At 56.3% G+C, this 57,671-nt stretch carries 48 protein-coding genes (2 of these 48 only partly in view); 16 read left to right on the forward strand and 32 right to left on the reverse strand.

Annotation, left to right across the window (positions count from 1 at the left end; all coding sequences use genetic code 11):
- A protein-coding gene (gene lptF / locus ACWKX3_RS16625; protein ID WP_368747316.1) for an LPS export ABC transporter permease LptF crosses the window boundary here: on the reverse strand, positions 1-428 show its 5' portion. Its footprint begins 673 nt before the window's first position; only the first 428 of its 1,101 coding nucleotides appear in the window; it begins with the start codon at positions 426-428; the stop codon falls past the left edge of the window.
- 265 nt (positions 429-693) lie between these two features.
- Here lptF and pepA point away from each other — a divergent pair, with 265 nt between their 5' ends.
- The 5 genes from pepA (at position 694) to ahr (ending at position 7,352) form a co-directional block, all read left to right on the forward strand.
- Entirely contained in the window at positions 694-2,205 is a 1,512-nt protein-coding gene (pepA, locus tag ACWKX3_RS16630; protein WP_042322124.1) for a leucyl aminopeptidase, read from the forward strand.
- 118 nt (positions 2,206-2,323) lie between these two features.
- A complete protein-coding gene (gene holC, locus ACWKX3_RS16635) occupies positions 2,324-2,767 on the forward strand; it encodes a DNA polymerase III subunit chi (RefSeq protein WP_006178800.1) in 444 nt (147 codons plus the stop codon).
- Positions 2,767-5,622, forward strand: coding sequence for a valine--tRNA ligase (locus ACWKX3_RS16640; RefSeq protein ID WP_454542094.1), 2,856 nt, complete (start codon positions 2,767-2,769; stop codon positions 5,620-5,622). The genes holC and ACWKX3_RS16640 overlap by 1 nt, the downstream gene beginning before the upstream one ends.
- Positions 5,623-5,745: 123 nt before the next feature.
- Entirely contained in the window at positions 5,746-6,249 is a 504-nt protein-coding gene (locus ACWKX3_RS16645) for a GNAT family N-acetyltransferase (RefSeq protein WP_042322128.1), read from the forward strand.
- Positions 6,250-6,332: 83 nt separating this feature from the next.
- Complete coding sequence (gene ahr, locus ACWKX3_RS16650; RefSeq protein WP_006178803.1) at positions 6,333-7,352, forward strand: NADPH-dependent aldehyde reductase Ahr; 1,020 nt, start codon at positions 6,333-6,335, stop codon at positions 7,350-7,352.
- A gap of 44 nt (positions 7,353-7,396) precedes the next feature.
- On the opposite strand, the gene ACWKX3_RS16655 is transcribed toward ahr, so the two are convergent.
- Entirely contained in the window at positions 7,397-9,037 is a 1,641-nt protein-coding gene (locus ACWKX3_RS16655; RefSeq protein WP_454542095.1) for a glycerone kinase, read from the reverse strand.
- Positions 9,038-9,174: 137 nt separating this feature from the next.
- On the opposite strand from ACWKX3_RS16655, the gene ACWKX3_RS16660 reads away from it, so the two are divergent.
- Positions 9,175-10,677, forward strand: coding sequence for a helicase HerA-like C-terminal domain-containing protein (locus ACWKX3_RS16660; protein ID WP_058609394.1), 1,503 nt, complete (start codon positions 9,175-9,177; stop codon positions 10,675-10,677).
- On the opposite strand, the gene ACWKX3_RS16665 is transcribed toward ACWKX3_RS16660, so the two are convergent.
- Entirely contained in the window at positions 10,657-11,598 is a 942-nt protein-coding gene (locus tag ACWKX3_RS16665; protein ID WP_140418810.1) for a TIGR01212 family radical SAM protein, read from the reverse strand. The two genes, ACWKX3_RS16660 and ACWKX3_RS16665, sit on opposite strands and share 21 nt — an antisense overlap.
- 687 nt (positions 11,599-12,285) lie before the next feature.
- On the opposite strand from ACWKX3_RS16665, the gene gltB reads away from it, so the two are divergent.
- Together gltB and ACWKX3_RS16675 are read left to right on the forward strand one after the other, a co-directional pair.
- Positions 12,286-16,746: a glutamate synthase large subunit gene (gltB, locus tag ACWKX3_RS16670; protein ID WP_058609392.1), complete on the forward strand. Its 4,461-nt coding sequence runs from the start codon at positions 12,286-12,288 to the stop codon at positions 16,744-16,746.
- 9 nt (positions 16,747-16,755) lie between these two features.
- On the forward strand, positions 16,756-18,174 hold the full coding sequence (locus ACWKX3_RS16675; RefSeq protein ID WP_006178809.1) for a glutamate synthase small subunit: 1,419 nt from the start codon (positions 16,756-16,758) through the stop codon (positions 18,172-18,174).
- A gap of 37 nt (positions 18,175-18,211) precedes the next feature.
- Here the strand turns inward: ACWKX3_RS16675 and nanQ are convergent, their stop codons facing one another.
- The 15 genes from nanQ to zapE form a co-directional block, all read right to left on the reverse strand.
- The gene (nanQ, locus tag ACWKX3_RS16680) at positions 18,212-18,679 is read right to left on the reverse strand and encodes an N-acetylneuraminate anomerase (protein ID WP_058609391.1); all 468 of its coding nucleotides are present in this window, start codon (positions 18,677-18,679) and stop codon (positions 18,212-18,214) included.
- A complete protein-coding gene (gene nanK / locus ACWKX3_RS16685; protein ID WP_454542096.1) occupies positions 18,676-19,545 on the reverse strand; it encodes an N-acetylmannosamine kinase in 870 nt (289 codons plus the stop codon). Before nanK ends, nanQ begins: the two co-directional genes overlap by 4 nt.
- A complete protein-coding gene (locus ACWKX3_RS16690; RefSeq protein ID WP_101736888.1) occupies positions 19,526-20,230 on the reverse strand; it encodes an N-acetylmannosamine-6-phosphate 2-epimerase in 705 nt (234 codons plus the stop codon). Before ACWKX3_RS16690 ends, nanK begins: the two co-directional genes overlap by 20 nt.
- A 4-nt stretch (positions 20,231-20,234) precedes the next feature.
- The gene (locus ACWKX3_RS16695; protein ID WP_454542097.1) at positions 20,235-21,725 is read right to left on the reverse strand and encodes a sialate:H+ symport family MFS transporter; all 1,491 of its coding nucleotides are present in this window, start codon (positions 21,723-21,725) and stop codon (positions 20,235-20,237) included.
- A gap of 112 nt (positions 21,726-21,837) precedes the next feature.
- A complete protein-coding gene (gene nanA / locus ACWKX3_RS16700) occupies positions 21,838-22,731 on the reverse strand; it encodes an N-acetylneuraminate lyase (RefSeq protein WP_454542098.1) in 894 nt (297 codons plus the stop codon).
- Between the two features lie 125 nt (positions 22,732-22,856).
- Positions 22,857-23,636, reverse strand: a complete 780-nt coding sequence (gene nanR, locus ACWKX3_RS16705; protein ID WP_006178815.1) for a transcriptional regulator NanR — start codon at positions 23,634-23,636, stop codon at positions 22,857-22,859.
- Between the two features lie 109 nt (positions 23,637-23,745).
- Positions 23,746-24,306, reverse strand: a complete 561-nt coding sequence (locus ACWKX3_RS16710) for a DUF1120 domain-containing protein (protein WP_006178816.1) — start codon at positions 24,304-24,306, stop codon at positions 23,746-23,748.
- The gene (locus ACWKX3_RS16715) at positions 24,303-26,723 is read right to left on the reverse strand and encodes a fimbrial biogenesis usher protein (RefSeq protein ID WP_454542099.1); all 2,421 of its coding nucleotides are present in this window, start codon (positions 26,721-26,723) and stop codon (positions 24,303-24,305) included. The genes ACWKX3_RS16710 and ACWKX3_RS16715 overlap by 4 nt, the downstream gene beginning before the upstream one ends.
- A gap of 9 nt (positions 26,724-26,732) precedes the next feature.
- Complete coding sequence (locus ACWKX3_RS16720) at positions 26,733-27,437, reverse strand: fimbria/pilus chaperone family protein (protein WP_101736884.1); 705 nt, start codon at positions 27,435-27,437, stop codon at positions 26,733-26,735.
- 121 nt (positions 27,438-27,558) lie between these two features.
- The gene (locus ACWKX3_RS16725) at positions 27,559-28,236 is read right to left on the reverse strand and encodes a DUF1120 domain-containing protein (RefSeq protein ID WP_058609383.1); all 678 of its coding nucleotides are present in this window, start codon (positions 28,234-28,236) and stop codon (positions 27,559-27,561) included.
- A 621-nt stretch (positions 28,237-28,857) separates the two neighbouring features.
- Positions 28,858-29,349 (reverse strand): ClpXP protease specificity-enhancing factor, encoded by a 492-nt coding sequence (gene sspB / locus ACWKX3_RS16730; protein ID WP_058609451.1) that lies wholly within the window; start codon positions 29,347-29,349, stop codon positions 28,858-28,860.
- A 5-nt stretch (positions 29,350-29,354) separates the two neighbouring features.
- The gene (sspA, locus tag ACWKX3_RS16735; RefSeq protein WP_014071978.1) at positions 29,355-29,993 is read right to left on the reverse strand and encodes a stringent starvation protein SspA; all 639 of its coding nucleotides are present in this window, start codon (positions 29,991-29,993) and stop codon (positions 29,355-29,357) included.
- Positions 29,994-30,301: 308 nt separating this feature from the next.
- A complete protein-coding gene (gene rpsI / locus ACWKX3_RS16740; protein WP_003860436.1) occupies positions 30,302-30,694 on the reverse strand; it encodes a 30S ribosomal protein S9 in 393 nt (130 codons plus the stop codon).
- A gap of 15 nt (positions 30,695-30,709) precedes the next feature.
- The gene (gene rplM / locus ACWKX3_RS16745; protein ID WP_006178824.1) at positions 30,710-31,138 is read right to left on the reverse strand and encodes a 50S ribosomal protein L13; all 429 of its coding nucleotides are present in this window, start codon (positions 31,136-31,138) and stop codon (positions 30,710-30,712) included.
- A gap of 484 nt (positions 31,139-31,622) precedes the next feature.
- Positions 31,623-32,747 carry a cell division protein ZapE gene (gene zapE, locus ACWKX3_RS16750; protein ID WP_101736883.1) on the reverse strand — a complete coding sequence of 375 codons (1,125 nt, stop codon included), beginning with the start codon at positions 32,745-32,747 and terminating at the stop codon, positions 31,623-31,625.
- A gap of 189 nt (positions 32,748-32,936) precedes the next feature.
- Here zapE and zapG point away from each other — a divergent pair, with 189 nt between their 5' ends.
- From zapG to degS, 3 genes are all read left to right on the forward strand, one after another.
- Complete coding sequence (zapG, locus tag ACWKX3_RS16755) at positions 32,937-33,335, forward strand: Z-ring associated protein ZapG (RefSeq protein ID WP_006178827.1); 399 nt, start codon at positions 32,937-32,939, stop codon at positions 33,333-33,335.
- A gap of 170 nt (positions 33,336-33,505) precedes the next feature.
- Positions 33,506-34,873, forward strand: a complete 1,368-nt coding sequence (degQ, locus tag ACWKX3_RS16760) for a serine endoprotease DegQ (RefSeq protein ID WP_058609381.1) — start codon at positions 33,506-33,508, stop codon at positions 34,871-34,873.
- A 92-nt stretch (positions 34,874-34,965) separates the two neighbouring features.
- Positions 34,966-36,033 carry an outer membrane-stress sensor serine endopeptidase DegS gene (gene degS / locus ACWKX3_RS16765; protein ID WP_006178829.1) on the forward strand — a complete coding sequence of 356 codons (1,068 nt, stop codon included), beginning with the start codon at positions 34,966-34,968 and terminating at the stop codon, positions 36,031-36,033.
- A gap of 87 nt (positions 36,034-36,120) precedes the next feature.
- On the opposite strand, the gene mdh is transcribed toward degS, so the two are convergent.
- Positions 36,121-37,059 (reverse strand): malate dehydrogenase, encoded by a 939-nt coding sequence (gene mdh / locus ACWKX3_RS16770; protein ID WP_042322140.1) that lies wholly within the window; start codon positions 37,057-37,059, stop codon positions 36,121-36,123.
- Between the two features lie 394 nt (positions 37,060-37,453).
- Here mdh and argR point away from each other — a divergent pair, with 394 nt between their 5' ends.
- The 3 genes from argR to yhcN (ACWKX3_RS16785) all read left to right on the forward strand — a co-directional run bounded on the left by argR (position 37,454) and on the right by yhcN (ACWKX3_RS16785) (position 38,933).
- Entirely contained in the window at positions 37,454-37,924 is a 471-nt protein-coding gene (gene argR, locus ACWKX3_RS16775) for a transcriptional regulator ArgR (protein ID WP_006178832.1), read from the forward strand.
- Positions 37,925-38,300: 376 nt separating this feature from the next.
- Entirely contained in the window at positions 38,301-38,564 is a 264-nt protein-coding gene (gene yhcN, locus ACWKX3_RS16780; RefSeq protein ID WP_006178835.1) for a peroxide/acid stress response protein YhcN, read from the forward strand.
- 102 nt (positions 38,565-38,666) lie between these two features.
- Positions 38,667-38,933, forward strand: a complete 267-nt coding sequence (gene yhcN, locus ACWKX3_RS16785; protein ID WP_006178837.1) for a peroxide/acid stress response protein YhcN — start codon at positions 38,667-38,669, stop codon at positions 38,931-38,933.
- Positions 38,934-38,992: 59 nt separating this feature from the next.
- Here the strand turns inward: yhcN (ACWKX3_RS16785) and ACWKX3_RS16790 are convergent, their stop codons facing one another.
- From ACWKX3_RS16790 to aaeX, 5 genes are all read right to left on the reverse strand, one after another.
- The gene (locus ACWKX3_RS16790; protein ID WP_006178838.1) at positions 38,993-39,265 is read right to left on the reverse strand and encodes a barstar family protein; all 273 of its coding nucleotides are present in this window, start codon (positions 39,263-39,265) and stop codon (positions 38,993-38,995) included.
- Between the two features lie 45 nt (positions 39,266-39,310).
- Entirely contained in the window at positions 39,311-40,765 is a 1,455-nt protein-coding gene (locus ACWKX3_RS16795) for an NAD-dependent succinate-semialdehyde dehydrogenase (protein WP_442779979.1), read from the reverse strand.
- 87 nt (positions 40,766-40,852) lie between these two features.
- A complete protein-coding gene (aaeB, locus tag ACWKX3_RS16800) occupies positions 40,853-42,820 on the reverse strand; it encodes a p-hydroxybenzoic acid efflux pump subunit AaeB (protein ID WP_006178841.1) in 1,968 nt (655 codons plus the stop codon).
- 5 nt (positions 42,821-42,825) lie between these two features.
- On the reverse strand, positions 42,826-43,758 hold the full coding sequence (gene aaeA / locus ACWKX3_RS16805; RefSeq protein ID WP_042322362.1) for a p-hydroxybenzoic acid efflux pump subunit AaeA: 933 nt from the start codon (positions 43,756-43,758) through the stop codon (positions 42,826-42,828).
- Positions 43,759-43,765: 7 nt separating this feature from the next.
- Entirely contained in the window at positions 43,766-43,969 is a 204-nt protein-coding gene (gene aaeX / locus ACWKX3_RS16810) for a p-hydroxybenzoic acid efflux pump operon protein AaeX (protein WP_003860416.1), read from the reverse strand.
- Between the two features lie 179 nt (positions 43,970-44,148).
- Between aaeX and aaeR the strand changes: the two genes are divergently transcribed.
- Complete coding sequence (aaeR, locus tag ACWKX3_RS16815) at positions 44,149-45,075, forward strand: HTH-type transcriptional activator AaeR (protein WP_042322147.1); 927 nt, start codon at positions 44,149-44,151, stop codon at positions 45,073-45,075.
- Between the two features lie 48 nt (positions 45,076-45,123).
- On the opposite strand, the gene tldD is transcribed toward aaeR, so the two are convergent.
- The 8 genes from tldD to csrD form a co-directional block, all read right to left on the reverse strand.
- Positions 45,124-46,569, reverse strand: a complete 1,446-nt coding sequence (gene tldD / locus ACWKX3_RS16820) for a metalloprotease TldD (protein WP_006178845.1) — start codon at positions 46,567-46,569, stop codon at positions 45,124-45,126.
- 83 nt (positions 46,570-46,652) lie between these two features.
- The gene (gene yhdP, locus ACWKX3_RS16825; protein WP_454542100.1) at positions 46,653-50,453 is read right to left on the reverse strand and encodes an AsmA2 domain-containing protein YhdP; all 3,801 of its coding nucleotides are present in this window, start codon (positions 50,451-50,453) and stop codon (positions 46,653-46,655) included.
- 43 nt (positions 50,454-50,496) lie between these two features.
- On the reverse strand, positions 50,497-51,966 hold the full coding sequence (gene rng / locus ACWKX3_RS16830) for a ribonuclease G (RefSeq protein ID WP_006178848.1): 1,470 nt from the start codon (positions 51,964-51,966) through the stop codon (positions 50,497-50,499).
- Positions 51,956-52,549 carry a Maf family protein gene (locus ACWKX3_RS16835; protein ID WP_006178849.1) on the reverse strand — a complete coding sequence of 198 codons (594 nt, stop codon included), beginning with the start codon at positions 52,547-52,549 and terminating at the stop codon, positions 51,956-51,958. The genes rng and ACWKX3_RS16835 overlap by 11 nt, the downstream gene beginning before the upstream one ends.
- Before the next feature lie 9 nt (positions 52,550-52,558).
- Positions 52,559-53,047 carry a rod shape-determining protein MreD gene (mreD, locus tag ACWKX3_RS16840; protein WP_006178850.1) on the reverse strand — a complete coding sequence of 163 codons (489 nt, stop codon included), beginning with the start codon at positions 53,045-53,047 and terminating at the stop codon, positions 52,559-52,561.
- A complete protein-coding gene (gene mreC, locus ACWKX3_RS16845; RefSeq protein ID WP_006178851.1) occupies positions 53,047-54,063 on the reverse strand; it encodes a rod shape-determining protein MreC in 1,017 nt (338 codons plus the stop codon). Before mreC ends, mreD begins: the two co-directional genes overlap by 1 nt.
- 62 nt (positions 54,064-54,125) lie before the next feature.
- Positions 54,126-55,169 carry a rod shape-determining protein MreB gene (mreB, locus tag ACWKX3_RS16850; RefSeq protein ID WP_000913396.1) on the reverse strand — a complete coding sequence of 348 codons (1,044 nt, stop codon included), beginning with the start codon at positions 55,167-55,169 and terminating at the stop codon, positions 54,126-54,128.
- Between the two features lie 279 nt (positions 55,170-55,448).
- On the reverse strand, positions 55,449-57,389 hold the full coding sequence (csrD, locus tag ACWKX3_RS16855; protein ID WP_088208426.1) for an RNase E specificity factor CsrD: 1,941 nt from the start codon (positions 57,387-57,389) through the stop codon (positions 55,449-55,451).
- A gap of 182 nt (positions 57,390-57,571) precedes the next feature.
- Between csrD and acuI the strand changes: the two genes are divergently transcribed.
- Positions 57,572-57,671: the beginning of an acrylyl-CoA reductase (NADPH) gene (gene acuI / locus ACWKX3_RS16860; protein WP_454542101.1), read on the forward strand. It continues 875 nt past the right edge of the window; only the first 100 of its 975 coding nucleotides appear in the window; the start codon lies at positions 57,572-57,574; its stop codon lies beyond the right edge, outside the window.

A 57,671-nucleotide genomic window follows, 5' to 3' on the forward strand; every position in this document is an offset into this window, starting at 1 on the left:
GCGGCGAGTCCCGGGTTGGCTTTCGCTTCGGCCAGCACCTCATCCTGATGCCGGGAGGAGGCGGGCCCCGCCCACATCACATTCACGGCAGCAATAATACCGGTGAACAGTGCCAGCACCATGGCTGCCTTCACCAGCACGGCTTTACTCAAGCCGCAGGCGTGCATCACCGTAATTTCACTTTCGGTATAGAGCTTACCGAGCGTCATCAGCAGGCCGAGGAAAAGGCTTAACGGCAGGATCAGCTGCGCCATTTCCGGCACGCCTAACCCCAGCAGGGAAAGCACCAGATTCGTTGGGATTTCGCCGTCAACCGCCGCGCCGAGGATCTTGACCAGCTTCTGACAGAAAAAGATCAGAAGAAGGATAAAGAGGATCGCCAGTTGGCTCTTCAGCGTCTCCCGCACCAGATATCTTATGATTATCACTTTAAATACGCCCGTAAAAACTCGTCTTTTGCAGGAATTTAGCTTGTTTCATGGCTTAAACGTCATTTATTCTCTTGAGTCGTCGAAATCATCGCTAAGATTAAAAAACCCGGCGGAATCGCGATACAGCTCATTACATGACGTGTCGAAACCGTAGTAACGTAAGATTAACACGAAGTCACCACAACCGCGGACATGAGTTACGAAAGGTTTCAATTCTATCCGTAGCAGCCGTCGTTGTCTTTAAGATTCAGGAGCGTAGTGCATGGAGTTCAGTGTAAAAAGCGGTAGCCCGGAGAAACAGCGGAGTGCCTGCATCGTTGTGGGCGTCTTTGAACCACGCCGACTCTCCCCCATCGCCGAACAACTCGATAAGATCAGTGACGGCTATATCAGCGCCCTGCTGCGCCGTGGCGAACTGGAAGGCAAACCTGGGCAGACGCTATTGCTGCACCATGTGCCGAACGTACTGTCTGAACGTATTCTGCTGATTGGCTGCGGTAAAGAACGCGAGCTGGATGAGCGTCAGTATAAGCAGGTCATTCAAAAAACGATAAATACGCTGAATGATACCGGCTCGATGGAAGCCGTTTGCTTCCTGACCGAACTGCACGTTAAAGGCCGCAACACCTACTGGAAAGTACGCCAGGCCGTCGAGACCGCAAAAGAGAGCCTCTACAGCTTTGATCAGCTGAAGACCAACAAAAGCGAGCCACGTCGCCCGCTGCGTAAAATGGTCTTTAACGTCCCTACCCGCCGCGAGCTGACCAGCGGCGAGCGCGCTATCCAGCACGGTCTGGCAATTGCCGCCGGGATCAAAGCCGCAAAAGATCTGGGCAATATGCCGCCAAACATCTGCAACGCTGCATACCTCGCCTCTCAGGCTCGCCAGTTAGCAGATGCTTACAGTAAAAACGTTATTACCCGCGTCATCGGTGAACAGCAGATGAAAGAGCTGGGCATGCATTCGTATCTGGCGGTCGGTAACGGCTCCCAGAATGAGTCCCTGATGTCGGTCATCGAATATAAAGGCAACCCGTCCGAGGACGCGCGTCCTGTGGTGCTGGTGGGCAAAGGCCTGACCTTTGACTCCGGCGGTATCTCCATCAAGCCTGCCGAAGGCATGGACGAGATGAAGTACGATATGTGCGGCGCGGCAGCGGTATACGGCGTCATGCGGATGGTCGCCGAGCTCCAGCTCCCGATTAACGTTATCGGCGTACTGGCGGGCTGTGAAAACATGCCTGGTGGCCGCGCCTATCGTCCGGGTGACGTGCTGACCACCATGTCCGGCCAGACCGTTGAAGTGCTAAACACCGACGCCGAAGGCCGTCTGGTGCTGTGCGACGTGCTGACCTATGTGGAACGCTTCGAACCTGAGGCGGTTATCGACGTGGCAACCCTGACCGGTGCCTGCGTCATCGCGCTGGGCCACCACATCACCGGCCTGATGTCGAACCATAACCCGTTGGCGCACGAGCTGATCGGGGCGTCCGAGCAGGCTGGCGACCGCGCATGGCGACTGCCACTGGCCGACGAGTTCCAGGATCAGCTGGAATCAAACTTTGCCGATATGGCAAACATCGGCGGCCGTCCTGGCGGAGCGATTACCGCAGGCTGCTTCCTGTCACGCTTCACCCGCAAGTACAACTGGGCGCACCTGGATATCGCAGGCACCGCATGGCGCTCCGGTAAAGCCAAAGGCGCAACCGGTCGTCCGGTCGCGCTGCTGTCGCAGTTCCTGCTGAACCGCGCGGGTTTTAACGGCGACGAGTGATGTTAAACGCCGGGTGGCGGCTTCGCCTTACCCGGCCTACAACGTCGCTCAACCGTAGGCCGGGTAAGCGTAGCGCCACCCGGCTTTGCATTTAAATCCACGACAAGAAGCCCCATATATGAAGAATGCAACGTTCTACCTTCTGGACAATGACACCCAACAGGACGGCCTCAGCGCCGTAGAACAACTGGTGTGTGACATTGCCGCAGAACGTTGGCGCGCAGGCAAACGCGTGTTGATTGCCTGTGAAGATGAGCAGCAGGCGATTCGCCTTGATGAAGCGCTATGGGCACGCCCGCCGGAAAGTTTTGTCCCGCATAACTTATCGGGTGAAGGGCCACGCGGCGGTGCGCCGGTTGAAATTGCCTGGCCGCAAAAGCGCAACAGCAGCGCGCGCGATATTCTTATCAGCCTGCGGATAGACTTTGCAGATTTTGCCACCGCTTTCACAGAAGTGGTAGACTTTGTCCCTCACGAAGAATCTTTGAAACAACTGGCGCGCGAACGCTATAAAGCGTACCGCCTGGCCGGTTTTAACCTGAATACGGCAACCTGGAAATAATGGAAAAGACATATAACCCACGCGATATCGAACAGCCGCTTTACGAGCACTGGGAACAGCAGGGCTATTTCAAGCCTAACGGCGATGAAAGCAAAGAGTCCTTCTGCATCATGATCCCGCCGCCGAACGTCACCGGCAGTTTGCATATGGGTCATGCTTTCCAGCAAACCATCATGGACACCATGATCCGCTACCAGCGCATGCAGGGTAAAAACACCCTGTGGCAGGCGGGGACTGACCACGCGGGTATCGCGACCCAGATGGTGGTTGAACGTAAAATTGCCGCTGAAGAAGGTAAAACCCGCCACGACTACGGTCGCGACGCGTTCATCGACAAAATCTGGCAGTGGAAGGCAGAATCCGGCGGCACCATTACCCGCCAGATGCGTCGTCTCGGCAACTCCGTGGACTGGGAGCGCGAGCGCTTCACCATGGACGAAGGCCTCTCCAACGCCGTGAAAGAAGTGTTTGTCCGTCTGTATAAAGAGGACCTGATTTACCGTGGCAAACGCCTGGTGAACTGGGACCCGAAACTGCGCACCGCCATCTCTGACCTGGAAGTGGAAAACCGCGAGTCAAAAGGCTCGATGTGGCACATCCGCTATCCGCTGGCCGACGGCGCAAAAACCGCAGACGGTAAAGATTACCTGGTGGTCGCTACCACCCGTCCGGAAACCCTGCTGGGCGATACCGGCGTGGCCGTTAACCCGGAAGATCCACGTTACAAAGATCTGATCGGTAAATTCGTGGTCCTGCCGCTGGTTAACCGCCGTATTCCGATTGTGGGCGACGAACACGCCGACATGGAAAAAGGCACCGGCTGCGTGAAAATCACCCCGGCGCACGACTTCAACGACTACGAAGTGGGCCGTCGTCACGCCCTGCCGATGATCAACATCCTGACCTTCGACGGTGACATCCGCGAAAGCGCGCAAGTCTTTGACACGAAAGGCGAAGAGTCTGACGTTTACGCAAGCGATATCCCGGCCGAGTTCCAGAAGCTGGAGCGTTTTGCCGCGCGTAAAGCCATCGTCGCTGCCGTTGACGCGCTGGGCCTGCTGGAAGAGATCAAGCCTCACGATCTGACCGTGCCGTACGGCGACCGTGGCGGCGTGGTAATCGAACCTATGCTGACCGACCAGTGGTACGTGCGTGCCGACGTGCTGGCGAAACCGGCCGTTGAGGCGGTTGAGAATGGCGACATTCAGTTCGTGCCGAAGCAGTACGAAAACATGTACTTCTCCTGGATGCGTGACATTCAGGACTGGTGTATCTCCCGTCAGCTGTGGTGGGGCCACCGTATTCCGGCGTGGTATGACAACGACGGCAACGTCTACGTTGGCCGCACCGAAGACGAAGTGCGTCAGGAAAACAACCTGGGCGCTGACGTTGCCCTGCGTCAGGACGAAGACGTGCTGGATACCTGGTTCTCCTCCGCGCTCTGGACCTTCTCTACCCTCGGCTGGCCGGAAAATACCGACGCGCTGCGTCAGTTCCACCCAACCAGCGTGATGGTATCCGGCTTCGACATCATCTTCTTCTGGATCGCCCGCATGATCATGATGACCATGCACTTCATCAAAGATGAAAACGGCAAGCCGCAGGTTCCGTTCCATACCGTCTACATGACCGGCCTCATCCGTGACGACGAAGGCCAGAAGATGTCCAAATCCAAGGGTAACGTTATCGACCCGCTGGATATGGTCGACGGTATTTCGCTGGAAGAGCTGCTGGAAAAACGTACCGGCAACATGATGCAGCCGCAGCTGGCCGAGAAGATCCGCAAGCGCACCGAGAAGCAGTTCCCGAACGGGATTGAGTCTCACGGTACCGATGCCCTGCGTTTCACCCTGGCGGCGCTGGCCTCTACCGGCCGCGACATCAACTGGGACATGAAGCGTCTGGAAGGTTACCGTAACTTCTGTAACAAGCTGTGGAACGCCAGCCGTTTCGTGCTGATGAATACCGAAGATCAGGATTGCGGCTTTAACGGCGGCGAGATGACGCTGTCGCTGGCTGACCGCTGGATCCTGGCGGAATTCAACCAGACGGTGAAAGCCTTCCGTGAGGCGCTGGACAGCTACCGCTTCGACATCGCGGCAGGCATCCTGTACGAATTCACCTGGAACCAGTTCTGTGACTGGTATCTGGAGCTGGCGAAGCCGGTGATGAACGGCGGATCCGAAGCCGAGCTGCGCGGCACGCGCAACACGCTGATCACCGTACTGGAAGGACTGCTGCGCCTGGCGCATCCGGTCATCCCGTTCATTACCGAAACCATCTGGCAGCGCGTGAAGCTGATTGCAGGCATTGATGCCGACACCATCATGCTGCAGCCGTTCCCGGAATTCGATGCTGCGCGCGTTGATGAAGCCGCCGCTGCCGATACCGAATGGCTGAAGCAGGCGATTGTTGCCGTGCGTAACGTTCGTGCAGAAATGAACATCGCCCCGAGCAAACCGCTGGAACTGCTGCTACGCGGCTGCAGCGAGGCTGCCGTTCGTCGCGTGAACGAAAACAGCACCTTCCTGAAAACCATGGCGCGTCTGGAAAGCATCACCGTGCTGCCTGCCGATGACAAAGGTCCGGTTTCTGTGACCAAAATCATCGACGGTGCCGAGCTGCTGATCCCGATGGCGGGTCTTATCGACAAAGACGCCGAGCTGGCGCGTCTGGCGAAGGAAGTGGCAAAAGTCGACGTGGAAATCGGCAAAATCGAAAGCAAACTGGCGAACGAAGGCTTTGTCGCCCGCGCGCCGGAAGCGGTCATCGCTAAAGAGCGTGAGCGTCTGGTTGCTTTCGCAGATGCGAAGACCAAACTGATTGAGCAGCAGGCGGTTATTGCAGCCCTGTAATGCTTTTACCCCTTACGCTTCAGGGCGTAAGGGGTTTCCTTCCTGAAAACTCCTCGCTTGCACTCCCCTTGCTCCAGTGCTATTAACAGCACCTGTGTGTCAATTTTTGTCATGAGTAATGCTATGAGCGTGATTGCCCCCGTCGCGACGACGATGCGTCGTATCACTGAACAGGACAACCCGGCTATCGCCGCCGTTATCCGCACCGTTTCTGCCGAATATGGCCTTACGGCCGATAAAGGCTACACCGTAGCCGACCCCAATCTTGACGAACTGTTCCAGCTTTACAGCCAGCCGGGCCACGCCTACTGGATCATTGAGCAGGCAGGCAAAGTCGTGGGCGGTGGCGGCGTGGCGCCTTTGACCTGCAGCGAGCCAGATATCTGTGAGCTGCAGAAGATGTACTTTCTGCCCACCATTCGCGGCCAGGGGCTGGCGAAAAAGCTGGCGCTGGTTGCGCTTGAACACGCCCGCGCAGAAGGCTTCACCCGCTGTTATCTTGAAACCACCGCGTTCCTCAAAGAGGCCATTGGCCTGTATGAACATCTGGGCTTCGAGCATATCGATGCGCCGCTGGGCTGCACCGGCCACGTTGATTGCGAAGTCAGAATGCTGAAAAGTCTGTAATTCCCGTTCCTGCCGCCTTCTGTTAAGCGGCTGTAAACTGAATGCTCTACACTCTCAGTTCACACCATAACGGGGGAAACACGATGTCGAAGATAAAAAGCTACGCCGCACCGCAGGCGGGTGCAGAACTTGAACTGTACGAGTACGATGCGGGCGAACTGAAAGCTGAAGACGTCGAGGTACAGGTGGATTATTGCGGGATCTGCCACTCGGATCTCTCCATGATCGACAACGAATGGGGCTTCTCGCAGTATCCGCTGGTCGCCGGTCACGAAGTGATTGGCCGCGTGGTCGCGCTCGGTACCGCCGCGCAGGATAAAGGGCTGAAGGTTGGCCAGCGCGTTGGTATCGGCTGGACCGCACGCAGCTGCGGTCACTGTGATGCCTGTATCAGCGGCAACCAGATCAACTGCCTTGAAGGCGCTGTGCCAACCATCGTGAACAGAGGCGGTTTCGCCGATAAACTGCGCGCCGACTGGCAATGGGTGATCCCGCTGCCGGACAGCATTGATATCGAATCCGCAGGCCCGCTGCTGTGCGGCGGTATTACGGTATTTAAACCGCTGCTGATGCACCACATCACCGCCACCAGCCGCGTGGGCGTGATTGGTATCGGCGGTCTGGGCCATATCGCCATCAAGCTGCTGCACGCCATGGGCTGCGAAGTGACGGCGTTCAGCTCTAACCCGTCAAAAGAGCAAGAAGTACTGGCGATGGGCGCGGATAAAGTCGTAAACAGCCGCGATCCGCAGGCGCTGAACGCGCTGGCGGGCCAGTTTGATCTGATCATTAACACCGTCAACGTCGATCTCGACTGGCAGCCGTACTTTGAAGCGCTGGCCTACGGCGGCAACTTCCACACCGTTGGCGCGGTGATGAAGCCGCTACCTGTCCCGGCGTTTACGCTGATTGGCGGCGATCGCAGCGTTTCAGGCTCCGCCACCGGTACGCCTTTTGAACTGCGCAAGCTGATGAAGTTTGCCGGACGCACTAAAGTGGCACCAACCACCGAGTTGTATCCGATGTCGAAAATCAACGAAGCCATTCAGCACGTGCGCGACGGCAAAGCCCGCTACCGCGTGGTGTTGAAAGCGGATTTTTAATGTAAATGTGTCCGGTGGCGGCATCGCGCCACCGGGCGATTTCACTACTGCGCCAGGGCTTTAAACACCTCCGCCACCGCTACCGCCCCCGGGTCCATCACGCCATCCAGATTCTCTTGATTAACATACGACGAGCGCCCCGCGCCGGCTTTCGCCATTTTGGCCGTTGCCTCCGCGCCCTGCTGTGCGGCCTGCGCCGCGGCCTGAAGATCGCCTTTCAGCAGCGCCTCCAGCGCTGGTTGCAGCGCGTCGATCAGGGTGCGATCGCCCAGATCCGCACCACCATACTGCTTCATCTGCCCCAGGCCGCTCAGCAGCGCTTCCGGTAATGCCTGGCCTTCATCCAGCTTCTGCCCGGCAGCGGTAAAGAAGATCGACATCAATACGCCGCTCGATCCGCCCATCACCGTGGCAAGGCGCTCGCCCACCAGCGAGAGCAGGGTCGGCAGGTCGTTCAGCGGAAGTGTGTTCTCTTCCAGACGTTGCGCAATATCCCGGGCGCCCTGCGCAAAGGTGGAGCCGGTATCACCGTCGCCCACTTTTGCATCCAGCGCATTGAGGTGGTTCTCCAGTTGTATCAGCGTGCTCGTGACCGAGGAGACAGCCTTCCCGACCTGCGGGTTCGCTGACGGGGTATATTCCACGCGATCGTGAAGGGCGCTGTGCGCAACGGTACGCACTGGCGCAAACGCCACCGGTTTCTGCCAGCCGAGCGTTTCAACATCGGCATGCAGCGCTTTTTCGAACAGATCGTTGAGCTTGAGCAGCGTCAGCGAAAATCCCTTCATATCCAGCGCACTCACCAGCGGCGCGGGCCCAATCAGACAGTCGATGCTTTCTTTAAGGGCTGAATGCGCCAGCTCTTTGGTTAATTGCGCCATCTCCAGCGCCGAGACGCCGCCAAGGTTGTTAATGAGCACCGCAAAGCGCCCCTCGCCCGCCTTCGCGATAAGCGGCGTCACCAGCATCTCGATAATCGCTTTGCTGTTTTGCGTGTCGACAACGGACGCCCCCGGCTCACCGTGAATACCCAGCCCCAGCTCCACATGGCCTTGCTTAATGCGCCCCTCTTCATCATCATCGCTGCCCGGCAGGTTGCAGGTTTGCATCGCCACACCCAGGCTCCAGAGGTTATCGCAGGCCTGCTGCGCAATCTTCCGGACTTCACTCAGCGGTTTGCCCTGCTCCGCCGCATAGCCCGCAATTTTATGCACCAGCACCGTACCCGCAATGCCGCGCGGCTGTTTGTTATCCGGCAGGGCGATATCGTCCGCCACAATGACCATCTCAACGTTCAGCCCGTAGCGTTTCGCTTTCTCCGCCGCCAGGCCAAAGTTCAGCCTGTCACCGGTATAGTTTTTTACGATCAGCAAACAGCCCTGCTCACCCGTCACCGCCACAATGGCATTCAGCACGGCATCCACGCTCGGCGAAGCAAACACGTCGCCGCACACTGCCGCCGTTAACATCCCCTTGCCGACAAACCCGGCGTGCGCCGGTTCATGGCCTGAGCCTCCACCGGAGATCACCGCCACGCGGCTTTTGTCCCAGTCGCCGCGAGCCACTATGCGAATAGCCGGATCGATATCCAGTTTGACGAGGTTAGCGTGCGGAGCCGAAAGCAGTATGCCTTCAATAGCGTCGTTGACCAGCTGTTTGCGGTCATTAAAAAAGAATCTGGACATAGCTTCCCAAAATTTTGTTTACCGTATGAAAAAGCATAGTCTGCGCTGGATAATGCGCCGCAAAGTCAGGAATTTGCGCAGACAATTTGCCGTCGGGTTGCCTATACTCCACTCATGAAAATGAGAGGATGTTGATCATGAGTACACCGCTGCTAATCGCCCGGACGCTGGAAAAAGAGCTGTTTTTACTCCCCGCTATGACCAACCGACACGGTCTGATCACCGGCGCGACCGGGACGGGAAAAACCGTTACCCTGCAGAAGCTGGCAGAGTCGCTTTCAGAGGCGGGCGTACCGGTATTTATGGCCGATGTGAAAGGCGATCTCACCGGGGTGGCTCAGGAAGGGACGGCTTCAGAAAAGCTGCTCGAACGTCTGAAAAATATTGGCATCACTGACTGGACCCCGCACAGCAACCCGGTCGTGGTATGGGACATTTTCGGTGAGAAAGGGCATCCGGTGCGCGCCACCGTCTCCGATCTCGGTCCGTTGCTGCTGGCGCGTCTTCTCGATCTTAACGAGGTGCAAACCGGCGTCCTGAATATTATCTTCCGCATTGCGGACGACCAGGGGCTGCTGCTGCTTGATTTCAAAGATCTGCGCGCCATCACCCAGTATATCGGCGATAACGCCAAATCCTTCCAGAACCAGTACGGCAATATCAGCAGCGCCTCGGTGGGTGCCATCCAGCGCGGTTTGCTGACGCTGGAGCAACAGGGCGCCGAGCATTTCTTCGGTGAGCCGATGCTGGATATTAAAGACTGGATGCGTACCGACAGTCAGGGCAAAGGCATCATCAACATACTGAGTTCAGAAAAGCTCTATCAAATGCCGAAGCTCTATGCCGCCAGCCTGCTGTGGATGCTCTCTGAACTTTATGAGCAACTGCCTGAGGCAGGCGACCTTGATAAACCGAAGCTGGTGTTCTTCTTTGACGAAGCGCACCTGCTGTTCAACGATGCGCCGCAGGTGTTGCTGGATAAAATTGAGCAGGTGATCCGCCTGATCCGTTCAAAAGGCGTCGGCGTCTGGTTTGTTTCGCAAAACCCGTCGGACATCCCGGACAATGTTCTGGGGCAACTCGGCAACCGCGTACAGCATGCCTTACGCGCCTTTACGCCAAAGGATCAGAAGGCGGTCAAAGCCGCCGCGCAAACCATGCGCGCCAATCCGGCTTTTGATACCGAAGCGGCTATTCAGGCGCTGGGCACCGGTGAGGCACTTATTTCCTTCCTGGACGCGAAGGGTAGCCCGTCGGTGGTCGAGCGTGCCATGGTTATCGCCCCGTGCTCGCGTATGGGGCCAGTCACCGATGATGAGCGTAACGGCCTGATTAACCATTCCCCCCTCTACGGCAAATACGAAGATGAGGTGGATCGGGAGTCCGCGTTCGAAATGCTGCAAAAAGGGGTACAGGCAACGGCAGAATCGCAGGGCGCGCCGCCCGCCAAAGGCCAGTCCGTGGCCGTGGACGACGGGATCCTGGGCGGCCTGAAGGACATTCTGTTTGGTACCACCGGGCCGCGCGGCGGCAAGCGCGACGGCGTGGTGCAGACGATGGCGAAAAGCGCAGCGCGTCAGGTCACCAATCAGATCATCCGCGGCATGATGGGAAGCCTGTTAGGCGGCCGTCGTCGGTAGGCGGGGAACCCACGGTCTCCCCAGGGCAGAACCCTGTACACCGTGCTCCTGCAGGAAGCGGTCGATTTCCACCATCCCCGTCCAGCGGTTCTCGCACCACAGCGGTGCCAGCAGCGTTGGACGGCGGGCGCTGGCGGAGATGCGATGGTAGACAATTTCCGGCGGCGTATGGCGAATCATCTCCCCGGCGGTCACCGTATAGTCTTCAAGTTCGATACCGTTCAGGCGGCCTGCTTCCCAGGCTTTCGCCATAATGCTGCCTTTCACAATATGCAGTGGATGCAGCTTGATGCCGTCGACGCCGGTTTCGACCACTTTTTCAAGCGTCTCAAGCCCGTGCTGCTGCCCTTCCCCCGGCAAGCCGACAATCAGATGCGAGCAAACTTTTAGCCCACGCTCGCGCGCCAGACGGGTGGTGCGCTGATAGCAGGCAAAATCGTGTCCACGGTTGATGCGATGCAGGGTTTTATCATGCGCGGTCTGCAACCCCAGCTCAAGCCAGATCTCGTAACCCTGTTCTTTATACTCGCTGAGCAAATCCAGCACCGCGTCCGGGACGCAATCCGGGCGTGTGCCCACACACAGACCCACAATGTTGGCCTGACTGACCGCCTGTTGATACATCCCGCGCAGCACCTGCACCTCCGCCCATGTGCTGGTATAGGCCTGAAAATAGGCCAGATATTGCTTCGCGCGGTTTACCCGGCTTGCCTGATGCGCAAGCTGTTCGGCAATGGATTTGTGCTGCTGGGCTTCGTCGGCAAACGAGGCCACGTTACAGAACGTGCAGCCGCCACGCCCGATGGTGCCGTCGCGATTCGGGCAGCTAAAACCGCCGTGCAGCGTCAGCTTATGAACCTTTTGCCCGTAACGCTGCGAAAGATCCCCACCAAACATATTGACTAATTTCTGTAACTGCATAATCTGATAGACCGTCCCGGAGAAAGGGGACAAGCCTGCCATTTTTAGCCTCTGTCGGCGATGACCTGGATCAATCGCTCAGGACGGCCTTTACCCCTATGAATAAATAATCACTATAACTGCAGTTTCATTCAAACAAACCGTAATTACTTTTCCTTATGTTCTGATGGTTTTTTTCATTTATAGCGCTAGCGCGTAAAAACAGTGACTTTATGCGGGTTTGCACCCCAGCCCAGATGATTATTCTGCTTTAAAACGGCTATTCAGCACGCTGCGGGGATAATACCGCTTTCATATAGTGAGTCAGATCACACTCCCTGCGCGCTTCCCGGAGCAAAGCGTGGTTGTAAAAATAGATAAATTATCTTTTTAAACAGAAAGTTATCTACCTCTTAGCACATTTTTGTATAAATAATATTGCCATTTGACCTGTGTACCAATTCCCGATAAGTTGGAAATCCGCTGGAAGCTTTCTGGATGAGCAATCTGCTCATCATATTTATGCAGTAATTGAGATTCCCTCTGAAGCAAGTCCTCAAACTTGTTTACCTGCGCGAAAGGATGAAAAAGAGGGCGAATGCGAGGTGCGCGTATGAAACGCAATCCCCGTCGCCATGCTCTTTCTGTGCCTGTGCGCCACGGTAACGTTCAGAGAGAAGCCCGACGAGCCTGGGGAGGTTCACTGATATGTTGTACGATAAATCCCTTGAGAAGGATAACTGTGGTTTCGGCCTGATCGCCCACATAGAAGGCGAACCTAGCCACAAGGTAGTGCGTACTGCCATTCACGCACTGGCCCGTATGCAGCACCGTGGTGCCATCCTTGCCGATGGTAAAACCGGCGACGGTTGCGGTCTGCTGCTGCAAAAACCGGATCGTTTCTTCCGTATCGTGGCGGAAGAGCGCGGCTGGCGTTTAGCCAAAAACTACGCTGTCGGCATGCTGTTCCTGAATCAGGATCCTGAAAAAGCAGCCGCCTCACGCCGCATCGTTGAAGAAGAACTTCAGCGCGAAACCCTGTCGATTGTCGGCTGGCGCGATGTGCCAACCAATGAAGGGGTGCTCGGTGAAATTGCCCTCTCCTCGCTGCCTCGCATTGAACAAATTTTTGTCAACGCGCCTGCGGGCTGGCGTCCACGTGATATGGAACGCCGTCTGTTTATCGCTCGCCGCCGCATTGAAAAACGTCTCCAGGACGATAAAGAGTTCTACGTCTGTAGCCTCTCCAACCTGGTGAACATCTATAAAGGTCTGTGTATGCCGGCTGACCTGCCGCGCTTCTACCTGGACCTGGCGGACCTGCGTCTGGAATCGGCCATTTGCCTGTTCCACCAGCGCTTCTCCACCAACACCGTTCCACGCTGGCCGCTGGCTCAACCGTTCCGCTATCTGGCACACAACGGCGAAATCAACACCATCACCGGTAACCGCCAGTGGGCGCGCGCCCGTACCTATAAATTCCAGACGCCGCTGATCCCCGATCTGCACGACGCCGCACCGTTCGTGAACGAAACCGGCTCGGACTCCAGCTCCATGGATAACATGCTTGAGCTGCTGCTGGCAGGCGGGATGGACATCGTTCGCGCCATGCGTCTGCTCGTGCCACCGGCCTGGCAGAACAACCCGGATATGGATCCGGAGCTGCGCGCGTTCTTTGACTTTAACTCCATGCACATGGAGCCGTGGGACGGCCCGGCGGGCATCGTCATGTCCGATGGCCGCTTTGCCGCCTGTAACCTGGACCGTAACGGCCTGCGTCCGGCGCGCTACGTTATCACCAAAGATAAGCTCATCACCTGCGCATCGGAAGTCGGTATCTGGGATTACCAGCCTGACGAAGTGGTCGAGAAAGGCCGCGTTGGCCCGGGCGAACTGATGGTTATCGATACCCGTGGCGGGCGTATTCTGCACTCCGCCGAAACCGATAACGACCTGAAAAGCCGCCACCCGTACAAAGAATGGATGGAGAAAAACGTCCGCCGTCTGGTGCCGTTCGAAGACCTGTCCGACGACGAAGTGGGCAGCCGCGAGATGGACGACGACACCCTCGCGAGCTTCCAGAAACAGTTTAACTACAGCGCGGAAGAGCTGGACTCGGTGATCCGCGTGCTCGGTGAAAACGGCCAGGAAGCGGTCGGCTCAATGGGCGATGACACCCCATTTGCCGTGCTCTCCAGCCAGCCGCGCATCATTTACGACTACTTCCGCCAGCAGTTTGCGCAGGTTACCAACCCGCCAATCGATCCGCTGCGTGAAGCGCACGTCATGTCGCTTGCCACCAGCATCGGTCGCGAGATGAACGTCTTCTGCGAAGCCGAAGGCCAGGCCCACCGTCTGACCTTTAAATCGCCGCTCCTGCTCTACTCCGATTTCAAGCAGTTGACCACCATGAAAGAGGAGCACTATCGCGCCGACACGCTCGATATCACTTTCGACGTGACCGAAACGAGCCTCGAAGAGACGGTGAACGCGCTGTGTGATAAAGCCGAACAGATGGTGCGCAACGGCACCGTTCTGCTGGTGCTCTCCGACCGCAACATCGCCAAAAACCGTCTGCCGGTGCCTGCGCCGATGGCCGTGGGGGCGATCCAGACGCGTCTGGTGGATAAGAGCCTGCGCTGCGACGCCAACATCATTGTTGAAACCGCAAGCGCCCGTGACCCGCACCACTTTGCCGTGCTGTTAGGCTTTGGTGCGACGGCCATCTACCCTTACCTGGCCTACGAAACGCTGGCACGCCTGGTGGATACTCGCGCGATCGACAAAGACTACCGCGCCGTGATGCTGAACTACCGTAACGGCATCAACAAAGGCCTGTACAAGATCATGTCCAAAATGGGCATCTCGACCATTGCCTCTTACCGTTGCTCGAAGCTGTTTGAAGCGGTTGGCCTGCACGACGATGTGGCGAACCTGTGCTTCCAGGGCGTGATCAGCCGTATCGGCGGAGCCGGTTTTGCTGATTTCCAGCAGGATCTGGTGAACCTGTCGAAACGCGCCTGGCTGGCACGTAAGCCGCTGGATCAGGGCGGCCTACTGAAATACGTTCACGGTGGCGAATACCACGCCTACAACCCTGACGTTGTGCGCACGCTGCAGCAGGCGGTGCAGAGCGGTGAATACCGTGATTATCAGCAGTACGCTGAGCTGGTGAATAACCGTCCGGCGGCGACGCTGCGCGATCTTATTGCCCTTAACCCGGGCGACGAGGCGGTTAGCATCGACGACGTGGAGCCAGCAACCGAGCTGTTCAAACGCTTCGATACCGCGGCGATGTCTATCGGCGCGCTCAGCCCGGAAGCCCATGAAGCCCTGGCGGAAGCCATGAACAGCATCGGCGGTAACTCGAACTCCGGCGAAGGCGGCGAAGATCCTGCCCGCTACGGCACCAATAAAGTGTCGCGTATTAAGCAGGTGGCATCCGGTCGCTTTGGCGTAACGCCTGCGTACCTGGTCAACGCCGACGTGATTCAGATTAAAGTCGCTCAGGGGGCTAAACCGGGGGAAGGCGGTCAGTTGCCGGGTGATAAAGTCACGCCGTACATCGCCAAACTGCGCTACTCGGTGCCGGGCGTGACGCTGATCTCCCCGCCGCCGCACCACGATATCTACTCTATCGAGGACTTAGCGCAGCTGATTTTCGACCTGAAACAGGTTAACCCGAAGGCGATGATCTCCGTGAAGCTGGTTTCCGAACCGGGCGTCGGCACCATCGCCACCGGCGTGGCAAAAGCCTACGCAGACCTGATCACCATCGCTGGCTACGACGGCGGTACCGGCGCAAGCCCGCTCTCCTCTGTGAAATACGCGGGCTGTCCGTGGGAGCTGGGCCTGGTGGAAACCCAGCAGGCGCTGGTGGCTAACGGCCTGCGCCACAAGATCCGCCTGCAGGTGGACGGGGGCCTGAAAACCGGCCTCGACATCATCAAGGCAGCGATTCTGGGTGCGGAAAGCTTTGGCTTCGGCACCGGCCCGATGGTGGCGCTGGGCTGTAAATACCTGCGTATTTGCCACCTCAACAACTGCGCAACCGGTGTGGCAACCCAGGACGAGAAGCTGCGTAAGAATCACTATCACGGTCTGCCGTTCAAAGTGACCAACTACTTTGATTTCATCGCCCGCGAGACCCGCGAGCTGATGGCGCTGCTGGGCGTGAAGCGTCTGGTGGATCTGATTGGCCGTACCGACCTGCTGAAAGAGCTGGAAGGGTTTACTGCCAAACAGCAGAAACTGGCGTTGAGCAAACTGCTTGAAACCGCGCAGCCGCACCCTGGCAAAGCGGTCTACTGCACCGAGAAAAACCCGCCGTTCGACAACGGCGTGCTGAATGCGCAGCTGTTGCAGCAGGCGAAGCCGTATGTGGATGATAAGCAGAGCAAAACGTTCTGGTTTGATATCCGCAACACCGACCGTTCCGTCGGTGCCTCGCTCTCGGGCTACATCGCGCAAACGCACGGCGACCAGGGTCTGGCGTCCGATCCGATTACCGCGTACTTCAGTGGCACGGCGGGTCAGAGCTTTGGCGTGTGGAACGCGGGCGGCGTTGAGCTGTACTTGACCGGCGATGCCAACGACTACGTCGGCAAAGGCATGGCAGGCGGTCTGCTGGCGGTACGTCCGCCGGTCGGCTCCGCCTTCCGCAGCCACGAAGCCAGCATCATCGGTAACACCTGTCTGTACGGCGCAACCGGCGGTCGTCTGTTTGCAGCCGGTCGTGCAGGTGAGCGTTTTGCGGTGCGTAACTCCGGTGCCATCACCGTGGTGGAAGGCATCGGCGATAACGGCTGTGAATACATGACGGGCGGGATTGTTTGCGTCATGGGTAAAACCGGCGTGAACTTCGGCGCAGGCATGACGGGCGGGTTTGCTTACGTCCTGGACGAAGACGGCGAGTTCCGCAAACGCGTGAACCCGGAACTGGTGGAAGTGCTGGACGTTGATACCCTGGCAATCCACGAAGAACACCTGCGCGGTTTGATTACCGAACACGTGCAGCATACCGGTTCTTCGCGCGGCGAAGAGATCCTGGCAAACTGGCCAGCGTTCTCTGCGAAATTCGCGCTGGTTAAACCGAAGTCCAGCGATGTGAAAGCACTGTTGGGTCACCGTAGTCGTAGCGCAGCAGAGCTGCGTGTGCAGGCGCAGTAAGGGGTAGCAATGAGTCAGAACGTATACCAGTTTATCGACCTGCAGCGCGTTGATCCGCCAAAGAAACCGCTGAAGATCCGTAAAATTGAATTTGTAGAAATCTATGAGCCGTTTTCAGAAGGCCAGGCCAAAGCGCAGGCAGACCGCTGCCTGTCCTGCGGTAACCCTTACTGCGAATGGAAATGCCCGGTCCATAACTACATCCCAAACTGGCTGAAGCTCGCCAACGAAGGACGTATTTTTGAAGCCGCCGAGCTGTCTCACCAGACCAATACCCTGCCGGAAGTGTGTGGCCGCGTCTGCCCGCAGGACCGCCTGTGTGAAGGCTCCTGTACGCTGAACGACGAGTTTGGTGCGGTGACCATCGGTAACATCGAACGCTATATCAACGATAAAGCGTTCGAAATGGGCTGGCGTCCGGATATGACCGGCGTGCGTCAAACTGACAAACGCGTAGCCATCATTGGTGCAGGCCCGGCGGGCCTGGCCTGTGCGGACGTGTTGACCCGTAACGGCGTCAAAGCGGTGGTCTTCGACCGTCATCCAGAAATCGGCGGCCTGCTGACGTTCGGCATCCCGGCATTCAAGCTGGAAAAAGAGGTCATGACCCGCCGCCGCGAAATCTTCACCGGCATGGGTATTGAGTTCAAACTGAACGTGGAAGTGGGCCGCGACGTGCAGCTCGACGACCTGCTGAAGGATTACGATGCCGTGTTCCTCGGCGTAGGGACGTATCAGTCCATGCGCGGCGGGCTGGAAAACGAAGATGCGCCAGGCGTGTATGATGCGCTGCCGTTCCTGATTGCCAATACGAAGCAGATCATGGGTTACGGCGAAACGACCGACGAGCCGTTCGTCAGCATGGAAGGCAAACGCGTGGTGGTGCTGGGCGGCGGTGATACCGCGATGGACTGCGTGCGAACCTCCATTCGTCAGAATGCGGCGCACGTTATCTGTGCCTATCGCCGTGATGAAGAGAACATGCCCGGCTCTAAGCGTGAAGTGAAAAACGCGCGTGAAGAGGGTGTGGAGTTCCAGTTCAACATCCAGCCTCTGGGCGTGGAAGTGAATGCCAACGGCAGAGTGAGCGGCGTGAAAATGGCGCGTACCGAGATGGGTGCGCCGGATGCGAAAGGCCGTCGCCGTGCAGAAATCGTGGCAGGCTCCGAGCATGTGATCCCGGCGGATGCGGTGGTGATGGCGTTCGGCTTCCGTCCACACAGCATGGAGTGGCTGGCGAAACACAGCGTTGAGCTGGATTCGCAGGGCCGCGTGATTGCTCCGGAAGGCAGCGACAATGCCTTCCAGACCAGCAACCCGAAAATCTTCGCCGGTGGCGATATCGTTCGCGGTTCCGACCTGGTGGTCACAGCGATTGCCGAAGGTCGTAAAGCGGCTGACGGGATCCTGAACTACCTGGAAGTGTAAAAGACGAGCCGGATGAGCACACGCCATCCGGCTTTTTTTACGCGGTTAACAGGCTGGCACGGACCTTCACAACGGCCTTTTTGATCTCCCCCGTCGAAGCCACCGCGCAGCCCGGCTTGTGCGGCTCTCCCGGCATAAAGACCACAAACATTCCCGGTTGCAGTACCAGCGATTGCTCCCCTTCAATGCGGCTACACAGCTGATAATCTTCACTGCTATGCCATTCCCCGCATTCGCGCGCGGCCCCCGCGACACCAAACAGGATACGTTCTTCACCCGCAAGCAGCAGCTGGATATCAATATACGCTTCGTGCAGCTCGGCCTGCTTCTGCTCCGGCCACTGGGTGGCAAACTGCATGACGTTCATAAAGATCTCCTCGCCCTGCAGCGCGTAATGGCCGGGCGCTTTCTCCTGCGGCCGCGCGGCAAGCGCCAGAGTTATGGCGTGCTGCAAGTGTGCGGGTAACCCTGATGACGCCAGCGACGGTAACTCGCCCAATATCATAACGTGCCTCCCTGAGCCACAAGCGCGGCACCCAACAGCCCGGCATCGTGGCGATAATGCGCCGCCCGAAGCGCGACCTGATAAACACCCGGCTGCTGAGACAGATATCCGGCAACCTGCGGTAAATATCCTTCCGCCAGCCCCACGCTGCCGCCCACCACCACGGTCTGACAGTCGGTGACGGCTTTGACGTCTGCAATGAGGGTGGCCAGCGTTCGCGCGGAGTGCGCCACCAGCTGACGGGCCTGAGGATCGCCCTGCGCCGCGCGGGCGAATATCGCTTTTGCATCCAGCCCGGCCAGTTCACCGTGTGCTGCCGCCGCAATTCCGCGCCCGGAGGCAATAGCCTCGACGCAGCCGCGTCGCCCGCAGCCGCACAGCGGCCCCGCCGGGTCGGCCTGAGTGTGCCCCAGATGGCCGGCCAGCCCACCGCGGCCCGTCTGGAGTTTGCCATTAAGCACCACGCCGCCGCCCACGCCGGTTGATACGGTCAGAAAGACCATATCGTCATTGTCGGGCAGCGCGCAGAACTCGGCCCATGCCGCGGCCTGCGCATCGTTGATTGCCGTTACGGGCAAATCGGTGATTGCAGAGAGAGACGCCACCAGCGGAAACTGCGCCAGCCCGCCCAGATTCGACGGGTTAATGGAGGTCAGAACGCCTTCGTGAATGATGCCCGTGGAGGCTACCGCCACCCGCACGGCCTGCGCCCTTAGCGGCGCGATCAGCGTGCGTAACGCCTCCTGCAACGCCTGCGGCGTCTGGCTGGCGGGGGTTGCGCACTCGCGGCGAGCGGTAATGCTGCGGCCCTCAACCCGCGCGGCGGCGAGCTTTGTCCCGCCGATATCAATGGCCAGGGTTGTCATGGCGCACCTCACGCATCGCGTCGTTAAACCACTGGCAGATATGCTCCAGCCGGGTGATCGCAGATCCCACGGTTACCGCCCACGCCCCATGCTGCATTGCCTGAGCGGCCAGTTCCGGGGAGTTATAGCGTCCTTCGGCGATAACCCGACAGCCAGCTTCGCTCAGGGCACGCACCAGCGCCAGATCAGGCTCGTCTGGCGTGTCCGGCGTCAGGTAGCCCGAGAGCGTCGAGCCGATAAATTCGGCCCCGAGTTGCTGGCAATAGCGTCCATCTTCAGGCGAGGAACAATCGGCCATCGCCAGCCGCCCATGGTGGTGGATCCTTGCCACAATCGCCTCTCGTGTAGCGGGCCGCAGGCGATCGGTGCCGTCAAAGGCAATAATATCCGCCCCGGCGTGCGCCAGATCGTCCACATCCTCAAGAAACGGCGTGATGCGTACCGGCGAATCGGGGAGATCGCGTTTGATGATGCCAATTACCGGAATTGAGAGCAGCGGACGCGCGGCACGCAGGTTGGCAAGGCCCTCAATGCGAACGGCAATGGCATCGGCGTGTTCAGCGGCAAGCGCCATCGCCGCGACGATCTCAGGCTTGTCTAACGGGCTTCCCGGCACCGGCTGGCAGGAGACGATCAGCCCGCCCGTGACGTTTATTTTCTGGCTCAGGGTTTCAATCAACGACATCACATTATCCTTTATGTTTGATCGGGCCGCGTTTGTCGGCACCCAACGGCACTACGCCACTCAGCGGTTTACCGTCAATCGCGTCGTGCGTACGCAGGGCTTCCGGGCGGACCCAGCGCTGAACGCGTGAGGGCATGTCCAGACCGATGAGCAGGATTACCACGAACGTCAGGCCAAACGAGAGCGAACCTAATGCCGTGCCCAGCTCCATGTTTTGCGCCAGCAAGGCGCCAATCACTGGCGCAATGGCCCCGCCCAGCGCCCCGACGTTGTAGGTAAAGCCCAGCCCGGCGGCACGCTGGTCGGTATCGAAATAGCCACCAATGAGCTTGGGTAAGATCCCGGAAATGCCCTGCCCCAGCATCTGCTGGAAAAAGAGTAGCAAGCCCAGTACCCAGACATTTGCGCCACCGATCGCAAAGACGGGGATGATCAGCAGCTGCGAGGCCATCAGGCTGTAGACGTACGCTTTGCGCGTGCCCAGCCAGTCTCCGAGGAAACCGCCCACGCAGCAGCCTACTGCTGCCCCAAACCCACTAAAGAACAGCACGCGCGCCACGGTTGACGGGTCATACCCCAGCTCGGTTTTAAGCCAGGTGGGCAACAGCGCCTGAATCGGCCATGAGTAGAGAAAAGCAAACAGCACCACCACCATCAGCGTGACGCCCGTAGGCCAGCGTTTGCCGCTACTTTGCACCATAAAGCTGATGAACACGATGGCGCACAGCAGGCCCAGGATCACCACCAGCCCCGCATTATTCAGCTCTCCGGCAAAGCAGAACCACAGCGCGGTACCGGCAAACACGGTCATCAGGATGTTAATCACGCGGTATGGGCCGCGATAGAGAATGTCGACCATGGTGCGTACTGGCGCTTTACCTTCGTGCTTCGCCTTCCAGTCTTCCGCTTCCGGTATGTTTTTACGCAGCCAGAGAGCAAAAACGATAGGCAAAATGCCGATAAAGAACAGCGCGCGCCAGCCCCACACCGGCACGACCAGGCTGTAGACCTGAGCGGCTATCACCGCACCCACGGAAAATCCGGAGATCAGAAAACCGCTTGCCTTGTTGCGCAGCTGCGTCGGCCAGCTTTCAATCACGTAGGTTGCGCTGGAACCGTATTCCCCCGCCATCCCCATACCGATCACCATGCGGGCGATAAACAGGGTGACGTAGCCCGGCGCAAAACCGCAGGCCAGCGTGCCGCAGGAGAAGAGTACAATGCTGGTGATCATCGCCAGCTTGCGGCCATAGCGATCGCCCATTGCGCCCAGCAGCAGGCCACCGAACCAGCGTGAAATAAAGGCCGCCGATATCAGGCTTGCCGCTTCCACCGTGGTGAGGCCAAATTCACTTTTTATTTCCGTCAGAACTAAGGCTATTAATACAAAATCGAAGCCATCAAGCAGATATCCCAGCCAGGCGGCGGAGAACGCACGCCACTGGGGGCGGCTAAGATGGCGATACCACGGGATGCTTTGGGTAGACATACTCATTTGACTCTCCCGACGATTTCTCTGTCGTTGAGCCGGATGGCGGCTGCGCCTTATCCGGCCTACGTATCGCGTTTTTACAGGCCGGATAAACGAAACGCCATCCGGCAGTGCGTTAGCGTTTTTCCGCCATCAGTTGCTCTGCCAGGGCTTTAAGCGCCGGCACAAATTTTTCGTCTACCGGCGCAAACGGCTTACGGCACAGCGGGACGGAGACCACATCCATATAGTGCAGCACCGTTTTCAGGCCGCGGAAAACGCCGGCCTTGATCAGCAGGTCGATGACCTTGTTGCATTCGCTTTGCAGACGCTGCGCGGTGGCGTTATCCCCCTCGCGTACCGCCCGGGCAATGGCCTGATAGCGCCAGCCCATGATGTTGTAGGTGCTGCCGATGCCGCCGTCAGCCCCTGCCAGCAGACCGGATGCAAAGATTTCGTCGTAGCCGTTGTAGAGCACCAGATCCGGATGCGCCCGGCGGATCTGCTCCATCTGGAAAAGATCCCCTGAGGTTTGCTTCAACGCCCCCACGCCCGGGAGAGTCACCAGCGTGTTGATCTGATCGAGCGTCAGTTTGACCCCGCTCAGCGCCGGAATGTTATAGACCACCATCGGCAAACCATCCGCAGAAGCAATAATTGCACGGTAGTGATCGCAATGTTCCTCAAAGCTGAACGGATAGTAGAACGGCGTGACGGCGGACACAGCATCAAAGCCAAGGCGCGCCGCAGAGGCTGCGAGCTGCTGGCTTTCCGCTGTGCTCACGCAGCCGACGTGGGCGATCAAGGTGATTTTGCCCTTCGCCTCGTCCGCTACGATCGCCATCACCTGTTCGCGTTCGGAAAGGCTTTGTACAAAGGCCTCCCCTGTTGACCCGCCGACGTAAAGCCCGTCGATTCCCTGCGCAATATTGAACTGCACCAGCCGGCGCAGGCTCTCTTCGTCCAGCATTTGCTGCTGGTTAAACGGGGTCAGGAGTGCGGCCATTACGCCGCGTAGTTGCATTGCCATAGTTACCTCAAGCGATCGTGTGTTTGTTATAACGACATACCTTTATACCTGTTATACCAGATCACTTATGCAGCAGTATCATAGAGAACGCGTATATTGCGATCTACTTCACTAAAGGATCGTGATTATTTGGCGCTGGAATGCTGGCCGAAAGCGTGCCAGGTGGCGGAAACGCTGTTGAGATGGGTTTGTAGCGCGCGATCGGCTTCATCAGGATCGCGTCGGCGGATCGCATCGACGATCGCAATGTGCTGACGGTAGCTGACTTCATTGTGCTGATACAGTTCGGCATCGGGCACCTGAGGACGGGCGGCAATCAGCCAGTCAAGCAGCGCAACGTGGATGGCATTAAAAATCGGGTTGCCGGGGATCTCAGCCAGCACGCGGTGGAAATCGACGTCGGATCGAATAAACAGCGCGTTGTCGTTGAGCGACTGGCTGTTAATGTCCAGCGCCCTGGTCAGGCGATCGATCTGATCGTCTGTGGCGTACTCTGCGGCATAGCGCACCAGGCTGGATTCAAAGAACAGGCGCAGCTGCTCGAAGTGGGCAATGCCGCCAGGCTGGGTCAGGAAATCTTTCGCCATCCCCGACAGCTCGCTGATGATGGTATCAGCCGAAGGGACGGTGACGCGGGCACGTTCGCCGTTGTTGATCTGCACCAGCCCTTTACGCTTCAGCGCCGCCAGCGCCTCACGCACCGAGGGGCGACCGACGTTGAAGAATTCCATCAGTTCACGCTCGGAGGGAAGCTGCTCGCCCTGGGCAAACTCCTGACGGCGGATCATCTGCTCCAGCTCTTCTTCCACCATGTCGGACAGCTTTTTACGCGCCAGCGGACGCCGACGCAGCATACGCCCCATCGTTTCGGATGACTTTTCAGCTTTGAGATCAATCGGTTTCATAGCAGTCCAGTGCCGGAGAAGGAAAACGCTTCATCATAACACAGGATATCTGAGGGCGCGAAACAGCGCCCTGCCACCGGGAAGGGACGGCAGGACGTGGGAGGCGGGACTACTTCGTCAGCAGACTCCAGGTTAAATCACTCTCAAGGGACGTTTGATCGGTGACATGGCTAAAGGCGGCATCTTTTAACACCGGCGATAGCGTTACCTTAAAGCTCATCTGCCGTCCGGATGGGATCTGGTTATTTTCCACCGCGATAACCGCTTCATTGTTGTGCAGATAGAACGGCGAAGGACTGCCGCTGACCGGCGTGAAGTTCAGCTGATCGACCGTTTTACCCACGGTATAGCTTTTACCATCAACGAACAGATCGGCAATTTTCACCGCAACGCCGCCGGACTGGCCCAGCATAAAGCGCCCTTTTTCACCGGAAGCGCCCTGCACTAACACCGCCATCTTCTGCGGCTCCGGGCAGAAGACGTTCACGTTCACGTCACGATCGGCCATTTTATGCCAGTCCTGCTGCGTGGCTTTGATATCCTCGCGGCGCATCGTGTGGTAGTCCACCACGGGCTGAGAGAGCGTGATTTGGCACTCATCGGCCCAGGCAAAAGACGACATGCCAACCATCATCAGTGCCGCCAGGCCGCCTAAACGTCGATTATTCATTGGCATACTCCATTAATTTCTTCGTAAAACGCCTCTTCATCACGCTTCTCAGGCAGGCTGTAGTTAATTTTGCACAGGCGATTGTTGTTGTCGTCTATGGCGTACAGCCCTGAAAGTTGCTCTGCGTCGTTGATAAAGACGTGGCCATCGTCCACGCTGGTCACGATGTAGTTGCCGCTGGCATCCTCAATCGTCAGCCCTTTTTTCAGCGCCTGCCCATTGCTCATCTTCACGCGCAGCATGACGCGTCGGCTGTTGAGCACCTTAAAGTCGACTTCGCTTACCGAGGCATGCCCTGCGGCAAGGTACTTGGTCCCGTTTGCCAGAGTCATGTTTTGCGGCAGCTTGTTCGCATCCACTTCGATACGTGAGTTTTGCCATTCATTCAGAGAAGGAATAACGGCCTGTCCCCAGGCATCGGTCCAGATGGTGCCCTGCGGTGAGGATATCTCTACCCCGCTTTTTTTCTCGCTCAACCGGGCGATAGCGAAGGTATCCCGGATGGCATATGGCGAGAAGGTCAAGCCGTTTTTGTGCACCGCCACGCCGCCTGAAAGGGTAGCGTTGTAGTTGCGTTGGTTATCACCGCTGGTGCCGCCTCCGACGCTGACCTGCGTGTAGTGCAGGTTGGTGTTGAGGTTGCCGTTAACGCTGTTCTGTTTAGAATCCTGGTCGCGGTCGGCGGAGATGTAGTAGTGGGTGTTATCCCCAATGGACCCGCTGTTAGACACGCCGTAGCTGGTGCTGTCACCCTCTTTACGCATATAGGTGCTGACCGACTGGCCGCTACTCAGCGGAATGCTCACGTTGATGTACAGCAGATCGTTGTCCTGATCGTCATCAACATTGCCTACCGCGCTCTGCCAGTTTGCCGTCACGGACGCGTATTTAAAGGTTTTGCCCCACGAGAGCAGCAGATAGCGCGAGTCCTGATCGTCCCCGCCGCTCTGGTTGTAGGTAAACCCGGCGCTAATGTTGCCAGCCGCGCCGGCAGAGACGTTGAGGCTACCGGTATAGGTGTTGTCATACCCCGTGTACTCATCGTCCATGGCATCGGACAGCTCGCGATATCCCCCGCTGTAGTGGGTTGCACTGGCGGAAAATCCAACGTCTTCGCTCAGCCTGACATTACTTTCCAGCTCGGTTTTCAGGCCGTTATTGCTGTCTCCGAACGACGCTTTACTTGCCGCCGCGGTAGTCGACAACGTCCAGTCATCGGTAACGAGGAAATCTGTTTTTCCGCCCACTGCCTGGTAATCTTCCGCAGCTGCGGCGGAAGCAACCAGGTTCATCCACGGGAAAATGCGCCATCCGTCGGACACGTTCATCACCAGCGGATCGCTGTATTCGCTGTCAATATTCCTCACCTGCCCGACGGAAACGGTCAAACCCTGCGGCCGCGACAGGTTGCGCGCCTTCACGGCGGTGGCAGGCACAATAAAACGGTTGATGGCACCATCCGCTTCAACCACGGACACATCAAGATTCACGTTGTTACGCGCGACGGGAACGTCATCAAGGGTGAAGGGACCGGCCGGTACCAGGGTGCTGAAAATCATCTGCCCGTTCTGGCGAATTTCAACGCGGGCCTGCGAAGAACGCGCGATACCGGAGACGCTCACGCCAGAGCCACTCTGGGTGAGGCCGTCCGTCGGCATCAGCTGAATACCGGTAATGGGAACGCCGCTGAGCACGTTTGAGTTGGCGTTGATTTCGCCAATCTGCATCGTGAGCTTTTGCGGAACAAAGACATGCTCCGCATAGGTATAAATGCTATCCGCGCTTTTTTTGCCTTCATCATCCGTCAGGATGTAGTTGCTGCGCAGCGACCAGTCGAAGGCGTTAAAGCCCGCTTCCAGGTTTGCCTGGGAGTAGCGGCTGCTATCGCTATCACCGTATTCGTTCAGGGTGCTGAACAGCGTATAGTTCAGAAGCCCTGCGGTGCCGCCATGCTGAAAGTTTTTGATGTCCGAGGAGAGGCTGTTAACGGCTTCAGGCGGGAGATACAGCTCAACGGCTTCCTGGTTCGGCAGGGCGTTGATGACCGCGCGGGGATAGTCGTCGTGGATATCGTGACAACTCTCCTTCGCCCCAATCGGAACGGGCATCAATCCCGCAAAATCGAGAAGATCGTTATCAAAACAAAGCTTGCCGTCCTGGTTAAACCGGACGGCAGCTACCCCGCGCTCCTGGCCGTTAACTTTTACGTTGACGGAGTGAGTGCCGGGTAAAAACCGGGGAGCTTCTGCAAAATACTTGTTTAAATCTGCATTTAAACCCAGCGTTTGCATGACGCCCATATCAAACATCACTTCCCTCGCCAGGACGGAAGTGGGTTCGAGGATAACCAGAGGTAGTGTGCCGCAAAGAATGGCGCGGACACAAATTGCAAGGCGGCTTCGTTTACTCACCGTCAACGTCCTGTTTTATTTGTTTAATTCCGAAATAAAGCTCGGTACTTCTACGCCATAGCGGCTTGCAGGGAAGAATTTGACGTTAGCGTCGCCGCTTGCCGATTTGTTTAACGAAGCGGACATCGTTTCGCCCGGCAAAATATAGGTTTTATCAAACGTCCCAATTGCCCCAGACGGCTGAAGTACGACTTTTTGTGCCAGTCGAACAACATATTTGCTCGGGTTAGTTGCGGTAACGGTTGAACCCGTCGACGACCATTTCAAGTATTTCCACGCATCCGTCACCACACCCAGTTTCGCAGGACGGATCAGTACCGGGATATCCTGACGGATATTGATCCCAATCTTTATTCTGTTATCGTCTTTTTTCGGTGGAATACCATCGAAGGTAACACGTTTATAATGTTCTACATCCAAGGGTTGTTTGCTCTGCAGAATAAAGCGCAACTGCTGTGTTTGACCCGGTTCAAGGCGAACCACAGGTTGCGTCACAATCAGCTTCAGGCCTTGATCATCCGGCAGGTCAATAATATTTGTATAGAGTAGCGAGGGATGAGAATCGGTGTTCTTTATATTGATCGTTCCGCTATGTGTTGCCTCATCAATAATGAGCAAACTGGTCTCCGGAACCATCCCTTCCGCGTGTGCAGCAAAATTCATCGAAAATAATGCGGCAGCGATGAGTGTTTTAAGAACATCTGATTTTAAGCATTGCATCGTGTTATCTCCTTGATAGCAACAACTTCACATTCCATGTTGATCGCGCTAAGACAAAGAGAGTAAATGTATGCCATTTACTCTCTGCGTTAATTTAGCTGTCGTTTACGCTATAAAAAAATTACAGGTAACGCAGGCTGATGGTGATCTGACCGTCCAGATTAGTGTCATCGGTGATCGCCAGGGTAGACGTTTTGTCGATTGCCAGAGACGTTACCAGTGGGAAGGTAGCGGTCTGGAATGCCAGCGGGTCTACAGAGCCAGTGGTCGCAACGGTAAAGTCACGCAGGCTCTGCCCCTGAGCGGAACCGTTCACGCTCTTCGTCCATGCACCGGAAGTGCCGGAACGGATGATTGGATCGACGGTAACGTTATCGGCTTTAACGCTGTCTGTTTTCACAAACAGAGAATAGGAACCGATGTTAACGTTACCGGCAGTTTTGCCGACACCAAAGGTCTGATCGGTAGAAGTCAGTGAATCACCGTCGAAGCGTGCGTTTGCGACTTCCAGGTTAGCGTTGGTATCAGCACGATCGTCAACCATGTTCCAGGAAACGCGTGTTGCTGCAGCACAGTTGATGGTCAGATCGATATTTTTCTGACCCAGCTGGTTGACGTTAGTTGGATTCAGGCTTCCCAGGTTGATAGTACCGTAGTCAACGGTACCACCGTTGCTTAATGCTGGTGTACATGCCGCATTGGTCAGTGTACCTCTAACCTTCAGTACCGCAGTTGGGTTTGCTGCGAAAGCAGAAGTGACACACAGGGAAAGCGCAGTAGCGAGAAGAACCTTTTTCACTTGTTAATCCTTAACATTGAATCATGAAATATTTTATACAGCTTTGATAAATTCAATTTATCTCTTTCTGTTTTAGGCATGCGTTAAAGCATGGTGTGATAATATATTTTTTATTAATAGATTCAATTTAGGAAATTTAACGACTCTCTTTAGTATTATAAGATCTATCAGCTATGATTATTAACTACGTGCTATTGGCGTAATTATTGCCGTTATCATTCACAGCACGAATGCTCATTCCTCCATCAACGCACTATTTACGCTACGCCTTCCCCTAATTACATCATTAATGATTTATTACATTAATATGTTATTTTTTAATGAATTGAGATAAGAGTATGGATAAAAAAAGGGTAACAAGACAGGTGACGAGCTGCACGCCTCAGCAGGCTTACCCGTATGATTTTACGCCTTCATTCTGACGATAAAAGTCAGCGCAGGCTATGGGGATGTACTGCACACGCAGCCGCGGGCGTATCAATACATGCGGTTCAAGAATAGTTTCAATTCGACTACGTTTAAAAATTTTACTAACAATTTGTTTTAATGATATTTGTTTCCATAAATAAAAAATCCAGTTGGCTATTAACCAACTGGATTATCAGTACAACGTCATTTGTACTATTTAACCACGCGTAAGGCCGGGCGACCACCGCGCGGTGGCGGATCGTCATCGGGATCGTTATCATCGCTATCATCAGGCTTATCACCCTCGATAACTGACATCACCGTCTCGTTTTCCGACGCGCCCTCTTCATCATTGAGGCCGGCGACATCTTCATCATAAGCCGTTTCCGGCTCGAACATGGTCCCCGCGCCGTTTTCACGCGCATAAATAGCCAGCACTGCAGCCAGCGGAACGGAAACCACGCGTGGCACACCGCCGAAGCGCGCATTAAAACGCACTTCATCGTTAGCCAGTTCAAGGTTGCCTACCGCACGCGGCGCAATGTTCAGCACGATCTGCCCGTCACGCGCATATTCCATCGGAACCTGCACGCCTGGCAACGTCACATCCACAACCAGGTGCGGCGTGAGCTGGTTGTCCAGCAGCCATTCATAGAAGGCGCGCAGCAGATACGGACGGCGTGGTGAAAGTTGTGACATTTCCACAGTCATTAGCCTCGGCCGAGACGCATTTCACGTTCCGGTTCAGTTAAAGATGCCAGGAATGAGTCGCGCTCAAAGACGCGCGTCATATAGCCTTTCAGTTCTTTCGCGCCCGGACCGCTGAACTCGACGCCCAGGGTTGGCAAACGCCAGAGCAGCGGCGCCAGGTAGCAATCCACCAGGCTGAATTCGTCACTCAGGAAGAAAGGTTTCTGACCAAAGACAGGTGCGATAGCCAGCAGTTCTTCACGCAGTTGCTTACGTGCAGCATCGGCTTCAGAAGAGGAACCGTTGACGATAACGTTCATCAGCGTGTACCAGTCTTTTTCGATGCGCTGCATGTACAGGCGGCTTTCACCACGTGCAACAGGGTAAACAGGCATCAGCGGCGGATGCGGGAAACGCTCATCCAGGTATTCCATAATGATACGGGATTCCCACAGGGTCAGCTCGCGATCCACCAGCGTCGGTACGCTTTGGCTCGGGTTGAGATCGATCAGATCCTGAGGCGGGTTATCCTTTTCCACATGCTCGATCTCAAAACTGACACCCTTCTCGGCCAGCACGATACGAACCTGATGGCTATAAATGTCAGTAGGACCAGAAAACAGCGTCATTACCGAACGTTTGTTGGCAGCGACAGCCATGAAAACCTCCAGGTATATTCAGAATTTTACTGCTACTGGCCCAACGAGGCCAGCCAGATGAAGTATCGCCCATCCCAGAGAAGACACACTGTTCAAGAATCGAACAAAAACCGAGTATTCACTGATATTTGGGCAGAAAATTGGATGATAGTTTACCAGATTTTGATGGCTTTGTGGTGAGGGGATTCTGGAAATGTGGAAAAAGAGAAGATATATGCCTTGATGCTGTGGATAACCTACGCATTATCCATAAAAAAAACCCGCCGAAGCGGGTTTTTCGCCAATCGTTCTGCGTGAGCAGAAAAGGATTAACGTTTGGAGAACTGTGGACGACGACGTGCTTTACGCAGACCCACTTTCTTACGTTCAACCTGACGCGCGTCACGAGTAACGAAGCCAGCTTTACGCAGTTCAGAACGCAGGGATTCGTCGTACTCCATCAGAGCGCGGGTGATACCGTGACGGATCGCACCTGCCTGACCGGAGATACCACCACCTTTAACGGTGATGTACAGATCCAGTTTTTCTACCATATCAACCAGTTCCAGCGGCTGGCGAACTACCATGCGGGCAGTTTCACGACCGAAGTACTGTTCCAGAGAACGTTGGTTGATAACGATTTTACCACTGCCCGGTTTGATGAACACGCGAGCTGCGGAACTTTTGCGGCGACCAGTGCCGTAGTATTGATTTTCAGCCATTGCCTATAATCCCGATTAGATGTCAAGAACTTGCGGTTGCTGTGCCGCGTGGTTGTGCTCGTTGCCTGCGTAAACTTTCAGTTTACGGAACATAGCACGACCCAGCGGGCCTTTTGGCAGCATGCCTTTAACCGCGATTTCAATCACACGCTCAGGACGGCGAGCAATCATCTCTTCAAAGGTCGCTTCTTTGATACCACCGATGTGGCCGGTGTGATGGTAATACACTTTGTCAGTACGCTTGTTGCCGGTAACAGCAACTTTGTCAGCGTTCAGAACGATGATGTAATCACCGGTATCAACGTGCGGAGTGTATTCCGCTTTATGCTTACCGCGCAGGCGACGAGCCAGTTCAGTAGCCAGACGGCCCAGAGTTTTACCGGTCGCGTCAACAACATACCAGTCGCGTTGTACGGTTTCTGGTTTAGCTGTAAAAGTTTTCATTAAAAGCTTACCCAAATAAATAAGTTACACGTTGGTGAACACCCAAACGTTTAGTCAGTTGAGGTTCACACGACAGAGTCCGGCAAACCTACCCCTTCGAATAGCACATGCCGACACATAGAAAGTTTCGGGAAAAAAACCTTCTCGTAACGTGGGGTCGCAAGATTATAGAGAAGTTGAGGTCAAAGATCGACCCCTAAATGTGATTCGGAGTGGGTTTTTCGGGGGTGGGATTTGTGCGGTCTGGTGCCCTCACCCCCAGCCCCTCTCCCACAGGGAGAGGGTAGCGTAATAAAGCCGATGCCCTCACCCCCAACCCCTCTCCCACAGGGAGAGGGTAGCGTAATAAAGCCGTTGCCCTCACCCCCAGCCCCTCTCTCACAGGGAGAGGGTGGCGTAATAAAGCCGATGCCCTCACCCCCAGCCCCTCTCCCACGGAGAGAGGGTAGCGTAATAAAGGCTTATATTGCCCCCCAAGTGCCGTTTATGGCATATGCTCGCGCTTGAGGTACTCTTCGCTCTGCATCTCCTGCAGGCGCGACAGACAGCGCTGGAACTCAAACTTCAGGCGTTCGCCCTGATAGATCTCATATAAAGGCACGGCCGCGCTGACCACCAGCTTGACGTGCCGTTCATAAAACTCATCGACCAGCGCAATGAAGCGGCGCGCCTCGCTCTCCATCAGCTGCGTCATCACCGGCACATCAAACAGCATCACGGTATGGAAGAGGCGCGATAACGCAATGTAATCATGCTGGCTGCGGGCATCAACGCAGAGCGTGGCAAAGGAAACGGCCAGGGTTTGATTCTCTACGCCCAGCGTTTGTAACGGGCGATGGTTTATTTCCAGCACCGGCGCATTCTCACGTTTTGCCCCGGCCAGCGCCTGCCACAGTTTATCCATCTGGCTCGTGGTCTGCGCGTCCAGCGGCGAAAGCCACAGGTGCGCCTGGGTTAACGTGCGCAGACGATAATCGACGCCCGCATCGACGTTCATCACGTCACAGTGCTGTTTGATGGCATCAATGGCTGGCAGGAAACGCGGGCGCTGCAGCCCGTTATGGTACAACTCGTCTGGTGGAATATTCGAGGTTGCCACCAGCGTGATCCCCCGCGCAAACAGGGCCTTCATCAGGCCGCCCAGCAGCATGGCGTCGGTGATATCAGAGACAAAAAATTCGTCAAAGCAAAGCACGTCCGTTTCGGCCTTAAAGCGATCGGCAACAATCTCCAGCGGATCGCTTTTGCCCTGTAGTTCCGTCAGTTCTTCATGCACCCGCAGCATAAAACGGTGGAAGTGCAGACGCTGCTTACGCGTCCCCGGCAGGCTCTGGTAGAACATGTCCATTAACCAGGTTTTGCCCCGTCCTACGCCGCCCCACATATATAAGCCGCGAACCGGTGCATCAGCCTGAGGCGTTTTTTTGCCCAGCAACCGGCCAAAGGCCGCTTTTAATCCGCCGCCCTGCGCCGTTTCTTCGGGTTTGTGCGTCAGCGCCTGATAAATCTTATCGAGGCGGTTGACCGCTTCACGCTGTACGTTATCTGGCTGGTGTGAGCCCGTATCCAGGGCCTGTTGATATCGCGATGAGGGGGAAAGGCTTTGCATAATCTTATTGTTATTCCTTCGGTTAATACTCACCAGCTGGCGTGACTGATGAAAAAAAGGCCGTTCTACACTACGCGATGATACGTCAGGATTCCACTTCTGCGGAAATAGCGGTTATAGTGGCATAATCAGGCACAGGCAGGAGCCGAGCCAACACCCTACGGAACAACAAGACAACGGGAGAAGTTCATGACCTGGGAATACGCGCTAATTGGGTTAGTCGTCGGCATTATCATTGGTGCTGTGGCCATGCGTTTCGGTAATCGCAAATTGCGTCAGCAGCAATCACTGCAGTACGAACTGGAAAAGAACAAAGCCGAGCTGGAAGAGTATCGTGAAGAGCTGGTGAGCCATTTTGCGCGTAGCGCGGAGTTGCTGGATAACATGGCAACCGACTATCGCCAGCTGTATCAGCACATGGCAAAAAGCTCCAGCAGCCTGCTGCCGGAAATGACCGCGGAAACCAACCCGTTCCGCAACCGCCTGGCTGACTCCGAAGCGGGTAACGATCAGGCGCCGGTACAGATGCCTCGTGACTACTCAGACGGCGCATCCGGCCTGCTGCGCGGTGGCGCAAAACGCGATTAATCGCACAACCTGAATAAATTTTACGGGCGCCTCGGTTGCGCCCGTCCTTTCTTCTCGTCCCCAGCTATTATTTAGTCTAACGCCTCATTGTTCAGTGGATTAAAATTCAATAACATCAATATGTTTTTGGGCCGTTCTTCTTTCATTCCAGGATACGAGAGTCAGCATCGATGAAGAAAAAAAACCAGCTGTTAAGCGCTATCGCGTTAAGTGTCGGGTTATCGCTCTCGGCATCCTTCCCGGCTACCGCAACGCTGCCTGCACAGGTTCCCGGCCAGACGGCCATTCCTAGCCTCGCGCCGATGCTGGAAAAAGTCTTGCCCGCCGTGGTCAGCGTGAAAGTTGAAGGCACCGCGCTACAAAGCCAGCGCGTCCCTGAAGAGCTGAAGAAATTCTTTGGCGACGAAGCCCCCGACCAGCAGGCACAGCCGTTTGAAGGCCTCGGCTCAGGGGTTATCATTGATGCGGCCAAAGGCTATATCCTGACCAATAACCACGTCATCAGCCAGGCGGATAAAATCAGCGTCCAGCTTAATGACGGACGCGAGTTTGATGCCAAACTGATTGGCGGAGACGATCAGAGCGATATCGCGCTGGTCCAGATACAGAATCCGAGCAATCTGACCCAGATTGCCATTGCCGACTCCGACAAGCTGCGCGTGGGTGATTTTGCCGTCGCGGTGGGTAACCCGTTCGGTTTAGGCCAGACCGCTACCTCCGGCATTGTTTCTGCGCTCGGGCGCAGCGGCCTGAATCTGGAAGGGCTGGAAAACTTTATCCAGACCGACGCCTCCATCAACCGGGGGAACTCCGGCGGCGCGCTGCTTAACCTCAACGGCGAGCTTATCGGCATTAACACCGCTATCCTCGCTCCGAGCGGCGGCAGCGTCGGGATTGGCTTTGCCATTCCCAGCAATATGGCCAAAACCCTCTCTCAGCAGCTGATTCAGTTTGGCGAAGTCAAACGTGGCCTGCTGGGGATCAAGGGTATGGAGATGAGCGCGGATATCGCCAAAGCGTTTAACCTTAACGTGCAGCGCGGGGCGTTTGTCAGCGAAGTGCTCGCCAACTCCGGCTCGGCCAAAGCGGGGGTGAAATCCGGTGATGTGATTGTCAGCCTGAACGATAAGCCGCTCAGCAGCTTCGCCGAGCTGCGTTCGCGCATCGCGACCACCGAGCCGGGGGCCAAAGTGAAGCTGGGTCTGATCCGCGATGGCAAGCCGATGGACGTGGAAGTGACGCTCGACAAGAGCACCTCCTCCTCCGCCAGCGCAGAGCTTATTGCGCCAGCCTTGCAAGGGGCGACGCTGAGCGATGGCCAGCTTAAAGACGGCACCAAAGGCATTACCGTCGATACGGTCGAGAAGAGCAGTCCGGCTGCCCAGGCGGGTTTACACCAGGAGGACGTGATCATCGGTGTTAACCGCAATCGCGTGCAGTCCATTGCGGAAATGCGCAAGATCCTGGAAAGCAAACCGGCCGTCGTTGCCCTGCAGATTGTGCGTGGAAACGATACGATCTACATTTTACTGCGTTAAGCATTTGCGACTTCGGACATCGCCGTCGCGTGTGATGTCCGGATAACTCATGTTATGCTGCAAACCGTTCCTTTATTACCGACGCGCGCATCATGCTTTTAAAGCTCACTCGTTCGATTGTCATTGGTTTACTTGTCGCTGGCCTGCTGCTAGTGGCGATGCCGTCTTTACGCCAGTTCAACAAACTGACGGCCCCTCAGTTCGACAGCACGGATGACACGCCTGCCACCTACAATCAGGCCGTTCGCCGTGCCGCGCCCGCCGTGGTGAATGTCTATAATCGCGGGCTTAACTCCTCAAGCCATAATCAGCTGGAGATCCGCACGCTCGGCTCCGGCGTCATTATGGACGAACGCGGCTACATCATTACCAACAAACACGTCATCAATGATGCTGACCAGATCATCGTCGCCTTGCAGGATGGCCGCGTGTTTGAGGCGCTTCTGGTCGGTTCTGACAGCCTGACCGATCTGGCCGTTCTGAAAATCAACGCCACGGGCGGTCTGCCGACTATTCCGATTAACCGCAAACGCACCCCGCACATCGGTGATGTGGTACTGGCCATCGGTAATCCCTATAACCTGGGGCAAACCATCACCCAGGGGATTATTAGCGCCACCGGGCGAATCGGCCTGAACCCGTCAGGACGGCAGAACTTCCTTCAAACCGACGCATCAATCAACCACGGGAACTCCGGCGGCGCGCTGGTGAACTCGCTGGGCGAGCTGATGGGGATCAACACCCTTTCGTTCGATAAGAGCAACGACGGTGAAACGCCGGAAGGCATCGGTTTTGCCATTCCCTTCCAGCTGGCCACAAAGATTATGGACAAGCTGATCCGCGATGGCCGGGTGATCCGTGGCTATATCGGCATCGGCGGACGTGAAATTGCGCCAATGCACTCGCAGGGCGGCGGTATCGATCCGATCCAGGGTATCGTGGTGAACGAAGTCTCTCCGGGCGGCCCGGCGGCCAACGCGGGGATTCAGGTGAACGACGTTATCGTATCGGTTAACGGTGTCCCGGCCGTTTCCGCGCTGGAAACCATGGACCAGGTGGCAGAGATCCGCCCAGGCTCCATCATCCCTGTCGAAGTCATGCGTAACGATAAGAAGCTGACCATTCAGGTAACGATTCAGGAATACCCGGCGACGAACTGACAGACATAAAAAAACCGAAGCCTGTGCTTCGGTTTTTTTTGCCGGGTGGCGCTCACGCTTACCCGGCCTACAGCAGAAGAGTATGTTTTACTTGTTAACGAACTCTTCGCCCAGGGTGATATCTTTCTTCAGCGTGTCCAGCATGCCTTCCATCGCGTGTTGTTCAAACGCGCTCAGCGTGCCAATAGACTTACGCTCTTCGATACCGTTTTTGCCCAGCAGCAGCGGCTGAGAGAAGAAGCGAGCGTGTTCGCCGTCGCCTTCAACGTAAGCGCATTCCACAACGTCTTTCTCGCCCTGCAGCGCACGCACCAGAGACAAACCGAAACGCGCCGCCGCCTGGCCCATAGAGAGCGTTGCCGATCCGCCACCCGCCTTCGCTTCGACCACTTCGGTACCCGCGTTCTGAATGCGTTTGGTCAGGTCAGCCACTTCCTGCTCGGAGAAACTCACGCCCGGGATCTGCGACAGCAGAGGCAGAATGGTCACGCCAGAGTGGCCGCCAATCACAGGAACCTCAATCTCCGCAGGCTGTTTGCCTTTCAGCTCAGCCACGAAGGTATTGGAACGGATAATGTCCAGAGTAGTGACGCCGAACAGTTTGTTCTTATCGTAAACACCGGCTTTCTTCAGCACTTCGGCGGCGATAGCAACCGTGGTGTTTACCGGGTTGGTGATAATGCCGATGCACGCTTTCGGGCAGGTTTCAGCGATCTGCTGCACCAGGTTTTTCACGATGCCCGCGTTCACGTTGAACAGGTCTGAGCGATCCATACCTGGTTTACGCGCTACGCCTGCGGAGATCAGCACGACGTCTGCACCCTGCAGAGCAGGACGCGCATCTTCACCGGAGAAGCCTTTGATTTTCACAGCTGTCGGGATGTGGCTCAGATCGACCGCCACACCAGGGGTGACAGGAGCAATATCGTACAGGGAGAGTTCTGAGCCGGAAGGCAGTTGGGTTTTCAGTAGTAGGGCAAGCGCCTGGCCGATACCACCAGCAGCGCCGAGGACTGCGACTTTCATCCTAAACTCCTTATTATGGTTAACTTTAGTATCTGTAAATCCGTTGCGGGGACCATAATTCAGCAGGTAAATAATTACAATTTTCGTCGCTAAATATTTTGAGGTCACACGCCTTTATTGCCAGAATGCCATCCGGGCAACAGCGGCAACGATTTAAGAGGGGTTAACAATACACCCTGCCCCGCCATCAAAACAACATCATTTTGATAACATTTAATTTACTTTTAAGCTTATTTGCGTGGCGTGAGCCAGGCATGTTTTCTGATAACGAAACCTGATAAAATTACTCCCTTTTCATAACATTATTTCAGCCAGGCCTCTGGCAGATTGTTTGCATAAAAATTCATCCACATGCATAATAATGTTGTTTCTACCGTCATATTTCGGGTGACTTATGCGAAGCTCGTCTAAGCAAGAAGAGTTAGTAAGGGCGTTCAAAGCGCTGCTTAAAGAAGAGAAATTCAGTTCTCAGGGAGAAATTGTTCACGCGCTACAGGAACAAGGCTTCGACAACATCAACCAGTCGAAAGTCTCCCGCATGTTAACCAAATTTGGGGCGGTGCGTACGCGTAACGCCAAAATGGAGATGGTCTATTGCCTGCCGGCTGAACTTGGCGTGCCGACAACCTCCAGCCCGCTGAAGAATCTGGTACTGGATATCGACTATAACGATGCCGTGGTGGTTATCCACACCAGCCCGGGCGCGGCGCAGTTAATTGCGCGTCTGCTGGACTCCCTCGGCAAAGCGGAAGGTATTCTCGGCACCATCGCCGGTGACGACACTATCTTTACTACCCCGGCAAACGGCTTCTCGGTTAAAGACCTTTACGAAGCTATTCTGGTGCTGTTCGAACAAGAACTGTAATCCCCTCTCCCCGTGGCCCGTCTGCGGGGATTGTTCTGCTCCTCATGTATTTCCCCCTGCTTTCCACTGCGCTTACTTTAGCAAATAGTGCTTTTTACCTCCCATTAACATTCATCCAGTGAATATCACCGCCCAAGATCGCACGAAAAATCAAAGCGCCATATCTCTATGATTTTCTTATAAATAAAAACGCAACATGGCTAATAAGCAACCAATTTTATGCATTTTGGTTATAAAAATGAATCTTATTAACGCGTAATTACACGCGAAACCATTAGTCTGGTATTAATTTTTTCCGTTATTAGTGTATACTTGATTTTGTGATGAGGGTCACAAAATGAAGACCCCAGTAAAAAATTCGACGAGGTAAAGAATCATGAAAATCAAAACAACTGTAGCAGCACTTAGCGTTCTCTCTGTCCTGTCATTCGGTGCTTTCGCAGCCGATTCCATCAACGCCGATCAGGCGCAATCCCGTCAGGCGATTGGTACGGTCTCCGTTGGTGCAGTGGGGACTTCCCCAATGGACATGCATGAGATGCTGAACAAGAAAGCGGAAGAACAAGGTGCATCATCTTACCGTGTCATCGAAGCACGTTCAGGCGATCACTGGCACGCTACCGCAGAGCTGTACAAATAAGTTTTAGTAGCAGAAGACGAATTACCCCTCAACGGCACCAGGCATAAAAATAGCAGTTCAACCCTTCTCGCCGTTGAGCAAATAATTTCAGGAGTAAAGACTATGAAAACCAAATTAATCATCGCAACCCTTGGCTTAGCATCCGTTCTCTCTTTCGGCGCGAGCGCAGCCGTTCAGCAGGTCAATGCGGAGCAGGCACAAAATCTGCAGTCCATGGGTAGCGTATCCGTAACATCTATTACCGGCTCGCCGATGGATATCCGTCACGATCTGGCAGCAAAAGCTGAAAAAGCGGGCGCCAGCAGCTACCGCGTCACCGAACTGAATCAGGGTGACCACTGGCACGCCACGGCTGAACTGTATAAATAAACCCTCGTCGTATCTCATCATACGACTTGCCCCTGACCTCCCGGTCAGGGGCTTTTTTATTACTGCCGCGCGTTGAAACGCAACTGCCCTTCCAGCTCCTCTTCGGCTTCATCAAACAGAAGCACCAGCGCGCCAAAACGTCGGCGCAGCTTGTCAGGCAAATGGATAAATTCTATCTCAAACGGTAACGGTAGCTGATTACCGGTGACCACATCCCACAGCGTATCAAGATCGGTAACGCTTCCCTGTTCCAGCCCAAACACCCGACTAAATTCACGATAGAAGTCTTCCTGACTGTCGATCTCGTCAAAATCAAAGGTATAAATTTTCATTGCCAGCCACCCGATCCAGGCGGGCGGCAAACGCCGCCCTGACTATTATAATCCCCCGATATGCAGGGTTTTGACTTCCAGAAACTCTTCCAGCCCCAGTACGGAACCTTCCCGGCCCAGCCCGGACTCTTTCACGCCGCCGAACGGTCCCAGCTCCGTAGAGACTGCACACTCATTGATGCCAATCATCCCGCTCTCAATCGCCTGCGAGACGCGGAACACGCGCGACAAATTCTGGGTGTAGAAGTATGCCGCCAGGCCGTAAGGGGTATTGTTGGCGCGCATAATAACTTCATCTTCTGAGGTAAAGCGGAAGCAGGCCGCCACCGGGCCAAACGTCTCCTCTTCCGCCAGCTTCATGCCTTCATGGCAATCCCCCAGCACGGTTGGCATCCAGAAGTTGCCGCCCAACTCATGGGGTTTACCACCGGCCAGCACGGTCGCGCCTTTCGCAACGGCATCTTCAACGTGCTCTTGTACTTTCTTCACCGCCGATGGTTCGATCAGCGGACCGACAACCACCCCCTCGTCGAGGCCGTTGCCGACCTTCAGCGCCTTCACCGCGTCGGCCAACTGATTAACAAACTTGTCATAGACCGTTTCCTGGATGTAGAAACGGTTTACGCTGACGCACACCTGACCGGCATTGCGGAATTTGTTGGCGATAGCGCCTTTCACCGCGGCATCGATATCCGCGTCTTCAAAAACGATATACGGGGCATTTCCCCCCAGCTCCATCGAGACTTTTTTCATGGTCTCGGCCGCGTTACGCACCAGCGTTTTGCCCACGGCGGTCGAGCCGGTAAACGAGATTTTCCGCACATCGTGGCTGGCCATAATGGCATCGCTGATTTCAGATGTGCTCCCAGCCACGGCATTCAGCACGCCATCCGGCACGCCCGCCTGCTTCGCCAGGGTGAGCAGCGCGAAGGCGCTCAGGGGCGTGTTATTGGCGGGCTTGATCACGCCGGTGCAACCTGCGGCCAGCGCCGGGCCGAGTTTGCGCGTCAGCATCGCCATAGGAAAGTTCCACGGCGTGATGGCGGCAACCACGCCAATGGGTTCGCGGGTCGCCAGAATGCGGGAGCCGGGTTTGATCGGTGGGATGATTTCCCCGTTTGCGCGCTTCGCCTGTTCGGCAAACCACTGAATGAAGCTGGCGGCATACTCTACCTCGCCTTCGGCTTCCTTCAGCGGCTTACCCTGCTCGGTAGTCATCAGCCGCCCGAGCCAGCTTTTGTTCTCAATAATCAGTTCATACCAGCGATAGAGGATCGCCGAGCGCTCTTTCGCGGTTTTGGCACGCCATGCGGGAAATGCTTTTGTCGCCGCCGCAATCGCCTCTTCGGTTTCGGCTTTGCCTGCTTTCGCCACGCGGGTGATCACTTCACCGGTGGCCGGATTCAGCACCTCAAAGGTGGTGTCGAGCGTTTTCCAGATGCCGTTAACCAGATAGCCGTTCTGAAAAAGAATGTGGTGCTGGAGAGCCTGGGTAGTCATGTGTCCTCCCTGTCTGAATGTAAGAGCCTGCAGAAATAAGTATAGCCATAAAAAAACCGACGCTTCTGGCGTCGGCTTTTTACTTAGTCAGCTATTGGTTAGTGCGTTTTGATATCGATGCAGCATATACACCAGACGCCCAACCGGCTCGGTCACCTGCGGCGGCGCGTCCCAGTACCGCAGCTTCTCCTGGTAGATATCCAGCTCCTCAAGCAGCTGGGTAAAGTAACGCCGACGTTTGTCGTCACTGGTCGCCGAGAGCACATGATCGGCGGTGTGACGAAGCTGACGGTGGAAGCTGGAGAGATCGTCATTGATGGGCACCGGCGCATTACGCAGACGCTGGTGCGCGATGATCATGGTTAACGCCAGGCGGAACTTGGCAACGTCGCCCGGGAATTTATTCAGCAGTAAAAACAGCTGCTGATAGAGCGCAGGCAGATGGTTCTGCTTACGGCGCGCGGTGTTGGTGGTCAACGACGATACGGCCGCCGAAACGAACTGGTTTAACAGCACGCGACCGGTGCGCGCCTGCGAATTATCCCGCACCAGCAGGATCACCATCATCGCCAGGAAACAGCCCACCAGTTGACCTAACGCGCTGTCGAGGAACTGGCTGAAGTGGAACGTCATCGGGTTATCCAGCACGAGGATATTGATGGTGCTCGCCAGCGCCCCCAGCGATCCCAGGCGACGTTTCTGCACTTCGATACCGATAAAGAACGCCATGACCGCAAGGCTGATACAGAGCAACAGCATGCTCTGCTGCGTCGAGGGTAAAATTACCAGGAAATAGAACGCCCCAAGCGGCAGAGCGGCTATCGTGCCGTACAGGAAGTCGATAGCGACCATGCGCGGGTTCGGCAGACGCATCGCCAGTGAGGTAACAACGGCGATCATCACCATCGCCCCGCTGCCGGAGGTCCAGCCGGTCCACAGCCAGAACAGCGTACCGAGCATACAGGCCAGCGTGGTGCGCCAGAAGTTCACCATCGCGTGGTGGCGTTCCGCCGACTCGGCTTTGATCACCACTTCGCCCTGTAGCACTTCTTCTTCTGCGGCACTGATTTTGGCATTCCCGATGACGCCGCGCTTGAGCAAGAGGTAGCGCGTTGCCGCCCCGACCCAGGTGTAAATGGTCACTGGCGTATCGCGCTCGCCGGTCCAGGCGATGACGCGACGCATGCGTTTGAGCTGCTTATGCACGTCCTGCACCGTTTCAACCGGCTCGGCGAAGAGTTCGCGGAAGGTGTCGGTCACGACTTCAGGACGGGTATTTTGGATCAGGTAGGTTTCACACGCCTGGGTTATCAGCGTTAAGGCCACGGTGTTGATCGCCTTAAGACGACGGTTTGCCCGGGACCAGCGGGAAGACTCCATATTCAGGTTGCTGCGCATCCCTTCCAGCGCGGTGGTGCGCCGTACCAGGCCACCCCAGGCGTTATCAACCTCTTCGCTGTCGCCATGCTTAATGCACAACTGCATCAGTTTGTACTGGTCGACAATTAACGCATCCAGTTCGCGATCCACTTCCTGCTTGATGGAACGTGGCGAAAACAGCAGATCGGCCACGATGGCGCAGACGATACCGATGACAATTTCACTGCAGCGTTCGACGGCAAACTGTGGGGCGAGCAGCGGCTCTGCCTGAATGGTGATGATGATAATCAGCGCGGTATAACCCGAAAGTCCCCAGGCGTAGGAGTTCTCTACTTTTACCAGCGAGGAGACCCAGGTACAGAAGCCCGCCCAGATGCAGCACACCATCAGCATCAGCAGCGGCGTGCGGATCATCAGAATAATAATGGTAAGCGCCGCGATACAGCCGATAAACGTCCCGACGATACGCAACATCCCGCGGTAGCGAATGGCGCCCGAGTAGGGTTCACCACCCGCCGCAAAGGCCGGCCCCGCCGCGACAATCGCCGCCGTCAGCACCGCCCAGCGGGGCGTTTCAAGCTGAAAATGAAAGCCGACAAACAGCGCCAGCACGATGGCGCACGCCAGCTTCACGGCGAAGCGGAGGTGCTGGCTGGCGATGGAAAAGATACCCATAGCGATTAACCAAACTCGCGCAGGCGGTGGGCGATTTTACGGAAGAGAGAGTCCTGGCTGGCGTCGCGGTCTTTTTCGCCGGTGATCACCACGGTGGCCGTGGTGCCTGCAGGCCAGAGATTGCCCTGCTGTTCATCCAGGTGAATACGTACCGGTACACGCTGCGCCAGACGGACCCACTCAAGGTTTGAGTCCACGGTCGCCATCCCTTTGGTGTCATTGCTGCTGCTGGAGTTGGTGACGCCTGCGGCCACGCTGTCGACCGTGCCTTTAAAGACGCGGTTGCTGCCAAGCGGCGTGATTTCCGCGCGGTAACCCGGACGCACGCCTTCCAGCTTCGTCTCTTCCATATAGGCCAGAACGTAGAAGGAGTTCTGTTTTACCAGCGCCACCGCGGTGGAGCCACGGGTGATAAACTCCCCGGCGTAGACGTTCAGGTTGGTGACCCAGCCGTCAGACGGCGCGCGGATCACCGTACGCTCCAGATCGAGCCGGGCGAGATCGCGCGTCGCTTGCGCCTTCGCAAGCTGGTGAAGCACGGTTTGCAGCACGTTGTTGGACTGGTCGATCTCTTCGCGGGACATGGCCTGCACGCCAAGTCGGTTACGGCGGCCCGCCTCACGACGTTTCTCGGAAGCCAGCGCCTGATAATAGGCCACGTCCGCTTCCGCCTCTTCTAATGCTTTCTGGTAGCGAGGCTGATCGATAGTGAACAGAACCTGATCTTTCTTCACCAGTTGGTTATCGTGGACGTTGACCGCGGTAATCAGCCCGGCGACATCGGGTGCTATCGCCACAACATCCGCGCTGAAACGCGCGTCACGCGTCCACGGTGATTCGGTGTAATAAACCCAGGCGCGAAAGATCGCGATGAACGCCAGGACAACCAGCGCCATGGTAATGGCAGTGCGGGAGATTTTTCTTGTTAGCGTTTTCACATCAACCTCAAACAAACATGCGCGATATCAGATAGAACAGGCAGCAATACAGCGCCGTATTAAACAGTGCAGGGTGCCAGACAAAATCATAGATCCCGGTTGGGACCAGCACCTTGCGCACCAGCCAGAAAATCGCCAGTGACAAAAGAAGCTCAAAGAATATCGGTGGGAACGACAAACCGAACACCACGATAACGGGAAACAGACTCATGTTGACCTTGATTAGAGAGAGTGCAGGCTACGGTATTTTTCAGCGTGCGCCGCCGCAGGAGAGCAAGAAAAGCCGGGCGAGAGTGGCGACGCCGTTATGTAATTAATAATATATTAACGTAACTGTTATGCTGTTATCTATAATATGTGATCTAAATCACTTTTAAGCCAGAGTGAACAATGGAACGTTTAAAACGCATGTCGGTGTTTGCCAAAGTGGTTGAACTGGGCTCCTTTACCGCCGCCGCCAGGCAGCTGCAAATGAGCGTCTCGTCCATCAGCCAGACGGTGTCAAAACTGGAAGATGAACTTCAGGTCAAGCTGCTCAACCGCAGCACCCGGAGCATCGGGTTAACCGAAGCGGGCAAAATTTACTACCAGGGCTGCCGCCGGATGCTGCATGAAGTGCAGGATGTCCACGAGCAGCTTTACGCTTTTAACAACACGCCTATCGGTACGCTGCGCATCGGTTGTTCTTCAACTATGGCACAAAATGTCCTCGCTGCCATGACGGCGGATATGCTCAAGGAGTACCCGGGCTTAACCGTAAATCTGGTGACCGGCATACCTGCGCCGGATTTGATCGCAGACGGGCTGGATGTAGTGATCCGCGTCGGCGCACTGCAGGATTCCAGCCTCTTCTCCCGCCGCCTGGGCAGCATGCCGATGGTGGTCTGCGCCTCGAAAAGCTATCTGGCACAGTACGGCGTTCCGGAAAAGCCTGCCGACCTGACGAACCACTCCTGGCTGGAATACAGCGTGCGCCCGGATAACGAGTTTGAACTGATTGCCCCGGAAGGGCTTTCCACGAAGCTGCTGCCCGTGGGGCGTTTCGTGACAAACGATCCGATGACCATCTCACGATGGCTGGTGGCGGGTGCCGGCATCGCCTACGTCCCGTTGATGTGGGTGATCAACGAGATCAACAGCGGCGAGCTGGAGATTTTATTCCCGCGCTACCAGTCCGATCCCCGTCCGGTCTACGCGCTGTATACCGAAAAAGATAAGTTGCCGCTGAAGGTGCAGGTCTGTATTAACTATCTGACCGAGTATTTTGTGGACGTGGCGGAACTGTTTCAGGGAATGCGGGGAAGACGTAAAGAGTAGGTTCACCGACCCTCTCCCGCGTGGGGAGAGGGTCAGGGTGCGGGGGAATTACGCGGTGCCGCCCACCGTTAAGCTGTCGACCTTCAGGGTAGGTTGCCCCACGCCAACCGGCAGGCTCTGGCCTTCTTTGCCACACACGCCCACGCCGTTATCGAGCTTCAGATCGTTACCGACCATGGAAATCTGCTGCATGGCTTCAATACCGGAGCCAATCAGGGTCGCGCCCTTCACCGCTTTGGTCACTTTGCCCTTCTCAATCAGATAAGCTTCTGAAGTCGAGAAGACAAACTTACCGGAGGTAATATCCACCTGACCGCCGCCAAAGTTTGGCGCGAAGATACCGTAATCAACGGATTCGATAATCTCCTGCGGCGTGGATTGCCCCGGCAGCATATAGGTGTTGGTCATGCGCGGCATCGGCAGGTGCGCGTAAGATTCGCGACGGCCGTTACCCGTTGGCGCCACGCCCATCAGACGCGCGTTAAGCTTGTCCTGCATGTAACCTTTCAGTACGCCGTTTTCGATCAGCACGTTGTACTGGCCCGGCGTACCTTCGTCGTCGATAGCCACAGAGCCACGACGGTCAACCATAGTACCGTCATCAACCACGGTGCACAGTTCGGAGGAGACGAGCTGCCCCATCTGGCCGCTAAACACCGACGTACCGCGACGGTTGAAGTCGCCTTCCAGACCGTGGCCTACCGCTTCGTGCAGCAGTACGCCCGGCCAGCCAGCACCCAGCACGACCGGGAAGGTCCCCGCCGGCGCAGCCACCGCAGAAAGATTCACCATTGCCATGCGCACGGCCTCTTTGGCCCACGCATCGGCACGGGCTTCACCGTCAACGTCACCCAGGAACCAGTCATAGCCAAAACGACCGCCGCCGCCGCTGGAGCCGCGTTCACGCTTGCCATCGTCCTCCACCTGCACGCTAATCGAGAGGCGGACCAGAGGACGGACGTCGGCAGCCAGCGTACCGTCGGTTGCTGCGACGAGAATCAGCTCGTATACACCGCTCAGGCTGGCAGAGACTTCCTGCACGCGTTTGTCCGCGGCGCGGGCCACTTTGTCCACGCGGCGCAGAATATCCAGTTTCTCTTCACGGCTCATGCTCTGCAGCGGATCGATGCTGGTATAGAGTGCAGAGTGCTGAATTTCACCCAACGTTTTCACACGGCCATCGCCGGTATCGCGCACGATAGTACGCGCGGCCTGTGCGCTCTGCTCAAGTGCCGCAAGGCTAATCTGGTCGGCATAGGCAAAGCCGGTTTTCTCGCCGCTGACGGCGCGCACGCCAACGCCCTGGTCAATGTTATAAGAGCCATCTTTGATGATGCTGTCTTCTAAAACCCAGGATTCGTGATAGCTCGACTGGAAATAGAGATCGCCGTAGTCGAGACGGCGTTCGGTCAGTTGACCAAGAATGGAGAACAGGTCCTGATGGCTCAGGCCGTTCGCTGCGAGCAAATGTTCACTTACCAGGTTCAGACTCATCGTATTGCTACTCGTTCGTTGCCGCTTGGGCGGTAAAAAATTCATATTTATTGAGAGTGAGGCAATTACCCGCCCACGTCAAATCATTGCTGTGCATCTTTGCGCGGCTGGCGCAGCACCTCATTAATCTGCGGTTTATCAATAGGGCCGGTAATGCGGTAGCGCAGAATGGAGACCTTGCTCCACAGCGGCCCCAGTACCTTACTGGCGGCAAACACCGCCGCGCCGACAATCGGGTTCACCACAAAGGCCGCCGCGACGCCCACGGTGGCGGAGATTTCCGGCGCAACCACGGCTTCCATATCCAGTTCGCGGCGCACGAGGTTTACCGATCCTTTCATTGCAATGTCTGCTTCGAGACCATCCACCAGCGTATCGTCAGTGTGCATCACCCCGTCCTTGATCCACGCCGTGCTGCGAATGGAGTCATAGTAGAAACCTTCGCTGAAGGTGTCGCTAAAATCGAAGCGCAGCTTACGCAGCAGGGCATCGAAGCTCAGCAGGCGCAAAATCTGTCCGGCGTGGCCGGTGCTCACGTCCGCAATTTCGCCCTTACCGAAGCGGGTTTTCAGGATGCCGTTCAAAGAGGCCTCGTCTGGCGTCCACGGTGCCGCGCGCCAGTGCAGGTCGTAGTTAACATCAAAGGACGAGCCGCGAAGCGGCGTGCTGATGCCAAAGAAGTTGGCGGCGGCATCCAGCTTATTGCCTTTGATATCGCCCTTCAGCGAGGTGCGCTGCCCGCCAGGATTGTTCACCCACTCGCCCTGCGCCGTCAGGCGGCCAAAGCCGGTATCCACCAGGCCGCCGGTCAAACTCAGCGTATTCCCGCGGATAGCGAAATCACCGTCGATGCGGCCATATTTTTGTCCCCACAGCCAGCACTCCGCGCAGCGCAGCTGCAGATCGGGCCAGCCGCTGAAATCCACGCGAGAAGCATTGCTCAGCGGCGGCGTGCTCGCAGACGGCTCTTTTGCCTTCGCCGTGGCAGGATTGTAATAAAGGTAACGGATCGCCACCTGCCAGGGGGCGTGATCTCGCATAGTCAGGGTGCCGTTAATCTCCCGTCCCTGCGCCTCAACCTTCGTACCGTTTGCCGCAGGTTGCGAAACGATGCTGAGGTTATTCCACGTTTGCCCGCCCAGCGTTAGCGCTGGCGTGCGCGCAGTGATGGTCTGCGGGATCTGCACGACATCGTTCGCGTTTTGTCCCACGCCTTTCTGGAACAGGGCCAGCCATTCAGCGCCGTCCAGGGGAGGCAGGTTCAGCTCAACGCCCGCCTGCTCAGGCAGCGGAGGCGTGCTTCGGCTGTCCGTCGTCCATATGGCTCTGTCGAGCGTTAGCTTGCGGTTAAGCAGCCAGCGGCTGTTAAAGTGGTTTGTCCCGCCCGCGCTGCCGGTTAAGTCAAAGCTGTTGAGGCCACCCGCCACGTTGATTTTCATCGGCAGCGGCTGCCCGGCTTTTTTGTCCAGCGGGGCAGGCAGTTGGCTGCTGATGTTTTTCAGATCGCCGGAGATATCTACGTTATACCGCGCCCCGGCGTGATAAGGCAGCTCGATACCGACCTTGCCACGCCAGTCAACCGCGCCGCCGACCGCACTTTCGATCTGCCGGGGCAGCACGCCCATGCGCGATGGCTGCCAGCTGGCATTCATATTGACCGCCACCTGGTAGGCTTTCTCACCCTCGGTGGTGGAAAAATCGATATTGATCGGTTGGTTAAACCAGGTGGCGTTGAGCGGCTCGCTCTTGAGGTTGCCGTTTACAAAGCTGAACTGCCCGTTGAGGTTGGTCAGCGTGCTGTTCAGCGGCTTGATAAAGAGGCTGTTGTTCTGGAGCCGGACGTCACCTTTAGCGGTCGTCATTTCGCCATCAAGCGGGATGTCCAGATGTAAGCGAGCATTCACATCGCCATCCAGCTGCAGCTGATCGAGGGTTGCCGCCAGCGATTCCTTTAGCGGCGTCCCGTCAAAGTAGGGGCCAACCGCCTTTCCGGGCCCCTTGATGTCCGCATCAATGAGCAGCTTCTCTTTGGAGTAATCCGGGATGTTTGCCGTCAGGTTGCTGGCGGTCACACCGCCCAGCGCCACGCTGTCCGTCTTCATCCACAGCCCGTCATTGAGGAAGTTCAGTTCGATATTGAGGTTTTGCAGCGCAGGCCAGTCCGGCTGGAAGGCAAAGGTCGCGTTGTGTAACGGCACCAGCACCTGGAACTGCCCTTCGTTGTGTTTGTACGGGAAGAGATGCGGATTGCCGCCATAAACCAGGGTGGCGTTATCTGCCTGACCGCCCTGGATCGCACCACTGAGGTAGTCCACCAGCGCTTTGCCCATCAGATTTTCCGGGAAATAACGCCAGGCCTGCGCGCCATCGTCGGTGCTGATCCCCGCCAGAATACCCAGCCATGGCTCTTCACCTTTAGGCTGCAAATAGCGGAAATCACCGCGCGCATGCACCGCTTTGGCTTTTACATCGATCTGGCGGCCATCCAGCTGAAAGCCTTTATCGTTGTGCAGCCAGTTGAGAACGGCGGAGCCTTTTTCAATCTCAAGCGGAGCACGGAAAACTGTTTCATACGGCATTTTGGCATCGCGCATTTCTGCCGTCAGCCTGCCGTCTTCCACGCTGCCTTCCAGCTTACCGCTAAAATGTTCTGCGCCCGGCAAGAGCTTCCACTGTTTCCAGGCAAGACCGGTCCAGGACGCGAGAAATCGGGTTTTCTCTGTTGCCTGCAGCGGAATGTCCAGCGCCAGCGCGTCTACCGTTCCCGTTGGCTGTGTTGCCAGCCAGATATCACCGAGTTCCGGAGAGAGCTTCGTCGCCATTGAGCGCAGCCCTTCTATCGCCTCCAGATCGAGATTGCTGGCACGAATGCGCAGCTCATCGCTGCGTTTACTGTTCGTGCCGCCCACATCCTGCTCCGGCATCCAGGCGAGCGTCAGCGCGCCGCGCGGCCAGGGCTTGCTGTCCATGGTGATACGCGTATCGGGAATGGCAAATTGCCAGCCCCCTTTCACCTGGGTCACATGCGCGGTGAGGTTATCAACGGAGAGCTGATGCGGTTGTTTTTCATCTTTCCAGCTTGCGCCCCCCTGCTTCAGCCAGATATCCCCACTGGCAAATTCCCCTTTCGTCAGGGTCATCCAGCCTTCCAGGCTAAAACGGGCGGTTTCGAGCTGCATATTTTGCTGGATCCAGTCGCCCAGCCACGGCTTGACGTCCACGTCGTCAGCCTGCAGCCACACTTTGCCGTTGTTTAACAAGCCGTCGTCATCACGCAGATCCATCCGCACCTGCATAACACCGTGCTGCCCGTTAAGGCTCGAGAGGCTCACCTGCCCTTCGGCGCGGTGACGATCTTTGCCATTGAGCCAGGTCAACTGGGGGATCGCCAGCGACGAGCGCTGGCCGGAAAGCGTAATGAAGCTCACCTCACTGTCACGCAGATCGAAGTGATCGAACTGGCGCAGGAAAAGATCGCTAAACCGGTTAGTCTCTAGCCCCTTGCTGGAGCCATCGCTGCTGATCGGCGTGTTGGTCAGGAACCTAAGTTGGTAAAAGGTGAGATCGCGGAACTGCCAGCGCAGGTGCAGCAAACTTTGCCAGACGTCCAGCGCCAGGGTGACACGTTTAATTTTGAGGTAGCCGCCGTCTTTCAGGCTGGCATTGATATCCCGCACGTCCAGCGTCGGGCCAAAGTTCTGCCAGCTGGCGCTGATCTGGCTGACATCCACCGGCACCCCGGTGGAGGATTCGATTTTCGCCAGCAACTGCGGACGCCAGCTGTCCAGATGCGGTAAGACGAGACGCAGCCCGCTCACGAGCAACGCGACAATCACGACGAGCGTTGCCCCTGTAAGCAGTAAAATCCCCGGCAATCGCCTCACGCGTCTCTCCTTGTCAGCCTTTATTCTTGCAGCGCATCGCGCCTTACATCATGACTACGTCAAATTGCTCCTGATTGTAGAGCGGTTCAATTTGCACTTTGACCTGCTTGCCGACAAAAATTTCCACTTCTGCCAGCGCGTGGGACTCTTCGCCTTTGAGCGCTTCCGCCACCGAAGGGGAAGCATAGACCAGAAAACGGTCGGAGTCGTAGGCGTGATGAACGCGGACAATTTCACGCATGATTTCGTAGCAGACGGTCTCCACCGTCTTTACCGTGCCGCGTCCATGACAGGTAGGACACTCGTTACACAGCACATGTTCCACGCTTTCACGGGTCCGTTTCCGGGTCATTTCCACCAGACCCAGCTGCGAGAAGCCGTTGATGCTGGTTTTTACGCGGTCTTTGCTCAGTGCCTGCTCCAGGGAATGCAGCACGCGGCGGCGGTGATCCTCATTATTCATATCGATAAAGTCGATGATGATAATGCCGCCCAGATTGCGCAGACGAAGCTGGCGGGCAATGGCCTGCGTCGCTTCGATATTGGTGTTGAAGATGGTGTCATCCAGGTTGCGATGGCCGACAAACGCCCCGGTGTTGATGTCAACGGTGGTCATGGCTTCGGTCTGATCGATGATCAGATAGCCGCCGGATTTCAGCTCCACCTTACGCTCAAGCGCGCGCTGGATTTCGTTTTCGACGTCAAAGAGATCGAAAATCGGCTGACGCCCGGTGTAGTGCTCCAGCAGGCCCGGCATCTCAGGGATGTACTCGGCGGTAAACTCCAGCAGCGCTTCGTAGGTCAGGCGGGAGTCCACGCGAATGCGGTCGAGCTGCGCATCGGCGAAATCACGCAGTACGCGCTGGGCAAGCGCCAGCTCACCGTAAAGCTGATAACGGGTCTGGTTGCGTTTTTTACGCTCCATCACCTTGGTCCAGACACGCTTAAGATAGGCCGCATCAGAGGCCAGATCCTCTTCGCTGATCCCTTCCGCTGCGGTACGGATGATAAACCCACCCTGCTCGTCGCAGTAGGCGCTGACCACCTTTTTCAGGCGCTCGCGCTCGCTTTCGCTCTCAATACGCTGCGACACTCCGACGTGCGAGGCACCCGGCATAAAGACCAGATAGCGGGAAGGTAAGGTGATGTCGGTGGTCAAACGCGCGCCTTTAGTGCCGAGCGGATCTTTCACCACCTGCACCATCAGGTCCTGGCCCTGGCGCACCAGCTCAGAAATATCGCGTACGGCAAACTGCTTCTGCTCTTCACCCGCCACGCACTCGGTGTGCGGCATGATGTCGGAGGCGTGCAGAAACGCGGCCTTATCGAGTCCAATATCTACAAAAGCCGCCTGCATACCCGGCAGTACGCGACTGACCCGACCTTTGTAGATATTGCCTACTATTCCGCGTCGCGCCTCACGCTCAATGTGAATTTCCTGAAGAATGCCACCATCAATGTAGGCCACACGGGTTTCCGAGGGCGTTACGTTTACCAACAATTCAGCCGTCATAATTATCCCTTCCCTCACGCAGTGAGTTAAAATTGCTCAGCAACTCATACGTTTCCACCAGCGGTAAGCCGACTACGGCGTGATAGCTGCCATTAATCTTCCTGACAAAACAGCCACCCAACCCTTGAATACCGTATGCACCTGCTTTATCCATCGGTTCACCGCTCGCGATATAGGCGGCGATCTCGTCATCGGTAAGCACTCTGAACGTGACGTCCGTCACCACCAGGCAATCCAGCACATCCTGACTGTCGGCCAGTGCGACCGCCGTCATGACCTGATGCGTTTGCCCGGACATGTTGCGCAGCATGCGCGCCGCATGGTCCGCGTCGTGCGGTTTCTCAAGCACTTCACCGTTCAGGATGACGATGGTATCGGCACCCAACACCGGAAGATCGTGCGGCACTTGCGCCACGCCAGCCTGCGCTTTTTCTCGCGCCAGGCGGCAAACGTACTGCTGAGCGCTTTCGCCCTCTGCACGTTTCTCTTCGATACCCGTAACGATGCGCTCGAAGGAGATGCCCAGCTGCGTGAGCAACTCCTGACGACGCGGTGAACCAGAAGCAAGATAGACAGACGTCATAGAAACCTTTTATTGCACGGCAAATTGCTGGCGAATTTTACGCATCAGCAGGAACAGCCATGGCCAGAGCACACCGTTTACTACACTACTCCAGAACACTTCCGGTCGGAAAGAGACGTTGATCACTAAAAACTCTGCCCAGAAAACAACAACATCCGCAGCGAGCGACAGCAACATCACCACCAGCGCCTGTTGCCAGAGCGCGAGATTACGAAAAAGCTGGAATTTAAGCGCGACGAGATACGCGATAATGCTCATGGATAAGGCTCGCACGCCAAGCGTAGAGCCGCTAATGAGATCCAGTATGGCACCCATCACAAAACCCGTGCCGACATTTACGCGGTGCGGCAGGGCCAGGATCCAGTAGAGCAGAATGAGCAATACCCAGTTAGGCCGGAAAACGAGGATGTCGTCCGGCCAGGGCATAATCTGCAATAGCAGTGCGATAAGAAATGAGAGCCAGATAACCCAGCGTCCCTGGCTACGATAGCTTGCCACTACTGCCCTCCCGACGAGCGCTGAGGCGGTGGCGGTGCGTCCGGCAGCGGCTGCGTTAAGCCCGTTGCAGGAGCCGGAACGGGCGCAGGCGGCCCCATCGAATCCGGCGAAGGGAGAACCTGCGGCATCATCTGCATGAGACGCTCATTCGCTACGCGGTGCACCTCTTCCGGCGTCATCGGATTTGATCCGTTACGATCGGCCCCCCACAGCAGCAGCAGATAGCGCAGACGCTGTAACCCGGCCGTTGGACGCGCCTGAATCACGGTGTAGGCACGTTGCGTATCAAGCCTCACGGAGGAGACCACCGCAACCGGATAGCCCTCAGGGAAACGACCGCCGAGACCTGACGTCACCAGCACGTCGCCCACACGGATATCCGTATTGGCTGGCAGATGTTCAAGCTGCAGATCGTCCGTGCAGCCGTTACCGGCCGCGATCACGCGGATATCATTACGCAGCACCTGAATCGGCAGCGCATGGGTAGCATCACAAATCAGCAGCACGCGGCTGGTCAGTTTAGCAACCGCCACCACCTGGCCGACAACGCCCTTATCGCTGATGACCGGCTGACCTTCATAGACGCCGTTAACGCTACCTTTATCGATAACAACCTGATCGCTGTAAGGATCGTTGACGGTTGAGATCACCTGGGTGACCATTTTCTGCTCATCCTGACGCAGCGGCGAGCCAAGCAGTTCACGCAGTCGCGCATTTTCCTGCTTATATTGACCCAGCATTAACAGCTCGCTGTTTTTCAGCAGCAGTTCCTGACGTAACGCCCGGTTTTCGAGTTCGAGTTGGTCACGCGAAGACAGCGTTTGCGAAACGGAGTCGAGTAATTCACGGGGACCATTTGATATAAAGTAGAAAGGACTGACGGCGGTATCCATGTACGTTCTGATCTGGCTGAACGTACCGAGGCGGCTATCGGCAATAATGACCCCAAGCGCAACCAGCACCGCCAGTATAAGGCGAAACTGTAGCGATGGGCCACGGCTAAAAATTGGCTTCATAGGCTATGCGTCTTCTCGCGTCAGAGAGAAAGGGTAGCCATTTGCTACCCTTTCACACCCGACTACTCTTCGCTGAACAAGTCGCCGCCGTGCATGTCGATCATTTCCAGCGCCTTGCCACCACCACGGGCGACGCAAGTCAGTGGATCTTCTGCAACTACGACAGGAATACCTGTCTCTTCCATCAACAGGCGGTCGAGGTTACGCAGCAGCGCACCACCACCGGTCAGCACCATACCGCGCTCGGAGATATCAGACGCCAGTTCTGGTGGGCACTGTTCCAGCGCAACCATCACCGCGCTCACGATACCGGTCAGCGGCTCTTGCAGCGCTTCGAGGATTTCGTTGGAGTTCAGGGTAAAGCCGCGTGGAACGCCTTCTGCCAGGTTACGACCGCGCACTTCGATCTCACGCACTTCATCGCCTGGGTAAGCAGAACCGATTTCGTGTTTGATACGTTCTGCGGTGGCTTCACCGATCAGGGAACCGTAGTTACGGCGCACATAATTAATAATGGCTTCGTCGAAACGGTCGCCCCCGATACGCACGGAGGAGGAGTACACCACACCGTTCAGGGAGATCACGGCCACTTCAGTGGTACCGCCACCGATATCCACAACCATGGAACCGGTCGCTTCAGAAACCGGCAGGCCTGCACCGATAGCTGCCGCCATAGGTTCTTCAATCAGGAACACTTCACGCGCGCCTGCACCCTGAGCGGATTCACGGATTGCGCGACGTTCTACCTGGGTTGCGCCAACCGGCACACACACCAGAACACGCGGGCTTGGACGCATGAAGCTGTTGCTGTGAACCTGCTTGATGAAGTGCTGAAGCATTTTTTCAGTCACGAAGAAGTCAGCAATAACGCCGTCTTTCATTGGGCGGATCGCGGCGATGTTGCCTGGGGTACGGCCCAGCATTTGCTTCGCATCATGACCGACTGCAGCGACGCTTTTTGGCGAGCCGGCACGATCCTGACGAATGGCCACAACGGAAGGCTCATTCAGTACGATGCCTTGTCCTTTTACATAAATAAGGGTATTCGCGGTACCCAGGTCAATGGACAGGTCATTTGAAAACATGCCACGAAATTTTTTCAACATACTAAGGGATAATCCTGAAAGCTGGGGCGGAATACAAAATCCGCTTACTTTACCAACCACACGTAGCAGCGACAAGGCGCAAAAATCGTCAGCTACGGTGAAAATTAGTGCAGTACGTTTCCTTTGTTACAAATTCATCCCCTGAATCCCTCAGGGCTGAGTAAACAGTAGCGTCCTCACTTGCATTTGTAACCCGTTAAAGGTCGTTCACTGGCTTCTGCTCGTCATACTCAAAGCTACAGGCGCGATATTCTACGTGAAAACTGATTAAACGGCAGGTCAAACAGAGTATCTTTGCAAATATTTTTTCACATTGGTGTCAAGCGGCTGAGAGGCGGCAAAAAAATCACCCTGACCACCTGCAACCCCGCGCTCTGTCAACATCTGCCATTCACCCCGCGAGCGCACGCCAGCGGCAAATACCTGTGTTTGTGTTCCCTTACACGCTTCCACCAGGCTCTGTACCAGCAGCTGGTTTTCCGTGCGTTTTTCAATATTCCTTACCAGCCCCGGATGCAGCTTCAGCAGCTCGGCACCCAGCTCCTTGATCCAGCTGGTACTGACCAGCGTCAGGCCCGCCTGCGTCACCGCGACGCGAGCACCAAGCGCATTGATTAACCGTACCACAGGACGTAACCGGCTGATGTGTTGACCTACATCTGCCTCTGCAAGTTCAAAAATAATGCGTTTACGTTGCGATTTTTCGCATTGCATTAACGTATCGCGTAGCCAGCGCTGAAAACGCGGGCGAATCAGTGACTCAACGGTGACCTGTAATGCCAGGTTTTCCTCGGGCCAGAACGACAGGAACGGGATCAGGCGGGAGATTTGCTGGCGGTCGTACTCTTCGGACAGGCCAAACTGCAGCACCATCGGCAGGTATTCGGCGGAGATGACCTCTTCTGTGCCGTCAAAAATACGGCACATCAGCTCGCGATGATGAACCAGGCCATTTTTCATAACCGCCGGTTTTTGATAAATGCGCGGCCCGCCGCGACTTAACATCTGCTCGATCAGCGTACGCCAGCGCACGTTGCCGCGCCCCTTTTCCGGCAGCGAATCATCATAAATCGCCCAGCCGTTCGCCCCCTGCAGGACCGCATTGCGGGTTGCCGCTTCCGCATGTTCCATTACCTGTTCGGTTGCCTGCCCGCCGCGCCATGCGCAGATGCCAATGTGCACCATATCGTCTCTGTCGAACAACTTGCTTTGCGGCAAGGCATCGACGGCTTTCAGCAGTTGGCTGGCAATACTCTCTGACTCTTTCAGCGTGCGATGGGGAAGCAACACGGCGAAATCACTGCGGTGATAGCGCGCCAGAAGCGAACCCGGGTAGCGCATGATAAACGTTGAGAGCAGGTTGATGAGCGTAAAGAGATTCTCTTCCGCCACGCGGCGGCCCCAGGTATCGCGCAGCAGATCGAAATCAGGCAGGCGGATCATCATCACCACCCCGTGCGCCCCTACCTTTTCGGCATCATCCAGCAGCGTGGCCAGTTGATTATCAAAGAAGAGACGGTTATTCAGGCCCGTTTTGTTATCCTGCGCAGCGTAGGAGCGGATCAAGGTATCCATGCGGCTACGCTGATCGCTGGCGAACTGAATTTCAGACAGCAGAACGTCCAGCGCGCTGCTGGTGCGTGTCGGCCATTCATAGACCGAACCGCGCACCTGCGGACCGCGTTCGCCGTTCAGTATTCGTACCGAACGGTTCTCCAGCAGCTCCTGGCCCGAGAGCTGACGACGCAGCCAGCGCACGGCGAGAAAAATCAACACCACGATAAAGCCAACGGCCATGGTCAGCGGCGCGGTGGTCATCAACGAGCGGAAGTAATTGGACATCGGGTCCAGATAGACCATCCTGATGGTCATGCCGGGATGTTTGAGCGAATTAACCGCGACCTCCCGGTACTGATTCACCGTGCCGGCAGGCCGATAGCTTGTTTGTCGGGCATGGCTAAAAACCGTTTTTTTGCCCTGGGTGATATCGATCTGAACAATATCTACCGGCACCATCAGCTCGTCCAGCTCGCGCGACAGCGCCGGGAGCGAGGTGGTAATCAGACGGGTATCAATGACCGATGCCACCGACTGAACGCGATTGACCAGCTTATCCTGAATGGCATTGTAAAAGCTCAGGGAACAGCCAATCAGCGTGACGAAGATGGTGAGCCCCGTCAGCAGCGTGATAAACGCTGAAAATTTTGTGGTTAATCGCATCCTTGAGATTACTCCGTGGGTTGATGGAATAGCGAGTAAGCGCTAACTTGCATTTGAGATGCGACATACTACCAAACCTGGCCTATCTGGCAATTTATTGCGTTAAATCGGCATAACGTTTCATTGTGCGAGTATAGTCTTAAGGAATTATTTTCCAATCATCTGAGTCGTGAGGAACCAGTATGCAGGCTTTGATTTTAGAACAGCAGGACGGTAAAACCCTTGCCTCGGTGCAAGCCATTGAAGAGGGCCGTCTGCCCGAAGGCGACGTCACCGTGGACA

This window comes from Enterobacter sp. UPMP2052, from assembly GCF_053709675.1.

What these genes read in the sequence shown, in the direction of transcription:
- argR (WP_006178832.1), top strand. Translation starts at nt 37,454, where the DNA reads ATGCGAAGCTCGTCTAAGCAAGAAGAGTTAGTAAGGGCGTTCAAAGCG.
- yhcN (WP_006178835.1), top strand. Translation starts at nt 38,301, where the DNA reads ATGAAAATCAAAACAACTGTAGCAGCACTTAGCGTTCTCTCTGTCCTG.
- ACWKX3_RS16675 (WP_006178809.1), top strand. Translation starts at nt 16,756, where the DNA reads ATGAGTCAGAACGTATACCAGTTTATCGACCTGCAGCGCGTTGATCCG.
- tldD (WP_006178845.1), bottom strand. Translation starts at nt 46,569, where the DNA reads ATGAGTCTGAACCTGGTAAGTGAACATTTGCTCGCAGCGAACGGCCTG.
- ACWKX3_RS16720 (WP_101736884.1), bottom strand. Translation starts at nt 27,437, where the DNA reads ATGCAATGCTTAAAATCAGATGTTCTTAAAACACTCATCGCTGCCGCA.
- nanR (WP_006178815.1), bottom strand. Translation starts at nt 23,636, where the DNA reads ATGAAACCGATTGATCTCAAAGCTGAAAAGTCATCCGAAACGATGGGG.
- ACWKX3_RS16690 (WP_101736888.1), bottom strand. Translation starts at nt 20,230, where the DNA reads ATGTCGTTGATTGAAACCCTGAGCCAGAAAATAAACGTCACGGGCGGG.
- ACWKX3_RS16640 (WP_454542094.1), top strand. Translation starts at nt 2,767, where the DNA reads ATGGAAAAGACATATAACCCACGCGATATCGAACAGCCGCTTTACGAG.
- ACWKX3_RS16645 (WP_042322128.1), top strand. Translation starts at nt 5,746, where the DNA reads ATGAGCGTGATTGCCCCCGTCGCGACGACGATGCGTCGTATCACTGAA.
- gltB (WP_058609392.1), top strand. Translation starts at nt 12,286, where the DNA reads ATGTTGTACGATAAATCCCTTGAGAAGGATAACTGTGGTTTCGGCCTG.
- ACWKX3_RS16790 (WP_006178838.1), bottom strand. Translation starts at nt 39,265, where the DNA reads ATGAAAATTTATACCTTTGATTTTGACGAGATCGACAGTCAGGAAGAC.
- aaeX (WP_003860416.1), bottom strand. Translation starts at nt 43,969, where the DNA reads ATGAGTCTGTTTCCCGTTATCGTGGTGTTCGGTTTGTCGTTCCCACCG.
- zapG (WP_006178827.1), top strand. Translation starts at nt 32,937, where the DNA reads ATGACCTGGGAATACGCGCTAATTGGGTTAGTCGTCGGCATTATCATT.
- ACWKX3_RS16665 (WP_140418810.1), bottom strand. Translation starts at nt 11,598, where the DNA reads ATGCAGTTACAGAAATTAGTCAATATGTTTGGTGGGGATCTTTCGCAG.
- aaeB (WP_006178841.1), bottom strand. Translation starts at nt 42,820, where the DNA reads ATGGGTATCTTTTCCATCGCCAGCCAGCACCTCCGCTTCGCCGTGAAG.
- yhcN (WP_006178837.1), top strand. Translation starts at nt 38,667, where the DNA reads ATGAAAACCAAATTAATCATCGCAACCCTTGGCTTAGCATCCGTTCTC.
- ACWKX3_RS16695 (WP_454542097.1), bottom strand. Translation starts at nt 21,725, where the DNA reads ATGAGTATGTCTACCCAAAGCATCCCGTGGTATCGCCATCTTAGCCGC.
- nanA (WP_454542098.1), bottom strand. Translation starts at nt 22,731, where the DNA reads ATGGCAATGCAACTACGCGGCGTAATGGCCGCACTCCTGACCCCGTTT.
- ACWKX3_RS16655 (WP_454542095.1), bottom strand. Translation starts at nt 9,037, where the DNA reads ATGTCCAGATTCTTTTTTAATGACCGCAAACAGCTGGTCAACGACGCT.
- rpsI (WP_003860436.1), bottom strand. Translation starts at nt 30,694, where the DNA reads ATGGCTGAAAATCAATACTACGGCACTGGTCGCCGCAAAAGTTCCGCA.
- degS (WP_006178829.1), top strand. Translation starts at nt 34,966, where the DNA reads ATGCTTTTAAAGCTCACTCGTTCGATTGTCATTGGTTTACTTGTCGCT.
- holC (WP_006178800.1), top strand. Translation starts at nt 2,324, where the DNA reads ATGAAGAATGCAACGTTCTACCTTCTGGACAATGACACCCAACAGGAC.
- nanK (WP_454542096.1), bottom strand. Translation starts at nt 19,545, where the DNA reads ATGACAACCCTGGCCATTGATATCGGCGGGACAAAGCTCGCCGCCGCG.
- ACWKX3_RS16710 (WP_006178816.1), bottom strand. Translation starts at nt 24,306, where the DNA reads ATGAATAATCGACGTTTAGGCGGCCTGGCGGCACTGATGATGGTTGGC.
- pepA (WP_042322124.1), top strand. Translation starts at nt 694, where the DNA reads ATGGAGTTCAGTGTAAAAAGCGGTAGCCCGGAGAAACAGCGGAGTGCC.
- ACWKX3_RS16660 (WP_058609394.1), top strand. Translation starts at nt 9,175, where the DNA reads ATGAGTACACCGCTGCTAATCGCCCGGACGCTGGAAAAAGAGCTGTTT.
- zapE (WP_101736883.1), bottom strand. Translation starts at nt 32,747, where the DNA reads ATGCAAAGCCTTTCCCCCTCATCGCGATATCAACAGGCCCTGGATACG.
- sspA (WP_014071978.1), bottom strand. Translation starts at nt 29,993, where the DNA reads ATGGCTGTCGCTGCCAACAAACGTTCGGTAATGACGCTGTTTTCTGGT.
- mdh (WP_042322140.1), bottom strand. Translation starts at nt 37,059, where the DNA reads ATGAAAGTCGCAGTCCTCGGCGCTGCTGGTGGTATCGGCCAGGCGCTT.
- mreC (WP_006178851.1), bottom strand. Translation starts at nt 54,063, where the DNA reads ATGAAGCCAATTTTTAGCCGTGGCCCATCGCTACAGTTTCGCCTTATA.
- mreB (WP_000913396.1), bottom strand. Translation starts at nt 55,169, where the DNA reads ATGTTGAAAAAATTTCGTGGCATGTTTTCAAATGACCTGTCCATTGAC.
- ACWKX3_RS16795 (WP_442779979.1), bottom strand. Translation starts at nt 40,765, where the DNA reads ATGACTACCCAGGCTCTCCAGCACCACATTCTTTTTCAGAACGGCTAT.
- csrD (WP_088208426.1), bottom strand. Translation starts at nt 57,389, where the DNA reads ATGCGATTAACCACAAAATTTTCAGCGTTTATCACGCTGCTGACGGGG.
- rng (WP_006178848.1), bottom strand. Translation starts at nt 51,966, where the DNA reads ATGACGGCTGAATTGTTGGTAAACGTAACGCCCTCGGAAACCCGTGTG.
- degQ (WP_058609381.1), top strand. Translation starts at nt 33,506, where the DNA reads ATGAAGAAAAAAAACCAGCTGTTAAGCGCTATCGCGTTAAGTGTCGGG.
- ahr (WP_006178803.1), top strand. Translation starts at nt 6,333, where the DNA reads ATGTCGAAGATAAAAAGCTACGCCGCACCGCAGGCGGGTGCAGAACTT.
- aaeR (WP_042322147.1), top strand. Translation starts at nt 44,149, where the DNA reads ATGGAACGTTTAAAACGCATGTCGGTGTTTGCCAAAGTGGTTGAACTG.
- ACWKX3_RS16835 (WP_006178849.1), bottom strand. Translation starts at nt 52,549, where the DNA reads ATGACGTCTGTCTATCTTGCTTCTGGTTCACCGCGTCGTCAGGAGTTG.
- rplM (WP_006178824.1), bottom strand. Translation starts at nt 31,138, where the DNA reads ATGAAAACTTTTACAGCTAAACCAGAAACCGTACAACGCGACTGGTAT.
- nanQ (WP_058609391.1), bottom strand. Translation starts at nt 18,679, where the DNA reads ATGATATTGGGCGAGTTACCGTCGCTGGCGTCATCAGGGTTACCCGCA.